The sequence below is a fragment of the Gymnodinialimonas phycosphaerae genome, from assembly GCF_019195455.1.
Classification (GTDB): Bacteria; Pseudomonadota; Alphaproteobacteria; order Rhodobacterales; family Rhodobacteraceae; genus Gymnodinialimonas; species Gymnodinialimonas phycosphaerae.
In genome coordinates this window covers 2,811,951-2,869,621 of the sequence record NZ_JAIMBW010000001.1, presented here as the reverse complement: position 1 = coordinate 2,869,621, position 57,671 = coordinate 2,811,951, and the positions used below count along the sequence as shown (strand labels likewise).

The following is a 57,671-nucleotide window of genomic DNA, read 5'->3' as shown; positions in this document are numbered from 1 at the left end:
CGTGCCGAACTGCGCGCATTGATCCAATATCGCGATCAGTTAGCGGATATGTTTGACGGATCAGATATGTACGATCCAGCGCAGCTGCTAGCGATTGAGGATGCAGCCACGGCAATGGACGCTCCGGTGCGCTCGCTCGTTCTGGGTGCGCTAGATTTTTTTGTAACCGAGGCCACTGCATCGCGATATCAAGAAGCATCAGACTTACGGACATTTTTGGGTCGTTCCCTCTTGTTGCTGATCGTTGTAGTAGCCGCGATCTTGATCTCTGTGATTATACAACGGGGATTGGCCCACCAGGTTGCCGTAATCGAAGCCCAGAATGCCAACATTCGGCTCATCTATGACGCGTCTATGCTCCCCGTGGTCGTGGCCGACAGCAACGGTGAAATCAAACTTTTCAATTCGGCCGCTGAACAGACCTTTGGCTATACAGAAGCCGATGCGCTGGGGCGCAACATAGCAGATGTGATGATACCACCTCATCGCTTGGCCCAGCACTATCAAGGGATGGAACGATATCGCGCGACAGGGCAAGGCGCTTTCGTAAACAAGGGAACAAAACGGACTACTTCGCTGCGCCATGACAGAACAGAGTTTCCAGTTGAACTGTCCATAAGGTCGGAAACGGATGCGCAGGGCGATACAATGCTTATCGCTTTTATACGCGATATCTCAGAGCAATCTGCCTTTGAACAAAAATTGCAAGAAGCCCGGGACGAAGCTCGGCACCATGCAGCTACGAAGACGATGTTTCTAGCCACAATGAGCCACGAAATGCGCACGCCGCTGCATGGTCTGATGGCTTCGCTTGAGCTGATTGATACTGACAGTGTGGACCGCCAAACGCAGGATCTTATCAAGACAGCGCGCAGTTGCGGGCTGCAGACCTTGCATCAGATGGACGATGTCCTGGAACTGACTCGGGTCGGTGAGGTTCAGGAACGATTGGCACCCTTTGCCCCGCACAGAATGGTTTCGAAGATCATCGAAGAACTGCGCCCCTTGGCCAAAGAAAGATTCAACCAGCTTTCGCTGAACGTGACAGGTCTCAGCGACGATACCAAATGGCTGGGCCACCCGCAAATGTTCATGCGGGCCATGTATAACCTCATCGGCAATGCCATCAAGTTCACTCAGGATGGATTGGTGACAATCAACGTGAATTTTGACTGGCAAGTTGCGGCAAAGCCCCGGCTTTGCGTGAGTGTAGTGGATAACGGCAGGGGTATTTCCGCCGAAGACCAAGCCCATCTGTTCGATCTGTTCTTTTCCTCCGACGCAGGCCAGATTGGTTCTCAGCTAAACAGTTCCGGCTTGGGTTTGCCGATTGCGCAGACCGCTGTCCAAAAAATGGGTGGGACCATTACCGTTGAAAGCCAGTTGGGCGTGGGCAGCAAGTTCTCCTTTGAAATTCCGCTTGAGGCTTTGGAAGACAGTCAAACCCCGCTTATTCAGAATGATGTCACTGTACCACGTCTCTCCGCTGGCGTGCGTTGCTTAATTGTCGATGACAATCACGTCAATCTTGATGTGGCTGCGCAGATGCTGCGTCGACTTGGCTGTGACGCGGTAGTCTGTGATAATGGCGAAGCGGCGGCTGAAAGCATGGTTCAGCAGAACTTTGACGTCGTGTTTATGGATCTCAACATGCCAGGTGGCATTTCGGGGGTAGAAGCCGCGCAGTTAATCCGGCGACACGAGACGTCTCGGCCTGAAACAAAACCGGCCGTGGTCCTTGCTCTGACCGCCGACACAACTGTTACTGCCGCTGTTATGCCGGAAGGACTGTTTGATGGAATCATGCACAAGCCCGTCTTGATGCATGAGTTAAGAGAGACACTCAGTCGGTTTCTCCCGTGCGAAACGGCGGACACTCGTCCCGATGATGCCTTGTTTGACACGACCCCCGAGGCTTTCCCGGATGCATTCAGTGATCTATTCGACCTGATTGGGCTTGAACATGGAGTCCGGTTGCTGGGCGGGGTGCTTCGCGATATCGATACAGCGCTGGACGCGATTAGGCTCCAACGTACAGATGCCGGCGATTGCTTGCATCGGGCTATTGGGTCCACCGCATCGGTGGGGCTGCTGGAATTGAGCCAACAACTGCGTCATGCAGAAGATCTGGAAAAGGTAAACGCCGAGAAGGCTCTTTCCACGTTGCTGACGTCACTTGAATTTAACTCCCATCGGGCTCGAGAGTGCATACTTCGGGCACAGCTCGACATTCGGAGTACCATCCCGTGAGGTCCCGCTGCGCAAGTTGACCTTAAGAGCGGTTTGCGTTTGGTTTGGAACCCTTTGTGATTCACATGAGGCCGTTTGATTGGCTCACTTCTTTTGGGAGGTGGATCATGGGCAAGCCTTACTCGTTGGATCTTCGTGAACGGATTTGCGCATACGTTACCAAGGGAAACTCTGGCCGGTCTACAGAGCGGCTTTTCGGGGTGAGCGCGGCGACTGCGGTTAGGTTTGCAGCGGAGCATCTGAGAGTGTCTGATCTTCTGTGTATGAATAATTTGGCCCATGCTTTCCAAACTAAGGAGCATGATACAAATGACCATTTCCAAGGAACTTCAGGACGAGCTGCTGAGCAGGGTTGAACGACCCGAGGGCTGACTGGACGACAAAGGGTTGATGAAGGAACTGAAGGTCCGATTGATGGAGCGCATGCTTGGCGCTGAGCCGACAGAACACCTCGGCTATGGATAACCACCAGATCAACGCGCCGAACTCTGCCAAGCGCAGGCAAAACCGACCTTCGATGATCTGGAAACATGGCTGCGCGCCCATCCAAGGCCTTCAGCACAACGAATAAGAAGAGATTTTGGGCCACGTCAATCGTGCGATTTTGATCGTGCAAGTATGACGATCCCAAGTAGATCAAGCGGTTCGCGCTCCCACAAAGATACGCACAAATATCCAAGGATACATTTCATCAGCGGAATAAACCATGGATTCTGAGGGTTGGTAAATCGTTAATCCCAACGCCGTTATCGGCAGGAGCTCTCGAACATGGCAAACATCACCGGCACGCCTGGGAATGACTTGCTGACGGGCGCTGGGAGCAGTGATTCAATCAGTGTCCTCGGGGGTGGCCACACCATTGTGGGGCAAAATGGGAATGACACAATTTCCGGCGGCGCCGGAAGCGACGACATAACACTTAGGCCAGGGGCGAACACCGCGTCTGGTGGTGGTAATGACAAGATCGATGATCTTGAACAACGCTTTCACGATGTCGACCTCGCGTTCTAATAAAATGTTGTTTGGTCTGTTGGGTGCCACGAGAAACCTGTGCAGCGAAGGGCTGGGCTTTACAGGATCGCGGAGGGGAACAATGAACCGATATATATTGTGCCATCTTTGTCAGAGTCGAACCTTACATTGTCCAAGTTCAAGAGGGTAATGATGAAACGAAAAAAGTCCTCAATTAATATGAGCCCTCATGAATGCGATTGGGACGCGCTCAATTTTCGTGCCGCAAATGATAGTAATTTTCGTAGAAAAGACGAAGAATTCTCCTTTTCCCCAAAGGCTCTACTACTTTCCTTCATGGCGTCAAATCTTATATTAAGCGTTCTTGTAGCTGTTGCTCTTATATTTAATTGGTGAGATCTTCTTGGCGAGGCTTGCAGCAATGATTACTCTCCGGAAAGAATAGAAAAGGAGCACAGTTGCTGATAAGCAAATCGCGAATTTGATCAGTTTGCATAAAATTGCAATAATGACGAGCTTGTGTGGATTTATAGATATTGTTCGCTCTGTTGATGGTGTGCCCCCCCTCCGTGCAGTGCCCCCATCAAGTGTCCCAGTTTGAATGGTACTGGATGGTCGACCGGGACTACATTTCCGGGCGCTGGTAGAGGGTATCCCAATGCGCTGTGCGGCCTGGCCGTATTGTGGTAGCTAGGCCGTTCTTTGTTGAGGATCTGGGGCTCTCGCATGCTGTAGAAGACCTCACCATTTTAAAGTTCGTCCTGGAACCGTGCGTTGAAGCTCTCGCAGTAGCCGTTTCCCAAGGTGAACTTGGTGCGATGAAGGCCGTCTTGGTTCCCACCGCGCAGATCCAGGAGCGCATCTTTCTCGGAATAGATTTCGCGCCATTGTCGAACCTTATGAACTCAGGCGGGCCGCGTAGAATGAACAAGTCAGTCAAAGCGTCGACGACGTCGGTTGAGTTTAGCTTTCGTCTGATACGTATCACCAGCGCCTATTTCGTGAACCCGTCGATCATGTTGAGCGAGCGAAATACCCGCCCCTCTTGCGTTCGGTCCTGGACGAAGTCATAGGACCAGCCGTGGTTTGGGCGTTTCGGCCGCAGGGAACCTTGCCCTGAGTGGACCGGTGCTGCCCGATAGTGCGGCGGCAGGAATGGCGCTCCGATACCGCACTTGGCAGACCACATGATCGATGCAGGCGCGCCGACGCAAGGGGCTCAGAGGTTTCCCGATGCGGCCTCCCTCAGGATCAATTTATCCGGCGTTAGGTCCGAAACCGCGCGGCGCAGACGCGCTTTCTCTTTCTGTAGCCGCTTCAGTTCCTCGAGTTGTTCTGTGCCCTTTCCGCCATACTTCTTCCTCCAACGGTAATAGGTTTGTTCAGTCACACTGATCTGTCAGATCGCGTCAATCCGGGGCGCGCCTTGCCCCATCAGAACTTCAAGCTGCCGTAACTTCACGACAATCTCTTCGGTCTTTGGTCTCTTGATGGCCATCTCTCTTCCGCCGCTTTCCTAACTATTGGGGCGGATCATTTCGAAGGGGAGGCTCACATCTGCACTTCCCGGTTTCCCGAACCGGAGGGTCTGTTGGTGTCCCGGCTTGCGGCCCACCGCTTGATCCTGACGCGCGATCCCCGACCAAAGTCTGAACTTTTCTGGCCCCTTGGTGCTCAAGCTCGTTCGACTGTGAGCGCATCACTGGGGCGGCGGTCGCCCTCATAACGAACGGTGAAAACGTGGGTGAGGCATCGTGATTCACTCAAGCAAGTAAAGGGAACACTCCAATGGTTTACGTAAACACAAACGACTTGAAGCACATTCTCGACCAGATTCGCATCGCGGAGCAGCATGCGGCAGGGACGCCATTGACCGATCTGATTGACAATCCGTTGGCAGCCCTTGGCCTGCGCCTAGTCGACGGCACCTTGAACAACCTGACGCCGGGCCGCGAGACCTCCGGCTCCGCCGATCAAGTCATGCCGCGGCTTCTGGACTCCACGTACCTGACGCAGCCCGACGTGGCGCATTTGGCCGATCCCAACCCGCGTGCGCCGCAAGCTGGTGCGACGTCATACCTTCAGACCTCGGGCTCGGTTTTTGATGCCGAACCGCGTGTCATCTCGAACCTCGTGGCCGATCAGACGCTGTCGAACCCGGCAGCCATTGCATCCGCGCTCAAGCATGCCGGTTTGACCGGTCAGGCCATGCTCGATACCGCGAACCAGATTTCTGCCGCACATCGCGCCGTTCTCGACGCGCAGGCTGCTTCCACCAACGTGGATGCGGCCATTTCGCTGCAGCGAGATGCGCTTACCGCAGCGGTGGACGCCGCCCAAGGTGCTCTGACTGCAGCAGCAGACGATGTCGCGGCAAAGACAACGGCCAAGACGCTGGCCGATCAGGATGTTGTCTTGGCAAACGGCAACCTCGATACCGCTGCCGCAGCGCTGGTCGCAGCCCAGAGCGCCGGCGAAGTCGGCCCGGCGCAAGCCGCGATGCAACTAGCGCAGGCTGCGTTGGCCGGCGCGCAGGAGGTGCTGGACCAGGCGAGTGCGGCTCTTGCCACCGCCGAAACCAACGCGGCGAACGCCTTGTCTGCACGTGACGCGAAGGTTCTGGAAATTCAGCAGCTAGAGTCCGCCAAGACTGATGCCGATGTTGCACTTAGCACTGCTCAGGCAGAACTCTCCAGCCTTCAGACTACACTGGAAGGCACTCCAGTGCCGACTGGCCTGACCGGCGCGCAGCAAGCCGTCAACACCGCTCTCGGCAATGTCGCCGATGCAGAACTGAATCTTGCCGACGTCGACGCCCGCCTCCTGACGGCACAGGGCGAATTGACTAGCTTGAACACCCAGTTGTCGACCGCCGAGGCAGCCGTGGTGACGCGCCAGGGTGAACTGGCCACCGCGCAGCAAGCGGCGCTCGACTCGCAAGCCACCCTCGACGCGGCCACGGTGCTGAACGATACGGAATCGGCAGAGGCTGCTCAGGCGCAAGTCGCGTTCATGAGCGCCTTCTCCGCCTTTCTAGCAAGCCCGGTAACAAATTTTGCGCAAATGAACGCAGCCGCGGTCACTTGGTCAGCAGAACGCGAGGAGGCTGATGGCGCTGCCGCCGCTCTTGCTCAGGCGCTCGAGCTCGACAATGAGGCCGATGACAACGCCGTCCTCGCGCAAACTGCGCTGAACGATGCGACCGCGCTTGTCACCTCCCTGACCGAGCAGCGGGATGAAGCACAGTCGCTGGTCGACACCTTGACGACCGAGCAATCGACCGACTCCGAAACGTTGTTTTCGGCTAAAACTGCCCTCGCCAATGCGAATAGCGCGCTCCTCGTGGCCCAGACGACCAACGCGGCTTATGTAGCGGCCGAGAATGCTGTGCAGGAACAGCAAGGCGTTGTCGCCACTGCCACCACGACGGTAAATACTGCCGCAGCCGCCGTGACGGCCGCGCAGGGCGAGCTGACGGGGCTCAACACCCAGCTGACCGCTGCCAATGACGAAGTTACCCGCCTGAACGGTGTCGTGACGACAGCCGATGGCGACGTAACGACCGCCGAAGGTGATGTGACCATCGCTGAAGAGACGTTGACCGCTGCACAGGCAGCCAGCGTCGAAATCGGCGTTGCTATGGCGCAGGTCGCGACCGCATCCATGGCGCTCGATGCGGCCATGACGACTGCGGCAACCGCTGCGACCGATCTGTCCACGGCAGAGGCCAACAAAGCGACGCTTGATGCGACCCTCGACCAGGCCGAGGCTGCTCTTGCTGCTGTTGACGCACCCGGTGCCGCCGAAGCAGCCTTTGCGGCCGCCGAACTGCTGCTGACGGAGGCGGAAACCTCGCTCGACACGCTGCTGACGACCCACGGCGTAGAGTTGGATGGCAACAATATCGTGATCTCCGACGTTGCTCCCGATGAAGGTCTGTCCGCACCCTACAACGGCTGGATGACTCTGTTCGGCCAGTTCTTCGATCACGGTCTCGACCTGATCGGCAAGGGTGGCAGCGGCACGGTCTACATCCCGCTGATGCCTGATGACCCGCTCTATGTTGAAGGGTCACCCACCAACTTCATGGTGCTGACCCGCGCCACTAACCAGCCCGGCCCGGACGGCATCCTTGGCACCGACGATGACGTGCGTGAGCACATGAACAAGACCACGCCTTGGGTCGACCAGAACCAGACCTACACCTCGCATGCCTCCCACCAGGTGTTCTTGCGCGAATACGAGCTCGATACGGATGGCATGCCGATTGCTAACGGCAGCTTGCTGCATGGCGACAGCGGTGGCATGGCCAACTGGGGCAACGTCAAGGCACAGGCCGCCAATCTACTGGGGATCCAGCTGAATGACAGCGATGTGCTGGACGGCCCGTTGCTGGCAACCGACCCCTACGGCAATTTTATCCCCGGTCCCAACGGGATGCCGCAACTTGTCGTGGCCAACCCGGCCTTTGAAACCGACCCGGCACAGCCCGAGTTCATCCTTGTCGAGGGTGATCTGGAGAACCCCGTCGACGCCAGTCAAGCGGTGCGCAACGGCCATGCCTTCCTGGAAGACATCGCCCATAACGCCGTGCCCAAGGGCATGATCGACCACGACCGCAACCCCGGCACCCCGATGATTGAGGTGGCACCCGATGCGGACACCGACACCGGCAACATGATCATCCCCAACAACTTTGGGATGAACGAAACCTACGACAATGAACTGCTGGATCGGCACTACATCGCGGGTGACGGACGTGGGAACGAAAACTTCGGCCTGACCGCCGTGCACCACATCTTTCACACCGAACACAACCGCCAAGTCACCGAGATGAAGCAAACCATCATCGACAGCGGAGAACTGGCCTTTGTGAACGAATGGCTGCGCGAACCGATCGACGAAGTGGGTCTTGCTGGCATCACCGCTATCGATGATCTGGCATGGAACGGCGAACGCTTGTTCCAGGCAGCGAAATTTTCGACCGAGATGCAGTACCAGCACCTTGCCTTCGAAGAATTTGGTCGGCGCGTTATGCCGCAAATCGCTCCGTTTATGGTGAACACCTCGCTGGAAATCGATGGGGCAATTTTCGCTGAATTCGCCCATGTCGTGTATCGCTTCGGCCACTCGATGCTGACCGAAGATGTCCAGACGATGGATGCGGACGGCAACATGACCGCGACTGGTTTGATCGAAGCCTTCCTCAACCCTGTCGCCTTCGACCAAGATGGCGACTTGACCTCGGATCAGGCCGCTGGCGCGGTTGCACGGGGCATGTCGCGGCAGACTGGTGCGAATATCGACGAGTTCATCACCAGTGCTCTGCGTGACAACCTCGTCGGTCTGCCGCTCGACCTTGCCGCGCTGAACATCGCGCGTGGCCGGGAAACAGGGGTGCCGTCGCTCAACGAAGCCCGCGAGAAGTTCTTTGCCGCAACCGGTTCCGATGCGCTCAAGCCCTACGAAAGCTGGATGGACTATGGCTCGAACTTGAAGAACCCGGCTTCGGTGGTGAACTTCATCGCGGCCTATGGAGCCCATGATACCATCACCAGCGCCACGACTGTCGAGGCCAAGCGCGCCGCAGCAATGGATCTCGTCCTCGGTGGTGAGGGGGCTCCGGCCGACCGGCTGGACTTCGTCAACGGCACCGGTGCTTGGGCGACTGCTGAGACCGGTATCAACGACGTCGAATTCTGGATCGGCGGCCTTGCCGAGGCGATCATGCCCTTCGGCGGCATGCTGGGTTCGTCCTTCGGTTTCGTGTTCCAGCACCAGATGGAAAATCTGCAGAACGCGGACCGTTTCTACTATCTCAGCCGCACGAACGGCATGAACATGATCGGCGAACTGGAGAACAATTCCTTCGCCTCCATGATCATGCGCAACACCGATATCAAGGATGGAGGCGCGCATATCCCGGCGGATATCTTCGCGAACATGGAATACATCCTCGAGGTCGACCAGTCCGTGCAGGCGATCGAGGATCCGGTTTCGACTGATGTCGATCCATTCCTTACTTCCATGGGCACAAGCCTTGTCGAGCGTGCGACCGCAACCGTGGATGCACCGTTGGTGGAAGGACAGCTGGAGTATGACAACAAGCTGCAATTCAACGGCGGAGAACATGCAGTCCTTGGCGGTACCGGTCAGCGCGACATTCTCGTCGGCGGTTTGGGTGACGACGCGCTGTGGGGCGGTGAAGGCAACGACCTTCTAATCGGCAGCTCGGGTGTGAACACCTTCCGCGGTGGAGATGGCGACGACATCCTCAAGGATGGCGATGATGTCAGCTTCCTGCATGGTGAAGACGGTAACGACGTGATCTCTGCCGGTGGTGGCGCAGGCGAGCTTATCTTCGGGGGCCGTGGTGACGATGTCATCATGATGGGTGCCGATGATGCGAAGCATACTTTTGCCGGCATGGGCAACGACTTCGTTCTCGGTGGAGCTGGCTCCGACATCGTCGATGGCGGTGAAGGCGACGACTGGATCGAAGGCGGCGACGGTTACGATTTCCTGTTCGGTGACAACAACGACAACATGGGCGCGTCCCGCGTCCAAGGTCACGATGTCCTGTGGGGCGGTCCGAACGACAACGACCTTCATGGCGAGAGCGGGGACGATATCCTCGTCCAGGGCGAAGGCACGCATGTGAACCTTGCTGAGCTCGGCTTTGACTGGATCGTCCACAAGGACGCCAATTCCGGGGCCGAGGTTGATCTGACCAAGCGCATCGTGCCGGAGCAGGAGGAGTTCTTCAAGGATCGCTACATCGATGCTGAAGCCGTCTCGGGTACGCATCACGATGACCTGATCTGGGGCGACAACCGTATCGGCGATGCAGCACCGATTGCTGATACGCCGCTGGACAACGAGATCACGTTCTTCGCCAACGAGCTGACGCAGGAAGGTGTGGACCGTATCGATGGCCTGCGCGAATTCCTTGGCAACCTGATGGGGGTCAACCCCGAGGACATGTTCACCGGCGGCAACATCTTGCTTGGCGGCGGTGGCAGCGATGTCATCCAGGGCCGCGGCGGCAACGATGTCATCGATGGTGACTTGATGCTTAACGTGCGTATCTCGGTGCGTGATGCCAACAACCCCGATCTGGAAATCCAGTCGATCAACAGCCTCGAGGAAATCCTGCCACAGCTCTTGGATGGAACGATTGCTCCGACCCAACTGCAGATCACGCGCGAAATCTTGCAAGAAGGGCAAGAGGATGATGTCGACGTCGCGGTTTATTACGATGTTCGTGACAACTACAGCATCCGCTCCAACCCCGACGGCAGCGTCTCCGTGACCCATATTACCGTCACGCCTGGGCCGACGCCTCTCGACCCGATCAACGGTCGTCCCAATCCGATCGATGGCGACGGAACCGACCGGTTGACGAATATCGAAATCCTTCGCTTCGCCGATCAGGAAGTCGATCTTCGCACCAACCCTCCGGGTAACGGTATCATCATGGGGACCCCGGCGGATGATGAAATCACAGGTTCACCGGGTGTGGACGTGATCTTCGGCGCTGCCGGCGCGGATCAGATCAATGGCCTTGCTGGCAACGACATCATCTTTGGTGAAGCTGGCAACGACGAAATCATCTGGGACGCTCCCAATGGCGGTTACGATATCGTCAACGGCGGTGGAAACGGTGATAGTGTCGGTGATATCGACATGGTGACCATCAACGCCGATGGTACCGAGACGGCGATCACGATGTACACGGTCGAGGCATGGACTGATGCAGGTGGTGCTGCCCCGCTCGATCAGCTGTCCGAGATCATCATCACGCGGACGGTTGATGGCGTCGAAACAGCGATCATGGAAGTCCGTGGCATCGAGGAAGTGACGCTCAACGGGGTTACAGGAACCGAGACAATCAGCGCGATCGGCGACTTTAGCCAAACGTCACTGGCGCCCGACACGATCTACGTGAACGGCACGGCAGGTGAGGAAATCATCGACTTCGCGGGCTTCCTGTCCAGCCAGCGTCTGGTCGTCGATGCCGGTGCGGGTGATGACATCATCACCGGCGGCGCAGGCGACGACATCCTGATGGCTGGCGATGGCGATGACGAACTGACCTGGAGCGTCGGCGGCGGCAGCGATATCGTCGACGGTGGCGCGGGTGAAGACATCTACACCATCAACGGTGACGGTGCCGACGAGACCTTCCGCGTCTATGCAGCAGATCTTTGGACCGGTGCAGCCGTAGAAACCGGCACCGATATCGTCATCACCCGTGACGTGGGTGCCGGTGAACAGGTGATCGGCCAGTTGCAAAACATCGAGGAGATCCAGATCAACACCGCCGGTGGTGTCAACAACGTCGAGGTCGTCGGTGACTTCAACAACACCGCGTTGAACTTCAACACCATCTCGGTCACGACCGAAGGTGACGTGGACGTCGATGTGTCACAGCGTCTGTCCACGCACCGCGTGTTCGTCGATGCGGGTGGCACGGGCCAGAACATGGCGCGCTCGCTGAACGTGGCGGGTATCGTGACCGAAGGCGACGTCTTCTTGATCCCGGTCGATCCGGCCACGCTGACGCGGACGATGGATGGTCTGACGGTGACCGAGACTTCGGACAACTTCACGATGACCTACACGGTCGATGACGTGGATGAGTTCCCGGTCCTGGTGCATTCGGGCACGCCGATGGCAGCTGCTCTGCGCGGTGTCGCCACGGTCAACGAACAGACCGGCGTGCCGGAGGGCTTCGGGTTCGGTTTGCTGACACGGGGGGCAACCCTTGTGACCGCGGATGATGTTGCGGCCCTGAAATACATGGTCGGTGCCTCCGACGTCGCCCCGATCTTGCCGCCCGAGCCGGGCGAGCCTGCTGAAGATGAGCCTGCGGAACTTTTGCAAGAAGTGCGGGATCTTGAGGGCCTGACGAACAATCTCCAAAACCCGGAGATTTCGGGCGGTGCGACCTTGCCCTTCATGCGTGTCACCGAAGCCCGCTACGGCGGCATCGGCGAAGACGGTGCGGGCATCGTCAACCCGGTCTTTGACGGGCTTGATACCCGGGACATCTCGAACACCTTGGGCGTGCAAGATCCTGATGCGGCCAAAGCGGCCTCGGCCAACATGTTCATGATGTCCTTTGGTCAGTACTTTGACCACGGCCTGACCTTCATTCCGAAAGGAACGGGTCCGAACGGTGATCTGATGCCGATCGAAATCGGTGGGTCCGGCATGGACCGTAGCCCGATGACCGATAACCCGGCCGACCTGACCCGCGGTAGTGTCATCGGCTATGATGAAGATGGCACGCCGCTGCATGAAAACATCACCTCGCCGGTGGTGGATCAGAACCAGGTCTATGGGTCGTCCAGCCTGATCGGTCAGTTGCTGCGCGAAAGCGATGGGCAGGGCGGTGTCGGCTCGAAGATCTTGATGGGGGGCGACGATCCTTCGGCACCGGGCTTCAAGCTCATGTCCACATTGCGTGAAACGCTCGATCACCACATCGAAGCGGGCACCGTGTTCAAGGGCACCGACAAGGGCGATGTCACGCTGCAGGAATACTACAGCGATGCAGACACCGGCCGCGTGCTGAAAGACGAGGATGGCAACTACGATGCCGGGTTCGTCAAGGATATCGCCACGGACTTCATGGGCGAGGGCTGGCCGCTTCTGATCGACACCAACCCGTTCATGAACCTGCTCGACCACATTGTGGGCGGCGATGGGCGCGCGAACGAAAATGTTGGTCTAACCTCGATGCACACGGTTTGGGCACGTAACCACAATTACCATGTGGAAAACATCGATCAGGCTGGATTTGACGGCACCCCCGAACAGCTGTTCCAAGCTGCGCGGATCCTGAACATCGGTGAATATCAGCAGGTCGTGTTCAACGACTTTGCCGATGCCTTGATCGGTGGCTTGCAGGGGTCGGGCCGTCACGGTCACGACAAATACAACCCGAACGCTGATGCCCGCATCAGCCAAGAGTTCGCCGCAGCGGCCTATCGCTTTGGCCACTCGCAGATCGGTGAAACGATGCTGGTTGAGAAAAACGGCGAGATGGTGCATGTGCCGCTGGTCGACCTGTTCCTGAACCCGACGAGTGATCCGGCTGCGTTCTTGGTTGACCATGACCGTGACCCTTCAACTCCGATGTTGTCCGGAGAGGCTGCCTTGGCTGCTCTGACGCAAATGGGCTACGTGCCGCAAGACGGTTACGCAGAATACGGTGTGAACAACATCCTCGGTGGTCTGGTTGCCCAGCCCTCGGAAGAGGTCGATCTGCAAGTGGTGGATGCGGTCCGCGACAATCTTGTCAGGGTCAGTGCCGACCTCTTTGCCTTCAACACCGCCCGTGGCCGCGATCTGGGCCTTGGAACGCTCAACCAGGTCAAGGCTGATCTGGCGGCATCCACGGACCCCTATGTGGTGGAAGCGATCGAACATTCGGACATGAGCATGGACCCCTATGCTTCGTGGGATGACTTCCAGTCGCGGAACAACCTGTCGGACGCAGAGATCACCAAGTTCAAGGATGCCTATCCCGATCTGGTTCTGGAAGGTGACGCGATTGCTGCCTTCCAGCAGGTCAACCCCGACATCACGCTGATCGAGGGTGAAAACGGCGCGATGATCGTACAGGGCATCGACCGTGTGGACTTGTGGGTTGGTGGTTTGGCCGAACCCCACATCGAGGATGGTGTCGTTGGTCATACCTTCTGGGTGCTGATCCACGAACAGCTCGACCGCCTGCAGGAAGGTGACCGGTTCTACTACACCGACCGAATTGGTGATCTGCCCGTCTACAACAATTTCATCTCCAACGTCACGTTCGGCGATGTGGTTGCCCGCAACACCGGGATGACTGATGTGCCACTGGACGTGTTCAGCCATGAACCGGAGGAGGACGACGTTCAGGCACCGCAGGAAACCGAGACACAGGAGACTGTGACACAGGAGACTGTGACGGAGGAAACCGAGACACAGGAGACTGTGACGGAGGAAACCGAGACACAGGAGACTGTGACGGAGGAAACCGAGACACAGGAGACTGTGACGGAGGAAACCGAGACACAGGAGACCGTGACGGAGGAAACCGAGACACAGGAGACCGTGACGGAGGAAGCTGCAGAGCAGGAAGAGGCGCCCGAAGACCAGATGCTGGTTGGCACCGTTGCTGCGGACACTCTGTTGGGTGGCGACGGCAACGACCTAATTCGCGGAGGGGCCGGATCCGACTTCCTGGTCGCTGGTGCCGGTGACGACATGGTCATTGGCGGTGCATGCAACGACGATATCCTCGGCGGCGCAGGCAACGACATGCTCTATGGCGATGCGGGCAATGATCGGATCTTCGGGGACGATGGCGATGACATGATCGTTGGCGGCACCGGGTCTGATATGGTCTACGGCGGTGCGGGCGATGACACGTTCATCGGCATGGATGGTGACGACAACGACATCTTCTATGGCGGGGCCGGGTCCGATACCCTCGACCTTTCGGCAATGACCGAAGCGTTGGATATCCGTCTGGGCAATGCCGGCACGGAGCGTGGCTCGGTCAACATCGCAACCCAGTCCGACACGATCTGGAGCATCGAGAACGTGATCGGTGGGTCCGGGGACGACCGGATCGTCGCAAGTGAGGCGGTCAACGTCCTCGACGGCGGCGATGGCAACGACACCTTCGTGTTCGAGACGGCATCGGGTGCCAATGGCACCACGATCTTGGGGTTCAGCGCGGGCGATGTCCTGTGCTTCCGGGACATCGACGCCGACAGCAGCACCGAGGGACACGATGCGTTCACCCTCGCGGGTCGTGATGCAACCATCGGTGCGGGTGAGTTGACCTACTCGCACGGAGCCGAGGACGGTGATGCCTTCACCACCGTCACCGGCATGACGGACAAAGGTGATTTCCAGCTCAAGTTGAGCGGTCACATCACCCTTGAGGAGGACAACTTCCTGCTCATCTGAGCCGGTCGTTGTTCCCCAGAGGCGGCAGCCGAGATGTTCCCCTCGGCTGTCGCACCTCGCCCCCGAAAGCCGGGGCGACGTGATCCGGCGAAGACCCTTCTTGGCCTGATTGCAACTTTCGGGGGGCCGATGCCGTCTTGCCCCACCAATCCAAAAAAACTATGCCTCGGGAGGCGCCGCCGATGTCACCTCGTTTCTTTCTTGCGCTTGCATCCGATCCAGCCTCTCCGTTGTGGGAACTATTTCATACGGATGCGTCCAAGATTGACCTTGCCACCGTACAGGCGCAACTCGCTCAAGCCCTTGCCGAAGACGACGACAACGATGACCGGATCGACGAGTTCCGGGATTGGCTCGAGGAAAACGGCATCGAATTCGATCGGCCCGCCTTGCCCCCAAAGAAGATCAAGGGCACCGGCCAGGACGACGAATTCGACCTGACATCCTGGTCCACGGCTCGTGTCGACGGGCGCAAGGGCGAAGACCTCGTGCGTTTGGGCGATGCCTTCTGGGAAGCGGACCTGCATGTCGATGGCGAAAAGCTGGTTCTCGTTGACCGCATCACTGGGCAGGAAACAAGCCTCAAGCGGATCGAAAAAATCGATATTGGCGGTCATGTCTTTTCCGTCGACGCGCTCGCCAATTCCATTGCGTCCAAGATTGACCTTGCCACCGTACAGGCGCAACTCGCTGAAGCCCTTGCCGAAGACGACGACATCGATGACCGGATCGACGAGTTCCGGGATGGGCTCGAGGAAAACGACATCGAATTCGATCGGCCCGCCTTGCCCCCAAAGAAGATCAAGGGCACCGGCCAGGACGACGAATTCGACCTGACATCCTGGTCCACGGCTCGTGTCGACGGGCGCAAGGGCGAAGACCTCGTGCGTTTGGGCGATGCCTTCTGGGAAGCGGACCTGCATGTCGATGGCGAAAAGCTGGTTCTCGTTGACCGCATCACTGGGCAGGAAACAAGCCTCAAGCGGATCGAAAAAATCGATATTGGCGGTCATGTCTTTTCCGTCGACGCGCTCGCCAATTCCATCGAGGAGGGTAAAACGCCTTTGGTGTTTTCCGATGGTCTGGCAAGGACAAAGGTGAATACCACCGACCCGACGCCAAGCGTGCTTTGGGACCAGATCGTACAGAACCTCGTGATCGAAACCCAGTTCGGGCCGACCAATGCGGCGCGGGTTTATTCGATCCTGCACACCGCCATCTACGATGCCTTTGCCGCCTATGACGGCCAGTCTCTGCGCGTCTCCCTCGATGTCGGTGGCGACAATATCGAGCTTCACGAAGCCGATCCCCGATCCGTCGAAGAGGCGATGCATCACGCCGGCTACACGGTCTTGTCGACGCTATTCCCTGATCATCGCTCCCTGCTGGACATGGTCATGCACGAACGCCTAGGGCTTGAGCCCGACGAAGATGACAGCGATGCCGCGCTGATCGGGCAGGATGCGGCAAGCGATGCCATGGCGCTTCGTCTGCAGGAGCAGGCGCGCGTGGCCCAGGACCCTGCAGCACGCTACACGCCCCAGAACTCGAACCCGGACGAGGTCACTGTCATCGACGCCTGGACACCGGAATGGCGCGACACGCCCGCAGGCCGCGAGCTGCAGACGTTCCTGAGCCCGGAATTCCCGCTGCTCGAACCCTTCGCGCTTCCCAAAAACCCCAACGGCACGACCGATTTTGCGGCGTTCCGGCCAGCAGCTCCGGAACCCTTTTTCATGGAAGGCTTCGCGGATGCACAGATCGACATTCCGACGCGCACTCTGACCCTTGCATTGCCCGCCATCATTGGCGGTATAGACTATCCGGCAGGTGCCCAGCTTGCGGTGACGCGGGAGCTGGTGGGCGTGGTGATCAATCCGGGCTTCATCGCGCAGGCCGAACAGCTTATCGATATCAGCGCCAACTTGAGCGTCCAGGACCGCGCCATCGCCGAATTCTGGGAGGACGGCTCCGGCACTTCCTATCCGCCGGGCACGATGATGACGCTTGCCCAAATTGTGTCCACGCGAGACGGACACGATGCCGCCACCGATGCGCAGCTGTTTCTCGCCATGGGCAATGCCATGCTCGACGCTGCAATCGCAGCCTGGGATTCCAAGGTCGTTTACGATTATGCCCGCCCCGTGCAGGCGATCCGCGATCTTGGTGATCTGGGCCTGATCGGATCTCCGGGCATTGATGTCCTCACCAACGAGACTGGCTACGTCATCGATGCCTTCGCAGGGTATGACCCCGACACTGGCGCAAGCCTTGGGAGCCAGACGATCCTTGCCCGCAATTTCGTGACCTACCAATCGCCGACTGGGGATTTTTCGCCACCTTTCGCGGAATATGTGTCGGGGCATTCGACTTTTTCGGGTGCTGCTGCGTCTGTGCTCGAGAGCTTTACCGGGGACACGGCATTTGGCGTCGGGACGATACTTCCGGCAAAAGGCAGCGATTTCGACACCACTTTCCCAGAAAACAGCCTGACGCTTTATTGGCCCGATTTCGACAGCGCCGCGCAGGAAGCCGGATTATCACGCCTTTATGGCGGCATCCATTTCGAGGATGGCAATACCGCCGGTCTGGAGTTGGGGACACTCGTAGGCGATCTTGCATACGACAAGGCACATGAATTCGCCAACGACACGGCGTCAGAGCTGGACAGGCCCTTTTCCGATTGGATATTCGGGTAAGATCTGGCGTGCAAACACAATTTCGTAGCGCAGGGCCCGAGCCCTGCGCGCTTAGCTCGGGGAATGGCTGGTCGGGCTGTTGAGCAGGGTCAGAATCTGATCTGCGCCGCCGGAGTCGAAGGGCTTTCCCAACACGCCATTCATGCCCGCTTTCATGCATTTCTCGAAATTGGAGCGGTCTGTGTGGGCGGTGAGCGCGAAAATCGGCTTGTATGAACCGCAATGCTTGCCCTTACGCATATGGAGCGTCGTCTCGAAACCGTCCATTTGCGGCATGCTTAGGTCCATCAGGATCACGTCGAAATCAGTCGCTTCGATGATGTCCAGAGCGTCATGGCCGCTGGCTGCTTCAACTACGGTATGTCCACGCAGTTCCATAAGCACGCGGACGACGAGGCGATTGGTGGCGTCATCGTCAACGACAAGGATCTTTTTTTCGACCTCAACCTGCATGTTCTTGACCTTCCCCTAGGCACGAAAATCGTAGCTCATTCCCGGCTTGCTGTCCACGTTCAATGAACCCCTTTCCACTATCTTTGCGGCAACTTGTAGCAGAAATCCGCGATTTCGAGGCGGAGTTGCCGTGGATGGAGGCTTTCGTGGTTGCTGCACGGCAGCCCCCTTCAGTGTCGGGTAATGATCTGAATGGGAACATGCAGGCTGAAGGTGGCTCCCTTGCCGGGCTCGCTTTCGCAATGGAGATAGCCAGACAGCCGATCCACGATGGATTTGGAAATCGCGAGGCCGAGGCCCAAACCATTGTGGGCGCGGGAGTAGGAACCCTCGACCTGGAAGAAGGGTTCGAAAATCTGTTTCATCGCATCGGGGTCGAGCCCGATGCCCGTATCGGTCACCCGGACATACAGCCAGTCGCCAATCGCATCCGGATCGGGATCGGGATGCAGGCCCACATCGAGGGTGACACCGCCCGATGCGGTGTATTTGATCGCGTTGTCCAGCAGGTTTGCGACCACCTGGAACAGCCTGTAGCGGTCGGTCACGATGACCTCGTCGATCTCGGGACGCGGAGTGAAGTCGAAAGCGAGGCCCGCCGTCTCGGCCTGCTGACCGTAGATCGTGGCGAGCTGCGCGAGTTCCTGACCAAGGTCGAAACTATCGACGTTGATGGCCAAGGTGTCGGTCTGTTCCTCTGCATAATGGGTCATCTCGTCGACGACGCTTCTGAGCTGCGTCGCGGAACGGGCGGCCACCTCGAGGTAGCTGGTCAGTTCGGGCTCGTCGGTCCGTTCCCTGCAGGCCGAGAGCATCCCCACCACACCGGAAAGCGGATTGCGCAATTCATGGCTAGCGATGATGAGGAAATCGCTCTTGCGTTTGTTCTCGACCTCTTCGATCTCGAGCGCGGCCTGAAGACGTTCGCTGGAGCCGCGAATCCTTCCGACCATGGTCTTAAGCGCCTGGTTAAGGCGCGACATTTCGAGCGAGGAGTTTTCCCGCTCGGGCAGGTCGACGAGGAAATTGCCAGCTGCAATCTCGAGGCCCGCCGTGGTGAAGCGGTCGATAGGGCGGACTAGCGCGCGTGTCATGACCCAGCCGAACAGCGCCAGAGCAAGCGACACGGCGATGATGAAAATATTGGTGCTGCGCAAGCTGGCTTCGACGGAGGCGGACAATTCGTCAATCGGCTGTGGCACCATCACCGCCCAGCCGGTTTCGGGGACATAGGTGTAACCTGCGATCATGTCGGCATTCATTGGTGGGGAATAGAATTGCCCCACCCCTGTTTCTCGGGCCAGCATGCGGGCGACGACCGGAATGCCCGCGGCATTCATCATGTTTTCTTCGACGGCAGGGACCGGGTGCGCGACTGTCACGCCCGCCGCATCGAAGATCGCGGCATGGCCCAGTTCACCAAACTGGACGCGTTGCTGCACGTCCGTGATATAGTTGACGTTCAGATAGCCGATCGCGATCTGGCCCCCTGCGAGGTTGTAGCCGAGGATGAAATACCTGTCGTCCCCGATGCGCTGCAGGTTAGAGAACTGGACGCCATGCAGCTGCGTGTTGCTGCCAATGCGCAGGTCTTCGATCACCTCGTCGGGGGGCAGGGCCAGCGGTTCGCTCGTCGTGCTGAAGCTGGCTTCGACGGTGTTGTCGGAGGACAGAATCGCGAACCCGTCGATATCCATCGCCACGGGCAGGCCGCTATCTTCGGCGATGGCCACTCCTGCGCTTTCGGCTTCGCTGACATTCCTTGCCCAATGCGCGAAGACGAGGCTAACATCGCGCGAATAGCGCGACAGCGACAAGGCCAGATGCGTGGCTGTGACAAGGTGCTTGTCATCGGCGAGCCGCACCTCGTTCTGGAACAGCATCCGGTAGTTCCAATATTGTAGCCCTGCCCCGAAAGCCAGGATCGCAGCCAGCAGCATGATGAACACCCGTGTCCGCAACGACCACAGGAAAATCCAGATTTTGCCCGGAATGGTGTTGGGACTTAAGCGCATTCCATCCGGGGCCGCGGTGTTTTTCAGTTCGGGATCGGACATCGAGACCATGCGGGATCATCCAGTAGGCTAAAGTTTCGGAAGTTTGCGGATACGGGGCCGTGCCCCGCCGCTCAAAGCCACCGCGTAGTGCGGCGCAGGGTGGCGGGTAGGCGAGAGTGACGGTTCGATCGCGGTTCGCTGCGAACTTTGAAATGTCCGTTGGTCGGCAAGCAAAATTGCCCCGCTCGCGGACGAATGCGCCTTACAGTAGCGATGCTGTATTCTGGTGCGGAAAGCGTCGTGGTGCGATCTGCGGTTAGAGCGAAAGGCGCTGGGCATGCAACACAATTTCGAGCCGGTTCGCGACACAGAATTTTTCCTTCAGCACCCCTACGTAGTGCTTCACAGTTTTCTCGCTGATAGAAAGGCTCTCTCCGATCTGACGGTTCGTCTTACCCTGCATCAGGTGACTGATCACCTGGCTTTCACGCACGGTCAGGCGTAGGCGTTCCGCCTCGTAACGCTGTGCCTCTTTGGCGCGCAACTCGCGGAATATGTCCATCGCAATATCGGGCTGGATGTAATTGTCGCCGTTTAGGATGCGCGACATCGCGATTCGTAATTCCGTGGGCTGACAGGAGTGGGTAATGATCCCCGCTGCGCCCGCGTCGAGCGCTTCGACGGCATAATCGGTCGTACTGACGGTGCACAGGACCACGATGCGCGCGTCATTCATCGCGCGCCGGAGCCGGCGAATGGTTTCGGTAGGATTGGAGAGACCGGAAAGATCGAGCAAAACGATATCTATTCCATCTGCCTCGGAATCGAGTGCGCGGCCTTCCGGAACTTCGGCATCGCCCGAAATATGAACATCATCCTGCGTATCGAGAAAGCACCGGATGCCTTTTCTGACGAAGACCTGGTTCGAATAAATCAGAACCTTTGACACCTTTCTGTCCCCCTTGCTGGCCCATCGCGCAGCTTTCGAGCGCAGTTCATATGCCGCATCTTAGACTCTAATCTTGGTTTGCTAGAGCCAATCGAACCTGGGCAGCAATGCCTGGTTCCGAATCTGCGCCTTCTTAACTTCGTGATTAAGAACACGATTCGAGCTCAGCCCCAAATGAATACATTAAGTAGTTCTGTATCTTTAGAGCGCTGCAAAATTAAAGAGTGCCCCGACATCCAAATGAGGCAGGTCATATATAGGTTTTGTTGCACATATCGGATGCAGGACGTTCTTTTCCTTGCCCCAGACGGATTTGGCCCAGGGGCTCAGCGGCGGGTATGCCAATAGCAGTGTAGCGGTTGAGGACTGCGATACGGACATGGATCTCTGCGACCCGCCTATCGGAGGCTCTCGCCATCAACGATTGGCCGAGTAGTATAATACAGTGCATTTGGGTTTCGACGCAACTTCGGCGGTGATATCCGCTCCAGCGTCGCCAAAGGGGCCGGCCTAATATCGTTGTGCATTGACCGTATCGTTATGCGCAATTGCTTCGTAACTCGTCGGCTTCCAGAGCGTGGCATTTTTGCGCGGCGGGATCACCGCATGGGCATCTTGCGCCGCAATCGCCTCATGGCATTCCCGAGTATCATATGCCCCGTCTACGGTGACACTGGCGGTGTCCTTATCGGATGGGACGTGGTTCAGAAGTTTTGGTAGCATGGGTGCGTCACCGATATTGCTGCCAGTGACTTCTACGGCCCGAATGTCCAGCGTTTCTTCGTCGATTCCTATGTGTATCTTACGCCAGGTGCGGCGCTTGGAGCCTCCGTGCTTGAGTGCATTCCACTCTCCTTTACCTTCAGCTTTGATCCACGTTCTATCGACGAGGAGTTTCAGTGAGGCCTTGGAATCACGATACGGCAGGCTCACGTTCAGTGTCTTCTGGCGGCGACATAAAGTGCTGAAGACTTGCGCAACCCGATCCGGTCCGACCAGCCGCAGCTGGCTCTGGGCGAATCCAGTTGTCTAGCGAAGCGGCATGCCAAACGGGATCTTCAACGTCAGACAGGATTGAATGGCGGCATCATTGAATTGCTGTGGCCGACCCCGCTTGCCGCTTGGTGGTGGCGTCCAAATCATCTTGGAGACAGACCAGATCGATAACAAACCGCGCCGTTTCAAACTTTCATTGGACGACCAGTTCTTTGTCTAGTGTTTCGTGGGTGCCCAGCTGCTCATGCCCTTGAGCTACAGCGCTAGATTCACACAGTGAATCCAATCAGCTGATTTGTGCAACAAAGCCGTGCCGCGTTTTTCGGAGATTTCTGTGGGTTGTGGCCCTGTTGCCGCTGCCTGGTCGGGAAGGGCCGGGCGAAGGGGGGGCTCGGGGGGATGAAAGTGCCGCCGGTTCAGGCCGGCGGCACCCATGATCGTGGCTGGCAGGGCGCGAGTGTCAGCGTTCGCGGAAAGCGCGCGCGATCTGGTCGCGGAAGGGCTTTACCAGATAGGACAGCGCGGTGCGTTCGCTGGTGGTCACGTAGATTTCCACGGGCATGCCGGGCCGCAATTCGCGCCCGCCGAGCAGCGCTAGTTCCTCGGGTTCGACCTCGATGCGGATGTCGTAGAAATCGCCGCCCGTCGCCTCGTCCCGCGTTGCGGCGGCGGCCACGTATTCCACGATACCCGCGATCTCGGGTGTTGCGCTCTGTTCGAAGGCCGAGAAGCGCAACCGGGCCGGACGTTCGACTTCTACCTGTTCGATCTGCACGACAGGGACCTGGCCGGTGAAGACGAGATTTGCGTCTTCGGGCACGATGGTGGCGAGGATTTCCGCGGGCGAGATGACCCCACCGACCGAGTTGATGTTGAGATCGTTGAGCCGGCCCGCGATCGGAGCACGAATGTCGGTGCGCGCAAGCGTCGTCTCGACGACCATGCGCCGTTCGTTCAGTTCGGTCAGCTGGGTTTCGATCTCGCGCAGTTCCTGCTGCGCATCGGTGCGTGCCTGGTCGTCCATCGCGAGGATGTCGAGGTCCAGTTCGCTGATCCGGCTGCGCGCGCGGGCGAGCATGGAGAGGATATCGCCCCGTTCGCCTTGCAGCCGCACGTTTTCGCGGTTGATCGAGAAGACGGCGTTGCGCGCGGTCAGTTGCAGGCCGGCCAATTCCTCGACGCGGGAATTCTCGGTCGAGACGAGTTCGATTTCCTCGCCGTTGGCGGCAAGGCGCGCTTCGAGCCCTTCGATTTCGGCGCGGACCTGCTGGATGCCAAGTTCCAACTGTTCGCGGCGGCTGCGATATGAGGCGATGCCGCCTTCGAAGATTCGCAATTCGCCGGCGTAGATCGACATGATCGTCGCGCGGGGGGTCACCAGTTCGTCGAGCCCTTCGGGTAGATCGAAGCTGTCGCGCAATTCGCGCTGCGCTTCGAGCCGCATCCGACGGATCGAGAATTCGGCGATGCGGCCATGAAGGATGGCACGCTCGGTCCAGGCGGCAGTGTTGTCGAGGCGGATAAGAACGTCGCCTGCTTCGACGGCGTCGCCGGCACTGACGAGAATTTCTTGAACGATGCCACCATCGGCATGCTGCACAACCCGAAGGTTGCGGTCGACGGCGACTTCGCCGGTCAGAACCACGGCCCCGGCGAGGTCGGCACGCGCCGCCCAGCCGAAGATGCCGGTGACAAGCAGGCCCGTCAGAAACAGCCCGCCGATGACGCGGCCGCGGATGGAATAGATTGGCTGGTCCGCGGGGGTGGTGGTGGTTTTGAGTTTCATGTCGTCATTCCTTGTTCAGGCTTGTTCTGCGAACGGGAGCGCATCCTGGGACGGCTCGTTCTGGATGGTGACGGTGAGATCGACCCGCCCGTCGCCGTCGAAATCGAAGTCGATCACGCGCGCGACCATGTCTTCCTCGGTCGCGGTTCTGAACGAGAGGCGGCTCGGCACGGCATCGGCGCCGTCACCGCTTGTCTCGCGGATGCGCGCCTCGAGGTCGGAGACCTCGTCTGGCGCGCTGGGCCAAAGCGCATCATCGGAGAGATCGTCGAAGGCGAGGGAGAATTCCCCGGTGGCACGGACCGTGTCGCCGCGACCGAAATCGGTGATCTGGAAGAACATCGGCGCATCGTCCGGCTTGGCGGAAGCGGCAAGACCGGAGAAGTCGAATTCGTCCTCCGCCGAACCGGATACAAAGATCTCGATCCCCGAAAGCTTGTCTGTGGGGCCGTCATCTAGCGTGACTTCGCTGCGGGCGATGTCTGTTCTGCTGCTGACGAGGGCGGCGGATAGGTCGAGACGGTCTGCGCCGGTTTCGCCGTCGATGAAGTCGACCTCGCTGTCGAGGGTGAGATGGATCGTGTCGTCCCCGACCCCGCCCAGGAGCACGTCGCGCCCCTGACCATCGTAGAGGACGTCGTCGCCCGCGCCGCCGAGGATGCGGTCATCGCCCTCGCCGCCGTGGATATGGTCCGATCCTTCGCCGCCGATGAGCAGGTCATCGCCTGCGTCGCCGTCCATCAAATCGTCGCCTATTTCCCCTATGAGCAGATCGTCGCCCGCGCCGCCGCTCAGATCGTCATTGCCGGCGCCACCCATGATGGCATCGTCGCCGCCCATGCCTTCGATCCGGTCGTCACCGTCATGGCCCAGCATCTCCTCGGCCGCATCGGTGCCGAAAAGGAAATCGGCGAGAAGGCTTCCTTCTACCAGTTCGAGCGCGATGGTCGGGGAATTGTCGTCGCCGCACCCATCCACGGGGTAGGTGTCGCAATCGTCCTGGGCCTGCGTGCTGTCTTCGAAGCTGTCGCAGTCGTCCGCCTGAGCGGCGTCGGCGCAGCTGTCGGAACCGCAATCGTCATCGTCCGCGCCGACCTGCCCGTTGTTAACACCCTGACCCGGCTGACAGTCGTCATCGCCGTTGCAAACGTCGTCATCGAGAGGCGGCTCGGTGCCGGGTTGCGGAATGGATGGCGCTGGCTCGGGCACGGGCGGCGTCACGAGGTTGGGATCGGTGGGGAATTGCTCGTCTCCGTCATCCGTCCCGGACGTGCCGCCGGGTGCGGCGACGCCGTGCGCTTGGGATTTGGCGTGTTCGAAAGGATGAGACGAGGAGTGCGCCTTTGCCCCGCCGTCGAGCGAAAAGGACAGCGGCGTCACTTTGGTAGGCGCCATCCGCGACAGCGTGGGCAAATTCACCTCGGGCCCGTCCTGAAGGAACAAGTGGCCGTTATTGACGCTTGCCGTCTCTTGACCTTCGAGGGCGGCCAGGGCTTTGGGATCTTTGAGCTCGGTCTGTTTTTTCTTGGGCAAGGCAAGGGCCATTTCCGCCCGCCAGGCTCCGACATCGGGGATTTCGCAAATCTCGAGCTCGTCCGCGTTGATCTTTCCATCGAGGCCGTCGAGCGTCTGAGCCTGCGCCGTCTCGGGTGACCAGAAGGACCGCATGTAGACGAGGAAGGCCGTGAGGCTTCCCATGCTCGCGAGGATTTTGCGGTTCGAGGTCGAGGGTGCGTTTTCTTTGAGCTCGGCCATCTCGTCGAGACGTGCCTTGCCCTCTGACGCTTGTGCGTTCTTTGCGTGAACGTTGATCATGATACAGCCTTTGCTTCGGCACGGGCCGCAGCGGGTGCCGGGCGGGCCGAGGTGACCGGGGTGGATTTGACCTTCATGATTTCGGATTTCGGCCCGATCCGGACCAGCGCGCCGTCCTGGATGATGCCGACGAGGTCGACGTTTTCGAGGGCGCTGGGCCGGTGGGCCACGACTATGACGATACCGCCACGGGCCCGGACGGAGGCGATCGCTTCGCTGACGGCGCGTTCGCCATCGGCGTCGAGGTTCGAGTTGGGCTCGTCGAGGAGGACCACGAAAGGGTCGCCGTAGAGGGCACAGGCAAGCGCGATACGCTGGCGCTGGCCGCCCGACAGGTTCGTGCCGTTCGCGCCGAGCTGGGTTTCGTAGCCGTCGGGCATCGCCACGATCATGTCATGCACACCCGCCGCCTTGGCTGCCGCGATGACCTTTTCGGGCTCGGGATCGGCAAGGCGCGCGATGTTGCGGGCGACTGTGGTGTCGAACAGAGTGTAATCCTGCGGCAAGTAGCCGAAGCTGCGAGAAATCGCCTGCTCGGACCATTGGCCGAGATCGGCCTGATCCAGACGCACATGGCCGCGCAGCACCGGCCAGACCCCGGCCATCGCCCGCAGCAGCGAGGATTTTCCGCCGCCGCTGGGGCCGATCAGGCCGAGCGCCTGGCCTGCTTCGATACGCAGCGAGACATCGGCGAGGATCACCTTGCCCGTCGCGGGCGCGACCACGGTGATCGCATCTGCCGTAAAGCTTTCCGTCGCGTCGGGCAATTCCATGCTTTCGGGCGACGAGGACAGGGCGGCGACGGTTTCACGCACCTTGGTGAAGGCGTTCTTGGCCATGATGATATTTTTCCAGTTCCCGATGATCGCATCGATCGGCGCAAGCGCGCGGGCCGAGACGACGGAGGCCGCGATAATCGAACCGGCCGTCATGTCGCCCATGATCGTCAGGTAGGCGCCGAGGCCCAGAACCGCCGATTGCAGCATCATGCGCAGCACCTTGGAGATCGCGCCGATGGTGCGGGTGATGTCGCTGGAGCCGGCCTGGAGACGGAGGTGAGCTTCGTTAGCATCGCGGAACAGGCGGATGGCATGGCCCGAGAAGCCCATGGCGCGGATCACGTCGGCGTTGCGGGCATTGGCCTCGGCGACGGAACTGCGGTAGGCGGCGGCGCGGCTGGTATCGCGGTTGGCCTTGCGCGTGAGCACCTCGGTCATGATGGTCATAAGAGTGAGGATCACCGCGCCGCCGACCGTCAGGGCACCCAGATAGGGGTGCAGGAAGAAGACGAACGCCACGAAGATCGGCATCCAAGGGAAATCCAGCATCGCCACTAGGGCGGGGCTGCCGAAGAAGTTGCGCAAGGTGTCGACCATGCGGCCGCGTTCCAGCGCTTCGCCGATGGAGAAGCCGTAGCGCGGCATCTCGATGGTCATCTGGTGAACGTCGGGCGCGACCTGGTTGTCGAAGCGCGCCCCGATCCGGTGCAGGATTTGGGAGCGGATCACGTCGAGCCCTCCCTGGAAGGCGAAAAGCCCCAGCGCAAAGAGCGAGATCAGCGCCAGCGTCGGCACGCTGCCGCTGAGCAGCACGCGGTCGTAGACCTGCATCATGTAAAAGGCACCGGTCAGCGCCAGGATGTTGATGATGCCCGAGATGCCGAACAGGTAGAGCATTACGGAGCGCAACCCCTTGGTGAGCCCCGCGACGCGGGCGTCCTTTTCGCGTTTCTTGCTGGCCTTGTCCGACATGATGCAGTTCCCTCAGCTTGTTCCCGCCCGGCATGAGCGCCGGGTGCCTGATTGTGATAGTGGTGCCAGATCGCGGTCGGATTGCCCTCGACGCTTGGTCGACTTGCGGACGGGACCTTGGTCTGAGAGAGGTCGAGACTGAATGCCTAGAGTCAGGACACACAACCAGAGCATGACGGTGGCGTCGCATCATGGGCGGTTTGGTGCTTGCAGGTCTCGTTGTCGTGGCCTCGATAAACGTCTGGCGCTGCGACCAACCTTCGGACTACGGCGGGCTTGGTCTGGGGACAGTGGTGACGAGCCTTGGGTTCTTAGCGGTGATCGCTGGAACGGTAGTTGTGATGAACCGGAAGCCGACGCGTCAACTCAAAGGGTGAGAAACCTTTTGTAGTCTGCAAAACTAACCAAGTCCCAAATGACGGCCGATGCGAGCATCGGCCGTCGATCTTCGTGCCAAGCAAGTGCGGCTCACAAGAAAACAGAGTTCTTACTGTGTTTGACCTGCCCCCTGATGCTCCCTCGTTTATAATGAGAGTTTGCGGGTCTGGTTTTCATGTTCTTCGTGGTCGGTTTTTGGATCAGCTGTGACAACAACCAGCGCTCACATCAGGCGTTGGACATGAAAACGCCAGCTGAGGTATATGCATTAGTGGCTCAATCTGAGTGGATTACACTGGGTCGATGCACTACCGGGCAGAGAAGCCACCTAACTAAACTGTTTAGATTCGTCGAACCACTCCTATTCATTTACTCGGCATTCCCGTCACAGCGGCCGTGCAGAGGCGTTTTTGCACTACCTTCGTCTGAGGCGTGAGTTCTCCTTACCCCACTGACGTCATGCCACGCGGACGATATCTGCGGTGCCTAGGGCGTTGAAGTGGTTCATGAGTGCGATACGGATTTGGATTTCGGCGGTCTGGGTCTCTCGCCATGATGCGCTCTCCGAAGGCCTTGAGGCAGCGCATCCTCACCTCGATCCGACTGCGGGCGTGGTATCCGCTCCTGCGCTTCCAAAGCGCTCGGCCATAAGGCCGTTTGGCGCGCAGCGTCTCGTTTCTGGCGCGCGCCGCAGGGCAGTCTTCTTTCCACGCTCGCCCATTCTTTCGGATCGGGATGATCGGAACTGCGTCGCGCTCGATGATGGCCTTTTGGCAGCGGCGCGTGTCATAGGCGCCGTCGGCGGTGACCGCGCCGATCTGCTCGTCCCAGGGAATCTGGCCGAGCAGGTCGGGCAGCACGGGGCTGTCGCCGTCGCGGCTGGGGGCGAATTCCACGGCGCAGATGTCGGATGTGGCCGGGTCCACGGCCAGATGGACGTTGCGCCATTGGCACCGGGCTTGCACCCCGTGCTTGCGGGCCTGCCAGTCGCCATCACCCAGGAACTTGATCCCGGTGCTGTCGACGAGAATGTTCAGCGGACCGTCCGAACGGCGATAGGGCATCTGAACGGTCAGGGTCTTCTCCCTCCGGAACAGCGTCGAGAAATCCGGCACGGGCCAGTCCAACCCCGCCAGCTTCAGCAGGCTCGCCACGATCCCCGCGGTCTGCGCAGAGGGAGCTTGAAGAGAACCTTGATCGACAGGCAGAATTATACGGCCGCATCGGAAAACACCGTTGGCCGTCCCGGCTGCCCTTCACGCGGCGCAAGCCAGGTCATGTCCTTGTCTACCCAGATCAGTAAAGCCCCCCGCTTCCGCGGCGATGCGTTGTAGCTGGACCGGTTCGTTGTGCGATAGCGGGCGGGAAATGGTTTGCTCACGCAGCACGTCTAGCGCCATGGATTCGCGACGCGAATCCGCCACAAACCGAGTGCTGAAACAATGCTTCATCATAGGATCAAAATACCCAAATAGGGCAACTTGACAAACCCAGATTTGAGCATGAGCTTATCTGTATCTCAACTCGTCTCCGACACCTCATGAACAAGACGGGTTGGACGACCGCTGATATGGCCGAGCGCAGTAGTGTACCCAAAAGAACCCTTGAAAAGTATATGCTCCGCTCGGGGGCAAGCGTACTGGGTTTGGAAGCCCTTTCATCAATGGTGAAGGGGTTCGGCGTCACGCTAGACTGGTTTGTTTTTAGACGGGATGCGTGCAGAGATATTGCTTTCGAGGGCATTCCTTATATTTTCGACATGCTTCCTGGAACGGGCCTGGATTTTATTTACGTTGTGAGACGGTAAATTGAGTTTTTAATCGGAACAAACTCACCACACTAGCCCTAGCGCTTTGAGAAAAGTGCTCCCCTAGTTTGTGCTCATGTCGCCCCCCCCTCCGCCCCCCCCTTGGGCGCGGTTGCTTTCAGAAAACATTGCATACCTTGAGCAATTTGGAAGAACGAGCCGGCTTGACCTAAGCTGATATCGAACGGGTTCGCTATTTATCTTTAGATAGATTGCCGCGCGTCGGAGAAAGTACGTAAATACTCGTACAGGATACTCTGACGATGGTGTTCGCATTGACCGAGACCCCAGTTAAATGCACGCCGCGTCTAGCCCAATGTACCATATTCTGTGTTTCGCCCTGCCCTGGGCGGAGAAACTCGGCTCGAGGTCTTTTGCATCAACGTAGTTGCAGCGCGTTGATGCGAATGGCTTCGAGCCACTTTAGTTTGCTAATTGGTGGCTTCTCGACGTTTGGGGTCGCTAGTGACGCCGAAAGGTTAGCTTAAACAAAAAAAGGGGCGGACAGAATTTTCTCTCTTTACCACTCCAAGAGTGAAAATCATCTGTATCGCTAAGAATAAATGGAGAAGAGCATGTACCAGGAGAAGAATGCAATTATAGTGGGTTTCACATATACCGATACTATTAAGCTGCGAAAGAGCTTGAGGGTTTTGGGTTTCGTGAATACATCGTGCCACTCAAGGTTGTCAGATTTTCAGCTCAAAACAGTAGGGCAGCTGTCATCGAGCTTTCTTTTTGTGAATCTGGATCGGTTTAATGGCTTGGCCGAAGCCACTGATGCGCTCTCGAATCTTAGAAAGAGGCGTTTAGACATCGTCGTTATCGCGGTTTCTGAGATGGTTCGCCATGACGATCTAGGACTTGACCGTAAGAGAATATGCGACGCGACACTCCGCTTGCCATTCTCTGATTCCCGTCTGAATGCTGCGATTGCTGCCGCTGAATCAAACAACCTTCAACTAAACTCAATGCCTGGGGCACTTCCCGCGAGGCTCATAAGGACGTGTTCACTCCGGTGATGCTAAGCGATTCGCCGATGAACTACGCCTTAGCACTTCGACAGTAACGACCATGCGAAATGGCGAGCTTGCTTTCGTGGTGCTTCAGAAAGAACCGAACACGCTGTTACAGGCCACTGATAATTTCAAGTTGCCTCACTGAGAATGGATGCGAACATGATACTTGGCTATCTCATTATCGGCGCCACGTCCGGTATAATTGCCACAATTGTGGCCCTCTACCTTGGGGCGTCGGTGTTTTCTGCATTGATGACGTACAGTCTGGTGGGGACGGCCACTATTTTATTATTTTCTATTTTTCGGTTATTGCTAGACGAATTTCGCGAATAAACTGGTATTAGAATATCAAGCTGTTGCCGGTGTCGTTGGCGCCGAGATAACGTGTTAGTGAGATTGGAGGACAGCAACGGCGAGAAGAGTTTGCAGCAGAGAGTATAAGTAATCTACGCCCTGCTGTTTCCTCGTTCGTAACGAGAGTTTGTGGGTCTGGGTTTCATATTCTTTGTGGTCGTTTTGGGCAAGCGCGCCGTGCGCGGAGCCGCCAAATTGCTCAAGCGTACGGCGCGTTTCCGCGGGCGTTTGATTGCCGGGCAATGAGTGCGGCCTGACGTTGTTGTAGTTGTATCGCCAGAGCACCAGCCTTCTGCGGGCATCGTCCAGGCTGTCAAACATCTCCTCGTGCAGGCACTCGTCGCGCAGTCTGCCATCGAATGACTCGATGAAGGCGTTTTGCTGAAGCTTGCCCGGATCGATGTAGTTCCAGTCCACTCCGTTATCGTTCGCCCATTACAGGATCGCCCGACTGGTGAACTCTGTGCTATTGTCGCTGACGATGCACGCGGGCTTGCCGTAGCGCCGAATCAGCGCATCCAGCTCCCGCGGCACACGGACTCCTGATATGCTTGTATCTGCAATCAGGCACAGGTTCTCGCGACAGCAGTTATCACTCACTGTGAGGATGCGAAACTTGCGTGATGCGCCGAAGGTGTCGGCCAGGAAGTCCAGCGTCCAGCGCTTCACTTGGTCTCGGCGCATCAGGCATCGGTATCCGCGTGCCACGGCCGCTTTTGCGACCCCGTCGTCGCCTGACACCCAGCTTCTCATCCCTTAAAGCCCATGGAGCTTCTTGTGGTTCATGATCATCCCGTCGCGCTCCAGAATCACACCGATCCGCCAGTAGCCAAACCGGCGGCGCTTGGCCGCGACGGCCTTCATCTCTGCCCGTATCTTGGGGGGCGCTCAACCCAACCGACGGAACTTACGCGGGTTCTCAGCGAGTGCATTGAAAAGATGACGAGCGAGGTGCACGGGAAGGTAATCTCTGGCAGAAGTTGACATCCTCGCGTACCAACAACGCCATGGCCGGGAGCTTGGTATTGCTGGCCGGGCACACAGACCAGCGCATTGTCCGTTAAATCTGACATAAGGCCTTTAGATTGCGCGACGTGCTACGTCGGCACTCGCCATTGAGTTTGCGCTATGGCGCTTATTGGCTCGCACCTAAAAACCCTGAAGCAGTTAGATCGCATCTCCAATTGAAGAGGCTCGATTCTGGAGGGGTAGAATGAAAGAGCAGCGACCTGAGACCGTTAGCAGGGCGGATGTGCAATCCGAGTGCGCCGGACACTTGTGACACCTAACTCTCGGGCACAAGCGCGCACAAGGCGAGTCTTGCGCAACAACCAGTCGCGAAAGCCAATGTCATGCCACAAGCCGCAGGACCGCTCTCTCGACAAGCCGCAGAACTCGTGAGTTGCGAGCCCCTGCCACCAACGATAATTGCGAATCCTCCGCTGGCACCGCCGCGGAGGTTTTTTTGTTTTGGGGTACGGCGTGCAGAGATCGTCTGTTGCGTTCTCCCGCAACCAAATCAAATGCGAAAGCCTGGCCCATTAGGCCGGGATTCGTGTTTCTGGGACACGTCCCGAGCGCCCAAAAGAATTATTCGCATCTTCGCTGCACGCGACTTACGGGCAGAAACCTCCCCCCTCCTTTTTTGATCCACCACGCGACTGTTCGACCATCTGCCGGCCTTGCGTGTTGCCCCGTGTCCCTCTGCGATGCGGGGGAGAAAAACTAAGGAAAGTTAGGATCGTCGCAGGTCCTCGTGACGCCGCGCCCCCTCAATCCCGTCAAATCCATGTGCGGACTGACAGACATCAATCGAAGGCGCGGTCTGCGTGTCATTTTCAGTGTATCACCACAGAACCGGATTCAGATCATGACCCAGCTTCCCCTTGTCATCAGCTTCTCGAACGTGAAACGCGACGATGTCGGACTGGTTGGCGGAAAGAATGCATCGCTGGGTGAGATGATTGGCGCTCTTGGCAAGAAGGGCGTCTTGGTCCCGCCGGGATTTGCGACCACATCAGATGCTTTTCGCGACTACCTGGTGGCCAATGGTCTGAACAAGAAGATCACCGATCAGCTGGACGCCCTTGCCGCCGGACGCGCCAGCCTGACAGCCACCGGATCAGCGATCCGCAACCTTATTCTTGAGGGTGCCTGGCCCGACGCCACGTCAGAGGCGATTTTGCGAGAGTATCGCGCCCTGGGCCAGGCCGCAGGCGGTGTGGACGTGCCCGTCGCGGTGCGATCCAGCGCCACCGCAGAGGATTTGCCTGACGCCAGTTTCGCGGGGCAGCAGGAAACGTTTCTGAATGTCATCGGAGGCGACGCGCTTCTGGACGCCTGCAAGCGGTGTTATGCGTCCTTGTTCACCGATCGAGCGATCTCATACCGTCAGATGCAGGGATTTGCCCATGACCAGGTGGCGCTGTCAGTAGGCGTGCAGTTGATGGTCCGCGCCGATACGGGCGGTTCAGGGGTGATGTTCTCTATCGACACGGAGTCAGGCTTTCCCGACGCGGTGCTGATCAACGCGGCCTGGGGCCTTGGCGAGAACGTCGTCCAGGGCGCGGTGGACCCGGATGAATACCAGGTCTTCACGCCCTTTCTGGAGAAACCCGACCTTGCCCCGATCCTTGAAAAGCGTATGGGGGCCAAGGAAATCAAGATGATCCATGATCGCGACGGCACGCCGCGCAACGTGGCCACATCCAAGGCAGAACGTCAGAGCTTCGTACTGAGCGATGAAGAGATCCTGACCCTCGCGCGGCAATCCAAGATCATTGCCGATCACTACGGCCAGCCGATGGACATGGAATGGGCGCGCGATGGTGGCACGGGAACGCTCTACATCGTGCAGGCACGGCCTGAAACGGTGCAATCACGGGCCGATGTGGGAACGCTGAAGTCCTACACGGTGAAAGATCCCGGACCGGCGATCTTGACTGGCCTCAGCGTGGGCAGCGCCGCCGTGGCCGGGCGCGTGTCGATCATCGAAAGTGCTGCGGATATTGCGCGTTTCGTTGACGGATCGGTTCTTGTCACCGGCACGACGGACCCCGATTGGGTGCCGATCATGAAGCGCGCCGCCGCGATCGTGACGGACCACGGTGGCCGCACGTCCCACGCGGCCATTGTCAGCCGCGAATTGGGCCTGCCCGCCGTCGTGGGCTGCGGAAACGCCACCCATGTTTTGCACGATGAACAGGATGTCACCGTCTCCTGCGCGGGCGGCGAAGAAGGTGTGGTTACCGAAGGCATCTCGCAGATCGAAGTGGCGGAAGAGGCGTTGGAATCCCTGCCCGAGACTCAAACGCAGGTGATGTTGAACCTCGCCAATCCAAGTGCCGCACTCCGTTGGTGGCGGCTGCCGGTGGACGGCGTGGGTCTGGCCCGGATGGAATTCGTGATCAACGGGTCGGTACGCGTGCATCCCATGGCGCTGGCGCATTTCGAGCGGGTCAGCGATCCAGACGTCCGCGCCGAGATCGAAACGCTGACGGCCGGCTACGACAGCAAGCCCGAATATTTCGTCGATCACCTTGCGCGAGGCCTCTCGCGGATTGCTGCATTCTGCTATCCCAAGCCCGTTATCGTGCGGATGAGCGATTTCAAAAGCAACGAGTACGCCGAACTTCTGGGCGGGCGTGACTTTGAGCCGGATGAAGAAAACCCGATGATCGGGTTTCGCGGAGCCTCGCGCTATTACTCGGACCAATACCGCGATGGATTCGCGCTGGAATGCCAGGCGATCGCGCGGCTTCGGGGACGCATGGGGTTCGACAACGTCGTCGTGATGATCCCTTTCTGCCGCACGCCCGAAGAAGCGGACCACGTGCTGGCCGTCATGGCAGAGCATGGACTGAAACGGGGCCGTGACGGTCTGCAGGTCTATGTGATGTGCGAAATCCCCAGCAACGTGTTGCGCGCGGCCGAGTTTGCAGAACGGTTCGACGGGTTCTCCATCGGCTCCAACGATCTGACGCAACTTACCCTTGGCATCGACCGCGACTCGGATGCCTTGGCGCCGCTGTTCCGGGAAGATGATCCGGCGGTGTTGTGGATGATCGAACGGATGATCCAGGAGGCCCACAAGGTGGGCTCCAAGGCCGGATTCTGTGGCCAGGCCCCCAGTAACGATCCCGACTACGCCAAGCGCTTGGTCGCCTTCGGGATCGATAGCATTTCGGTCACGCCCGACAGTTTCGTGCAGGTTCTGCGCAACGTGGCCGCCGCGGAAAAGTAGCCCGTCAGGAGCTTGGTTCGTTCTTCGACAAGATCATCGTCAACCGCAGCGTTGCCGCCAGAATGGCCTGCGCCAGAACCGCCGATCGGCCTGACCCGATAGCCGCGTCGCTATCGCGCGTATCGCTTTCACGCAGGGTGCAGTGCCAGTGGCCGTCACGGTCATTGGCGCGCCCGTGAATATGGACGGTCCAATTCGGGTACGCCTCATCGGCGATAAGCATGGCCCCATCGGTTGTCGCGGCCCGCTGGGGCGTTGCCACATGCTCGGGGAGCTTTCCGGGAAGCAGGAATGCGAACGCGCCGATCACCGCATCGAATTCTGCAATCGACAGATCGGAGCGGGTTTCAAGCTGGCTAATAAGGACGTCGAGTTCAGGATCTTTCATGGCGCACTTCCGTTTCTAGGGGGTGGTGACACGCGAGCCACCGCTTTCGATTGAAACCCTACGCGCGAACGCTTCGCAGGGCGTTGATCGGGATCAATCGCCATGCGCGCGGCTTGGGCTAGCCTTCATCCGGGCGGCACTCCTGCGGCCTTGGGAATTCGCTTGGGAGGCGACCGATGGCTTTGAAAACACTCTTGGTTTGTTTGATTGACCCCGAAAGCGCAGAGGCCGCCATGTCCTGCGCCGTGTCGCTTGCGCGGGCGCACAACGCGCATTTGGTGGCGCTGCATACGCTGGAGGCCTTGGTCGTATATCCGGGCGTTGCGATTCATCTGCCGCCTGAGGTCTACGCAAGGCATACCGAGGCCCAGATGGAGCAGGCGGCCATCATCGAGAAAATATTTCACAAGCACACCGACAATGAAGACATCGTGGCAGAATGGCGGTTGCTCAAGGCGTCTTCGACGACAATCGTCGACCGGATCATTGAAAGCGCGCGGGCGGCGGATGTCGTCGTAATGCCCAACGCCACCAAGGCCGAGGACCAGAACCGTGAGGTGCAGGCCCGCGTGATCCGTGAATCTGGACGGCCGGTTTTGGTCGTACCGCCCAACTTCACCGACACAGACGTCGGCAAACGCATTGTCCTGGGCTGGAGCGAAACGCGGGAGGCCACGCGCGGCGCCCATGACCTTTTGAACGTGGCCCAGAGTGGCGCAGAGATCAGCGTCCTGCGTGTAGGCGATGCGTCGGCCGACGAGCTGAGGGACCATGGGTTGGTGGACTTGGCCACCATGTACGATCGCCACGGATTGCGGGCGCAGATGGCGCATGTCGAGGCGGGCTCTGGCGGTATTGCCGGGGCGGTGTTGAAGTGTGCCTTCGAGAATGGAGCGGACATGATCGTGACGGGCGCATTTGGCCATTCGCGCGCCTATGATTTCGTATTTGGCGCGGTGACCAGCGGGCTCTTGCGCCACGCAGAGATCCCGGTGCTTTTCAGCAACTGACATCTTGAAGGGGGTGTCTGCCTTCCGGGCTACTTCGCGAAGGCAGATGCGCGTCTCTGGGGCGAGGTGTGACTTGTGAAAGCCGCGCGCTGGGTCTCATCCAGCGGAGGGAGCCAAAGTTCTCTCACAGGTATTCCATCCAATACCCGACGGCTTGTTGTGTCGATCTCCGTGACGATCACGCGAATTGACCCAGATCAGCGCGCCCCCTCCGTAATTGCGGCATCCTTTGGACATAGCGCAGCGACCTATTTGCGCTTGCCTCGCCAACGGAGATCCGACCATGAAAAATCGAACCCTGCTTTTCCTGATGACCGAGGATACGGCCGACGCCGAAGTGCATCAGATGGCGGAATATGCCGTAAGCGAGAACGCACATCTGGTGTGTTTCCTGTTGTCTCGGATACCGACGCAACCCATGAACGCCCACGGCGCCTTCCCTTATGGTGGCTACGAGATCTCGGACCATTGGGTGGAAGAGGTGAACAGCGCCCGAGATCGCCTGAAGGTGCGCCAGGATGCCCTTGAGGCACTTCTTCAATACGAGGGCGTCTCGGCCGAGGTGCAGTTCGTGCTGAGCAGTCAACCGGACGTGCGCGTTGTCGTTGCGCGTCGGGCGTTGGTTTGTGACGTGGCCATCGCGTCGAAAAGCCTGCGCGTCGCTGAAGACGGCCTGTTCCGGCCCGCCCTATACGGGGTGCTGTTCGATGCGCCGGTCGGTTTGATGTTGAACGCGACACCGATTGCGAACCCCAAGCGCATCTTTGTCGCGTGGGATACGGAATTGCCGGCAGCGCGCGCGATCCACGCCGCCTTGCCGTTGTTGAAGCAAGCGGATGAGGTGATCGTGGGCAGCTTCGATCCCGTCGCGCAAGAGTATGAAGACGGAGAGAACCCCGGCTCTGACCTTGCCAAGTGGCTGAGCCACCATGGGTGCAAGGTGACAGTCAACCAATACCCAAGCGGGGGAGAGATCATCGGCGCCGCAATCCAGCGGCGCGCGGCCGAGATCGGAGCAGATCTGGTGGTGATGGGAGCCTACGGAAAGTCGCGCCTGCGTGAGCTGGTCTTCGGTGGTACGACGCATCACATGATCATTCAAACCGAGACGCCTGTATTCATGGCGCATTGAGCAATAAGCATCATGTGGGGGCGATCCATCAAGGTGACCGAACTGGGCGGCTTCGATATCAAGGTCGACGCCAGTTGGCTGCTGATTGCGGTGTTGATCGTCTGGAGCCTGTCCAGCGGCTACTTGCCCGACGCTTTGCCAGACGCCAGTGAGCCTGCCCTGCTGATCGCAGCGATCATCGCGACCCTGGGGTTGTTCACGTCCCTGGTCCTGCACGAATTGGCCCATTCGTTCATGGCGCGACATCACGGGTTGCAGATCACCGGGATCACGCTGTTCCTGTTTGGCGGCGTTGCGGAAATGAAAGCCGAGCCTTCTGAGCCGAACGTGGAATTGCAGGTCGCCATCGTCGGGCCGATTGCCAGCCTTGTGCTTGCGGGTCTGTTCTGGTCCAGCATGGTCGTGGCACGGGTCGTCGGATTGGGACCCATCGTCATAACGGTCCTTGGCTACCTTGCGACAATCAACCTGATCCTCGCTCTGTTCAACATGGTGCCGGCCTTTCCGCTTGATGGGGGACGCGTGTTTCGCGCGATGCTCTGGCGGCGCTCTGGCGATCTGGTATCGGCCACACGGCGCGCGGCGGCCGCGTCGGCGGTCTTTGCATGGGGGCTTATCGGCCTTGGCGCGCTGACGATGTTCAACGCGGGTCCCGCGGCGGGGCTTTGGCCCATTCTTGTGGGTCTGTTCCTTCTGGCGCTGGGGCGGGCGTCTTACCAGCAGGTCGAAATGCAGCAGTTCTTCACCGGGCGCCACGTGGCGGATTTGATGACACAGCGCGCAATCGTCGCGCGCCCGGATCAAACGCTGGACGAGGTCGTGAACGACGTTTTCCTGGCCCATGGCATCAGCTTCGCGCCGGTCACGGAAGACGGCGTGCTGCTTGGCTATGTGGATGTCCACCTTGTCCGACGGATGGACCGAGAGCATTGGGCCACAACGATCGTCGACGATGTGATGGAGAGTGTCTCGCCGGATTGCGCAGTATCGTCGGACATGCCCGCACAGGCATTGCTGGAGCGGATGACACAAACCGGCAGGCGCAAATTCCTGGTCGTGGATGGGAAGACGCTAAGGGGGGTCGTGACGTTAAGCGATGTCACGGGTTTCCTCAGTGTGTCCCGCCAAATCGCATCGCGGGTCTGATGTGTCTGGCCTTTCACCTCGTCTTGCTGCCAAGTTGGCCAAGACAAAGGGCGATTTGGAGGGCACGATGGCAGAGTTTGACGACCCGACCTTGTTCGGCATCGTGATGGATGCGGCGGTTGATGCCATCGTCATCTCTGACGCGAAGGGCAAGCTCCTGCAGGCCAACGACGCGGCAGGCATTTTGTTCCAACACGCGCCCGAGGATCTGGTCGGCAAAGACGTGGCGCTTTTGATGCCCAACGATCTGGCCGAAAAACACGGTGATTTCATGAATCACCATATGGCCACGGGGCAGCAGTCTGTTTTGGGGAAATCCCGCAGGCTTGTCGGCAAACGGGCGGATGGGTCGACCTTTCCGCTTCTCCTGTCGCTGGGAAGTGGTGAAACCGAAAATGGCGTGGTCTTCGTCTCGATCATGCACGACTGCTCGGATTTTCGGGCGATGGAACAGGCGACTGAACGGTCGCAACGCATGGATGCGATTGGGCGGATGACGGGCGGCATCGCCCATGACTTCAATAACCTGCTGACGGTCATCATCGGCAATCTGGAGCTTTTGGAGAGCGCGGATCTTCCCGATCGTCAACGCCGCCTGTTGTCGGATGCGTTGTCGGCGGCGGAACTGGGGGCAGACCTGACATCACGATTGACAGTTTTCGCCCGTAATTCGGAACTGGAGCCGACGGTCCTGGACCTCGGAAAGCAACTGGATCAATCCATGGGGCTCTTGCGGCATACGATCGGAAGCCATTGCGAGATCACGACCTCGGCCAGCCCCGACCTCTGGTCAATGGCGGCGGATGCCACGCAACTTCAAACGGCGATCCTGAACCTTGTCATGAATTCACAAGACGCGATGACGAGCGGCGGGACCATCGCACTGGATGCCCAGAATGTTGAGATTGACGATACTTACGTCGCGCAGGAATTGGGCGTTGTCACCGGACGCTACGTGCGCCTGTCTGTAAGCGACACCGGAAAGGGCATGACCCCTGATGAGCGCGCCCACGCGCTGGAGCCGTTCTTCACCACAAAGGCGGTTGGGTATGGCACCGGACTGGGATTGCCGATGGTGTATGGTTTTGTGAAGCAATCGGGGGGGCACCTGACAATCTACTCCGAACCGGGGGAAGGCACGACGATCTCGTTGTATTTCCCGGCGCTCGCTGCGGATCAGCATACCCCGGATGCGCCTCGCGCGGCCCGTCCAGACCCATTGGCTGCCACCGGAGGCGGCGTCGTCTTGATCGTCGAGGATGATGAGAAACTGCGCCGCCTGTCCAAAACCCGTCTGACGGATCTTGGGTATCGATGCCTGACCGCAGAAACAGCCGATGTCGCTTGGGACATTCTAGCCGAAAGGGACGACGTGGTGCTGGTCTTCTCGGACATGGTGATGCCGGGCAAGATGTCCGGATACGATCTGGCCAAACGCATCGCAAAGGAACGGCCTGAAATCGCGGTCCTTCTGACGTCCGGTTTTTCAGAGTCGGTTTTGCGGGATCGCTGGGCAGGGGAAGAGTTCAGGATGTTGCGCAAGCCCTATCGGCAGGCCGAGCTTGAACGCGCGGTTCACGCGGTGCTGGACGACCGTTGATCGTCGGATTGCGCGGCCTGGGTCAGCATGTAGCCGATGCCGCGTACCGTCTTGATCAATTGCGGATGCCTGGCGTCGCGCTCGATCTTCTTGCGCAGACGCGCGACCTGGTTGTCGATGGTTCGGTCCAGCGGAACCCATTCTGGGCCATCGATCAAATCCATCAAACGGTCGCGTGACAGGGGACGCCCGGCATGCTCCACAAAGGCGCGCAGCAGTTTGAAGTCTCCGGTGGTCAGTCCGCAGATGTCACCGTTGCGATCGCGCACATCCATGCGGCCAAGGTCAATTCGTAGCCCATCAAGCAGTAGGGTGTCGGTGTCGGCCAATGGCGGACCCTCGACAGGTGCCCGGTCGGTCGTATGACCCTCATACCGCCGAAGCACCGCGTTTGCGCGTGCCAACATCTCGCGCACGTGAAATGGTTTGGTGATGTAATCGTCCGCCCCCAGCTCCAGCCCGACGATGCGGTCGATGACATCGGCCTTGCCCGTGACCATGATAATCGGCGTGTCATGGGTGCGCCGCAGCTCGCGGGCGATGTCCAGTCCGTTGTCCCCGTCCAGACCAATGTCCAGCGTGACCAGATCGGGCATTTGTTCGGCGAATGCCTGGGTTGCGGCCTTCAAGTCGGTCGCCTCGGCCACAGTTGCGCCTTCACCCTCGAAGCAAGCACGCAACAGGGATCTTATCTTGGGGTCGTCTTCAACGATCAGAATATGTCTGTCTTGCATCAGGATGATCCACTCGAGCTATTCTGTTCTAGGCGTTGCGTTCGACAAAGAGAAGGCAAGACGCCTTCGTCTGCGCAAATTCGCCCATGGATACAATTTGATACAAAACCAGCAAACCCCTGCGACGTGCGTTCGCAATGGTAGATTCGACAACTGACAGGGGGCTGCCATGTACTTGAAACTAGCTACAACGGTCGAACCACAAATTGAGATCGATCAATTCTCGTCCGACGCGGGGGAGGTATCTGACCAACGTTTTTATCACCCGCTGCACGCAGGACGGCATTTGTTCCATGAGGGGGACGAGGCCGAGAACGTCTACGAAGTGGAACGCGGCATGCTGCGCCTTGCGCGCGTGATGGAGAACGGACGCCGCCAGATTGTCGCTTTTGCGCTGCCCGGCGATGTCGTGGGCTTTCCAGAAGGGAATCTGCACCACACCGATTGCGACGCGATCACCGATTGTGTCGTTCTGGCCCATCGCAGATCGGCGCTGGACCGATGCAACCCCAACCCGGAGCTGCACCGTCGACTGACCCGCGCGGCCCTGCACGAAATCTGTGCCATGCAAGACCATTTCATGATGCTGTCGTCGAAATCGGCAGCCGAGAAAATTGCTTCCTTCGTGCTGACGCTTGCAGAACGGATCGGAGAGCCCGCAACAGACGGCATCCACGTCGACATCCCCATGCGGCGCGTGGACATCGCCGATTTCCTGGGGCTGACAACCGAGACGGTGTGCAGGACCTTCACCCAGTTCAGAAAGGCCGGTCTGATCACGCTTGAGACAGCGCAAAAAGCCGTTGTGCGGGATCTCGAGGGCCTTCGTGCGCGGGCGGAGCCTGAATAAACGCGGCAATGACGGGTCGCTTGGTCAGTCAGGCCATAATGCGCGGATGTCTGTGGGCAAATTGGCCTTCACGTCCGCGATTTCCCCTTCCGAGATGCGTGCGTTCAGCATCTTGAAGACGGCTGTGATGTCCTCTGGACCGCGCCATTCCTGCGCCTGTGATACCTGATCGGTGATCGCGGCCAGGAAGGCCTCGGCGCTGCGATCCTTGGTCGGGGTATGGATCGGTGACCATCCCTCAAAGAACATGCCCCGCACCAACAGCGGCATCTGCGCCGACAATTGCGCCAGTTCCTCGTGGCTGATGTGGTCGCGGATCTGGGTCAGCGTGGCTCGCATCAGTCGCAGGGCATCGCGACTGCTTGTCCAGTCCAGCCGTTCGCGCAATTCGTTGATCCATTCGTGGGTCAGCTGAACGGTATGGTCGATGACTTCAAGGCCTTGGGCGCTCATGGGAGGCTCCTTTCCGATGTGAGGTCTCAGGTGTCGGACGTATCGAGGGGGGCGAGGCCCTGATCCCGTTCGGGCTCAAGTCCTGACAGAAAGCTGTCGAAAAGCGCCGTCGTGATCGCGCCGGCACCCAGAAGGACCAGCGCGAAGTTCGCCATCCATCCAACGACCGGAATGAAGTTCAGTAGGGCGGCAAAGGTCACGCCCATCGCCAGCGCCACAAGGCGCATCGCGATGCTGGGGGATTCGGCAGAGCCAAGGCCGCGCATGATCCGCATGGCGACCACGTAAGCGCCAAGGATGTAGCCCAGGACCCAGACGGCAAGGATCAGCAGCAGCACGATCGGGACCAGGGGCAGGCCTACAACGCTCAGACCCCCCACGGGGATACTGCCAAACAGGATCGACAGTCCGATAGTGCCGGTCAGCATGACCATGCCAGGGCGCGCATCCGCGCGGCGGCGCAGGCGGCGGATGGTGCCGGGGGTCAGGGTCAGGAATACCGCACCGATGACAATGAACAGGCCGAGGTTGACCAAAAAACCACCGATGACGGCCCAGGGCGTCAAGGCGACCGGGCTGTCCCATTCCTGCCAGTCTTCGCGGACCTCCCGCCACATCTCGCTGTCAGAGGCCATCTCGAACGTCACCCGGTCGGCGCTGATGACGCGTTCGGGCACCTCCATGCGGTCGTCGCTAAGGTACGTCAGACGCCCCTCGATCACGGCGTTTGGGCCGAAGGTAATGTCCGGGCTGGTCAGCACAACATCGCCCGCGACGGTCGCGTTCAATATGATCTCTCCGCCGGCGGCCACGAGCGCGCCGCGAATGGGGCCGTTGATGGTAACGCTGGCACCCGCAAATCGCGCGTTTCCGCCGATCTCGGCCTGCGGGCCGGAACGGAGTGTCATGGCAGAGGCGGTGACATCGCCCGCAACCGGCCCGTCCACACTGACAGAGGCCCCGGCCGCCGTCACATCACCGCCGACGGCTCCGTCGATTTCGACATCGAACCCGAGGGCATGAACATCCTCGGCCACATCGCTGGACATCGAAACATTCGCACCCATGGCGATGAGGTCCCGCTCGGCTAGGACAGGCTGAGTGATTGTTGTCCCCGAGACGAAGACGTCTCCGCCGATCTCGACCGGCTCGGTTTGGGACAGGGCCGGGGTGGCCAGCGCGATAACGGCGATCAGAACCTTGAGGCAACGTGAAAGGGACATGATGCGGGCCTCCATGGCAACGGGGTAAGACTCTGGCGTCAGAAAACCAGATCAGAGGCGGCATACTGTTGATAAGGATCAATCGGCGGGGCCGGGCCGTGTCAGCCAGACATGCCCCAGGTGTCCGCCAAAGCGCGCAAGACATCGGTGCGGCTGATCAGCCCCACAAGACGGCCGTCATCGACCACCGGAAACCGGCGATAGGGTCCGTCAAGAAGCGTCTGACAGGCGGCCAGGATGTCGATGTCGGGCTCGATCGTCGCAACATCGCGTTGCATGTACGCCGAAACAGGCTTGCCCCAGTCGCGATAGTAGCTCGCCTCCAGTGCGGCCCGCAGGCAATCCTTCTCTGTCAGGATACCAACAAGCCGCGCCTCGCCGTCCACGACGGGCGCGCCGGACACACCGTGTTTGAGCAGGACATGCATCGCATTGTTGATTTCCTGATCCGGCGACAGCGTCACGAGGTGGCGCGCCATATGGTCTGATACAAGGCTGAGCGTGGTCATTTGGTCATATCCTTTCTGGAGGGACACGCCGCACAGCCCCCCGGCACGCCGCAGGAAATGCCCCCGCAGGATCCCTTGATCGGACCTCGGCCTGCCAGAACGCCGATGGCAAGGCCAAGACCTGAAAGGGCGATGACGCCGAGGCTGAAGAGAAAGAGGGTCATGGCAGGGCCTCCGGTTGGGTTGCTTCAGGCAATAATGTGGTCACTGAATTGGCCGGTCGTGAGGGGGCTTTCGGTGCCGAAGGGGCCCGGTATGAAAAGCGCCGAGATGTCGTTTTGTCGGGCGAAGCCCGGACCATTGTTGCCCATGGCAAGCAGGGCGGTGGCCATGGCGTCCGCCTGCATCCCTGTCGCCGCAAGGACGCTGACAGAGGCCACGTCCCCCGTGGCCGGACGTGCGCTGCGCGGATCAATCACATGGCTGACCTCGATCGCGCCCCGCAAACCGTTTGGTCCGTGCCCGGATGTGGCAAGCGCAAGCTGGCCGGGGGCCACGATCGTATGGGCCGTGAAATGCGGCGCCAGGGGATCCTCGATGGCGACGTGCCATGGCCGTCCCGAGGGATGCGTGCCCGCCGCGCGGACCTCCCCCCCAAGCTCCAGAAAAAAGTCGGCCATGCCTTCGGCAATCAGATCCTCGAACAGGCAATCCAGCGCAAAGCCCTTCGCGATCCCGCAGAGATCAAGTGTCAGCCTGGATGCGGCCTTGCGCAAGGATGTGCCGCGCAGGTCAAGATCCGCGACCCTGCCCGGTTGCCCGGTGATCGGGCCATAGCCGAAGCGTGAAACAAGCGGCCCGGCGGTCGGGTCGAAAGCCCCGCCCGTGTCGCGCGATACCCGCAAAGCGGCGTCGACCACGCGCGCCATCGGTGCAGGAAGGTTCACGGGGTGGTCAACCTCGGCACGGTTGAACTGCGATAGGGTTGAGCTGGCGCGGTAAGGCGACATGGCACCATCAATCGCCGCGATGCGGTTTTCGATGAGGGACACAGCCGCCGCCGGGTTCGAGGTTTCGCAAACCAACCGCCAGGTGCTGCCAAACGCGATGCCCCCAAGGATACCGCTTTGCGCGCCGGACATGCCCGGAGCTAACGCCAGCGCCATGCCGCCAAGAATAGTGCCGCGTCGCGTCAGTTTCATGTCCTACACTCCGAAATCGTCATTGAAGATTTGCGCAGGTTCGACACCCAGATCGTCCAGCATCTTGAGGACCGCTGCCATCATCATCGGCGGGCCGCAAAGGTAGAACTCGCAGTCCTGTGGGTTGGGATGATCGCGCAGGTATTGTTCCCAAACGACGGTGTGCACAAAGCCGGTCGGGCCGGTCCAGGTGCCGTCTGGATCGGGGTCGGAAAGGGCGACGGTCCAGCTGAAATTCTCATGGGCGGCGGCGAGGGTGTCCAACTCATCAACATAGAAAAGGTCATCGCGACTGCGCGCGCCGTACCAGAAGCTGGCCTTGCGGGGGCTTTTCTGCCGCGCGATCACTTCGAAGATCATCGCGCGCAGCGGCGCCATGCCGACGCCGCCGCCCAGGAAGACCAACTCGCGATCCGTGTCTTGCACCCTGAAGGTCCCGAAGGGTCCCGCGACCGAGAGGGCATCGCCGGGCTCCACGGAAAATAGCCACGACGACACAATCCCCGGCGGAGCGCCCGCCACGCGGGGCGGGGGCAGAGCAAGGCGTATGTTCAGGACGACGCGTCCGGCCTGCGTATCCTCGGGCCGATTGGCGATGGAATAGGCGCGGGTCGTCGGCTCGGAGGTTTGAACCCTCAAGGCGCGCAGCGGCTCCCATGTGTCTTCAAAGCGTTCTGGCACGTTCAAATGATCATAGCCGAGCGAAAATGGCGGCGCGGTGATCTGGATGAAGGCCCCCGCAAAAAGGTGCTCGGCCGTGCCCGGCGGCAGATCCAGCACGATCTCACGGATCAGGGGCGTCAACACGGTCACGGATGCGACGCGGGCCTCGAAGGCTTCGGCGCCCAACAGATCATCGGGAACATGAACCGATGTATCTCCGCGAAGGGTCACCTGGCAGGCAAGGTGCATGCCTGCGCGCACCTCTGCAGGCGACAGCCGCGCGGCTTCCACCGGCAGGGGGGGCGGCGCGTCGCCCACGATTTGTACCTTACACTGCCCGCAGGTGCCCGCGCCCGCGCAGGCGGAAGGAACCAGCACGCCATTGTCATTGAGTGCCGACAAAAGCTTGCGCCCGGTTTGTGATGTTATGCGGTTGGTGTCGTTCACGGTGATGATCGCCGGGTGCTGCGGCATCATCACGCGACGGGCGAGCATGACAAACCCGGTCAGCGCAAGTGTGATGAGGATCAGAACGACGATGCCAAGGATCAGACCGGTCATAGCGCCACCCGAGCGAAGGCGGCGAAACCAAGCGACATAAGACCGGTCACCAGAAACGCGCTGGCCAATCCCCGCACGCCTGCGGGCATGTCACTGTAGCGCAGGCGTTCGCGGATGGCGGCGAAGGCGATGATGGCAAGCGCCCATCCGATGCCGCTGCCCAAGCCGTAAATCGCGGCCTCTGGCACGGTATAGCGCCGCTCGGCCATGAAGAGGCTCGCTCCCAGGACGGCGCAGTTCACGGTAATCAGGGGCAGGAAGCTGCCCAAGGCCACATAGAGGCGCGGGAAGAAGCGATCCAGCGTCATTTCCAGCACTTGGACGATGGCGGCGATCACGCCGATGAAGGCCACTAGGCGCAGGTAAGTCAGGTCCACCTCTGGCAGGCCCGCCCACCGCCATGCGCCCTCGATCAGCACGCCATTCAGGATCAGCGCATTGACCGGCACCGTGATCGTCTGCACCACGATGATCGCCAGCCCAAGGCCCACGGCGGTATCCACCCGTTCGGACACGGCAAGGAAGGTGCAGATGCCAAGGAAGTAGGCCAGCGCCAGGTTTTCCTGGAAGATGGAAGCGACAAGAATCTCGATCATCCGCGCGACCTCGTTTGCGACAGGCTGTATTGCGCGGGCTCGATTTGATCCCTGCGCAGGCTGCGGACGGCCCAGACCAGCAAGCCGATGATGAAGAAGGCGGCCGGGGCCAGTTGCATCAGGCCAAGGGGCTGGAACCAGCCGCCATCCTCGACGGAGGGCAGGATCACCAGACCCAGAAGGCTGCCTTCGCCCAGAAGCTCACGAATGCTGCCCACAACGATCAGGATCAGGCTGTAACCAAGCCCGTTGCCCAGGGCGTCCAGCACCGAAGGCCCGACCGGGTTGCGCATCGCAAAGGCCTCGGCCCGGCCAAGGACGAGGCAGTTGGTGACGATAAGGCCCACGAAAACCGAGAGCGTGCGGCTGAGCTCAAACACGTAGGCGCGCATGAATTCGTCGATGACGATGACCAGTGAGGCGATGATGGTGATCTGTACGATCAGGCGGATGACGTGGGGGATGTGGTGGCGCAGAAGGCTGATGATGCCCGACGACAGACACAGGACCGTCGTCAGCGCCGCCGACATCACCAGCGCCGTGTCGAGCGATGTGGTCACGGCCAGGGCGGAACAAACGCCAAGGATCTGGCGCGTGATCGGGTTTTGGTCGATCAGGGGGCCGATGATGCGGGTCAGGGCTTTGCGCATTTCAAAGCCCCCCGTCGCGCAGATTGTCGAGGAACGGGCCAAAGCCGTGATCCCCCAACCAATAGCGCAGCATGTTGGTGATGCCGTTGCCGGTGCGTGTGGCGCCTGAAATGCCGTCCACCTCGTGGGGGCCGCTGGCTTGCCCGCGCACGACCGCGATCACGATCTCGCCGCTGTCATTGGCCACTTCGCGACCGGGCCAAAGCGCCTGCCATTCCGGATTCTCGATCCGCGCACCAAGCCCCGCGGTCTCGGCCTGCGCGGTGATCGTCAGCGCGGCAACGGTGCTCAGGTCCGCCTCCAGCGCCAGAAGCGCCTCGATCCGGGATTGATAACCGGTGCCAGAGACCGGGAGCACGATCAATTCCACCCGTCCGTCGCGCTCCAGCACGTAGACCGGGGCGAGGGGCGCGCGCTGGCGCAGGCCTGCCACGTCCAGCTCTGCCGGAATAGTGATCGCGGTGGCGGGATCAGCGGCGGCGGCGTCGACATCATAGGTGTCAGCATCTTGCCCGACGGCGATTTCGCCGCTGGACAGGTCCACCAGATAGGTCGTCAGGCTGTCCGCGCCGCTTTCAGCCAGAACCTCGGCCATGCCCGGCAGTGTCTCCAGCATCGCGGCCATGCGCGCCGCGCGTTCGGCCTCCAGATGTGCGGATTGGCGGGGTTCCAGCATGATGGCCGCGGTGGACACGACGGCGGCACACACAAGCGCCACAAGGAAAGCGACGCCGAAGATCTTGACGGGGTCTTCATTGTCCCGCGCCAGAAAGCGCCAGAAGGGGGGCGAGGGTTCAGCCATATCGACGCCTCCGCCAGAAGCCGTTGACCGCGACCGCCATGGTGTCGAGCAACGGCGCGAATAGGCTGGCCAGAAGCGCCGCGAAGACCAGCGCATCAGCAGAGGGGACACCGCCGCCGAACCCGCTGAAGACCCAGGCCAACACACCTGCAAGCGCGCCGTAAAGAACCCGCCCCATCCCGGTCACGGCGGCGGACAGGGGATCGCCTACCAGAAACAGCAGGGCGACCGAACAGGCCGCAAGCAAGCCCACGGCTTCGGGCGGTGTGGTGATCCCGAAGGCAATGACAAGGGTCGTCAGAAACACGAGCGCGATCGGCACGCTCAGCATGCCGAATAGCAGCAGCAAGACCGCGCCGGGAAGGCAGGCCCACGCGATGGCGGGTGAGGGCGTCATCAGGGCCAGGTTGGGAAGCGATAGAAGACCAAGGGCCAGGGCGGCGGTGGCAGGCGACAGGAACGCAAAGCCGCGACCGCCGAAGACATGCTCTGCGATGACCGCGCCAAGAGAAAGCACCACGATCAGATGCCAAAGCGGCATCTCGGGCGGGACAAACAGGACGAAGATCGCAGCCGTCGTGATGCCGTAGGGCTTTACGGCGCGCTGCCGAAGCGTTGCAAAGATGTAGTCCCATGCCAGGACAACGACCATCGCGACCGCCAGTGTTCCCAGAAAAGGCATACCGCCACCCCAGGCGGCCACCGCGACGGGAGGGATCAGTGCGAGGGTCTGGATCAGCACGGAACCATCGGCTCCGTGAAGGGGGATCGTGCGCGAGAGGGCGATCATGCGGCGTCCTTGTGAAGCTGATCCAGCACGTTTCGCAAGCGTTGTCCGTAGTCTGTGCCGCTTGTGCACAGGGCCGACAAAGGGGCGACGTCTTCCTCCAGCAACTCCAGACATCCCAGCTTCAGGCAAGTTTGCGTATCGCCAATGCTGAGCGCGCGCATCAACGGCACGGCGGGCACGCGGGCGGGAAGGACGCTGTTCAAACCGGCAAACGCGACCAGCGGGAGCGGCACGGACCACGTGGGCTGCTTTTTCACGCGGGTCGTTCCGACCACGTCATGGTAGCGTCCAAGGTAGGCCCCGCGACGTCCATGTTGCTCGGTCCCCGAAATCACCTGCTCATTCGGACCAGATTTCAGGGCATCTTGAAGCAGTGGCCGTATCTTTGCCCCCAGTGCTACACGCTGCGTCACGGCCCTGCGGGTGCCTGGTTGCGGGACGGTAATGGTCCTGATCGGATCATAAAGACCCGTCTCAAGCAGGTGGCCAATTGCCAAGACATCCTGAAGACCGATCGTCCACACTTGCCCATTCGAGCCGGTGGGGTGCACCAAGGCGGTCTGGCCACTGGCCGTTCGCCACGATTTCGTGGCGCGATGGCTGTGAACGCGGATGAGCGTGAGGTCGGGGTTCGAGATGATCGTACCGTGCTCGACGCACAGATGGACCGGGCCGTCGGTAAGAAGGGTCAGCGCGTTGAGGCCGCGGGCGAACTCAGCTTCCCTGCCCACCAGAACCTCACGCGGGGCAAACCCTATTGGGCTGGATGACAGGGCTGACACGATGATCGCGTCGGGTTGCGCATCCGGATCAGGTGGCCCGCCGAAGGGGCGCGCGATGAACGCGGGCCACGCGCCGCGCGCCAATAGGTAGGCGCGTAGCGCACTGTCATCGGTCAGCCGATCCGATGGTGCTGCGGGGCCCGTCTCGACCGGGTCAAGCACCATGGCCGCCAGCATCCGCCTTGGGCCGTAGCGAACCTCGGCGACGCGCCCTTGAATCGGCGAGACATAGGCAATGGCGGATCGTTTCGCATCGTGAAAAAGCGGTTGCCCTGCGGCGACGTCATCGCCTTGTGCGACATCCAACCTGATGCGCAAGCCGGGGTAGTCATCGCCCAGAAGGGCCACGGGCACAGTTATGTCGGGTGTCGGATCATAGAATGTCATTTTGCCCGATAGCTGTCCCCAGAAGAAGAATGCTGTGGCTGCACTGTAGCTGGAAACTAGCGCCTGCCATTGATTTCGATCAAATGACGCTTCGGCAATCCATGGCAAAAAGGACCAAGATCACGCCCGCTCCTTTCGCTTTTCGCCATAAAGGTCCTCAGATGATGTTTCGCTCCCTTGCCGCCCTTGCCATGACGTTTGTTCTGTTGCCTGCCAGCGCGACCTTCGCGCAGGACGACGCGCCATCACTCACCGATATCACTGAGGCCTGGCTGGCGTCGCCCCACGCGGATCGGACGTCCGAGGCGTTCACCCATTGGAATGAGGACGGAGAAATCACCGGCGCCTGTGCCGTGTGCCATTCCTCCATCGGTCTGCTGGATTACCTGGAAAGCCCGATGGAAACGGTCGGAGTGATCGATCATCCCGTGCCGCTTGGCTCGGTCGTGGGCTGCGCGTCGTGCCATAGTGCGGCGGCCGTGGGGCTTGCGTCGGTGCCGTTCCCGTCAGGCGAGCACATCGCGTTGGATCCGGGATCGGCCGTCTGTTCGGTCTGTCATCAGGGGCGCGCTTCGACCGGCACCGTGGAAGCTGCGATCGGCGATCTGGCCGCTGATACCGTCTCGGCTGATCTGGGGTTCGTGAATTCGCATTACTCCATGGCCGGTGCCACGACGCAGGGCAGTGCCGCCCATGGCGGGTATGAATACGCCGGTCAGACTTATGCCGGGCCCTTCACCCATTTCCCGGAGCTCAATACGTGTAGTTCCTGCCATTCGCCCCACTCCCTACAGGTCGAACTGACGTCCTGCACAAGTTGCCATGAGGGGGCGGAAAGCTTCACCGATATCCGCACCTCCACGACAGATTACGATGGCGACGGGAATGCCGCCGAGGGCATCGCTGACCCGATCGCAACGCTGCACGCGCAATTGGGCGAGGCCATCGCGCTTTATGCCGCCGAGGTTGCAGGCACGCCGATCATCTACGCACCGGGTGCCTATCCCTACTATTTCACCGACACCGATGGTGACGGCGCCGTTACCGAGGGTGAGGCGGCCTACCCCAACCGTTACCAGACCTGGACACCCCGCCTGCTGCGTGCCGCGTATAACTACCAATACGTGCTGCAAGATGGCGGCGCGTTCGTACACAATCCCCATTATGCGCTACAACTCCTCTTTGATGCGCTTGCGGATCTGGGCACGGCGGTTGACGTGGATACATCCGCTTTGACACGTCCGTAAGCCGCGCCCGGAATGGACCCTGCCCCCCTGATGATCACGGTCGGCGTGCTGTTTCTGGCAGCGCTGGCGCTGGATACCCTCGGCCGGATCGTGCATGTGCCGCGCGTCACGCTGCTGATCCTTCTGGGGGGGGGCCTTGGCCCGCCTGGCCTGGACGTGCTGCCGGACATCCTGACCAACGGCGACGAGTCCTTTGCGGCGATGGCCCTGACGATGGTCGCCTTCCTGCTTGGCGGCTCTTTGGAACGCAGCGCCCTTGCGGCCCACGGGCGAGAGATCCTGGCGATCTCGCTAAGCGTGGTCGCTGTGTCGGCACTGCTGGTGGGGGCGACGCTGATCCTGATCGGAACGCCTGTGGTCGTCGCCCTTGCGTTGGCCGGGATATCGGCGGCGACCGCACCGGCGGCCACGCGCGATGTCGTTCGGCAATCTGGTCGCAAGGGGCGCTTCGCGACCAATTTGCTGGGCATCGTGGCGATTGACGACGCCTGGGGGCTTCTGGCGTTCAGCCTGCTGCTGACACTCGCGGGCTTCGCGGCGGGCGGGGAAGGGGGCGCCGACGCCATTCGCCACGGCCTGTGGGAGGCGGGCGGCGGCTTGTTGCTGGGGGCGGCCATTGGCCTGCCGGCAGCCTATCTGACAGGACGCCTGAAACGGGGTGAGCCGTCGCTTCTGGAAGCCCTTGGCATTGTTCTGATCTGCGCGGGCTCTGCGTTGTACCTTGAGGTGTCGTACCTTCTGGCGGGCATGGCCGCCGGGGCGATCGTGGTCAACCTGGCCAAGCACCACCGCTACCCGTTTCACGAGATCGAGCGGATCGAATGGCCGTTCGTCCTGTTGTTCTTCATCATGGCCGGGGCGCTTCTGGATTTCGACCTGCTGGCGGGGTTCGGCTGGATCGGCGTGGTCTACGTCGTGGCCCGCCTTCTGGCGCGGCTGATCGGCGGGTGGCTGGGCGCGTGCCTGTCGGGCCTGGACGGGCGCGAAGGGCTGCTGACGGGGCTGGCGATGGCCCCACAGGCGGGTGTGGCTATCGGCATGGCGCTTGTGACGGCGGACAGGTTTCCAGAACACAGCGCACAGATCATCGCGATCACGATCGCCACCACCATCGTTTTCGAGCTGATCGGCCCCCTTCTGACGCAGTACGCCTTGGCGCGCGGATCAGACGAGGCGTCGTAGATTCGGGTATTGAGGCACATCAATCTGAGCGTGCGGGGTTGCTCCACACTCAAGGCACCCCAGCCTGCGAGGTGCGTGATGAAAATCAATGCTGTTCCGAAATACGACGCAAGCGTCAACGAGACCGGATGTTGTGCGAAGTTCAATCCCGTGGGGTGGGACGACCGCATCCTTCATTTCAGGGATAAGCCCTTTGTCCGCGCGACAACGAAAAGCGCGATGCATGTGCCCTTGAACATGGGCCGCGTCTTTGGCCGTGTGCTAGGCCGTATCGAGGATGCGAATGCAATGAAAGACGAAGAGGTTCTGGTGCTAAGCCGCGAACTTGGCCCTTGGGAGGCCGAGCATTACTTCGCTGTCACCAAGGACGTGGCGGGCGAGGAAATGACAACACTTTCCGGAGATTTCCTGACCCGTGTTTTCGAGGGCTCCTACGCCAAGGCCGCGGATTGGGGACATGAGATGGAGGTCGCGGCCCGCGCCCACGGCAAGACGCCAGGCCGGGTCTTCATGTATTACACGACGTGCCCACGGTGCGCGAACGTCTACGGAGAGAACTACGTGGTCGGCATGGTCGAGATCTGACCCGGCCCTTTTTCGCGGCAACCAGAGGGGGGCAAGGGCCTTGCACAAGCTTCGCGCCATCGCAGAGGCCCTGCGCGCCGACGAGCCCGCGCTTGTCAGTTCACTCGATTTCGGCCCTTTCGTGACCCAGGGCTGTGGCTCTGGGCCTGCCGTCATTATCGGGGATGCGTCCGAGATCAGCCTTTTCAACGCAACCTCCGGCGGTGGGTTGGAATACCGAATGAGCCTTCTGGCCCATGGGGGCGATATCGTCGTCGTGCGCCAGCGTGACCATGACTTTGAGGATTATCTGACCTCGCAACCGGGCATGGCCGACGTGACATTCCTTGAGATCGGGCGGTCGCGGCAGACCTCCATCGCCCACCTCGCGCGAATGACGCCATGGGTGATCGATCGTCTGGTCCGAATGGCCATCATGCATGGTGGCCTGACGCTGAAGGCGTACATCACGACGGGACACATCTGGCGCTTGGCGCAACAGATTGGCGAGGTCGCGCAGACCCCGATCCACGTGTGCGGCCCGTCACCTCGCCTTGCCCAGAGAGCAAATGACAAGCTTTGGTTTGCGGATCTTGTTCACCGGGTCGTCGGGCCTGCTGCCACGCCGCCGACGTTTTTCTCTTACGGGCCTGCCGCAACGGCGGCGCTTGTGGCGCAGATCTCCAGGACGGCTGAGCGGCTTGTTGTGAAGGTTCCCGACAGCGCCGGATCGGCAGGCAACATCGGCCTGCGCCGCGCGGATATCGAGGGCCGGTCGCTCAGTGATGTGCGTGGCTTTCTTCTCGACCGCCTTCGCGGCTGCGGATGGGCGGACACGTATCCGGTGCTTGTGGGGGTCTGGGACGCCGACGTGGTGTGCAGCCCCTCTGCTCAACTCTGGATCCCCGATATCTCGGACGGGCCTCCGGTTTGCGACGGTTTGTTCGAACAATCCGTGGTGGGGGTGGAGGGGAGGTTCGTGGGTGCGACGCGGTCATCCTTGCCAGAATCCACGCAAGCAGCACTTGCCGATCAGGCCGTGCGACTGGCGGGCATCCTGCAAGACATCGGCTATTTCGGGCGATGCAGTCTTGATGCGGTCATTCAGCGGCGTGGGTCGGGGCCGGATGTGATCCACTGGATCGAGTGCAACGGCCGCTGGGGCGGCGTGTCGACCCCGCTGACGGCCTTGCGCAGCCGGTGGGGCACCGTTCCGGATGGCTTGGTAATCACACAGGCAAACCTGCCAGATGTCCATTTGACAACGGCCGAGGTTTTGGGCCGTCTTGAGGGCCTCTTGCCCGCGCCGGGCGAGCCCGGAATGATGCTGACCGCCCCGCCCCGAGCGTCCAGCGGCACCTTGTTCAGCGCATGCGCGGTGGCCGGGTCCGATGACGCAGCCCAAGCCTTGATTGCGGAGGCGCTGGCGCGGCTGCGAGGCGCGGGACCCGCCTAACCCATCCGTTCGGTCAGGAAGGGAACCGCGTCCCCCAAGGTGGCGATCCTTGGGTAGTCGGCCTCTGCGATGTCGACGCCAAGGCGGGTATGGATCGCCGTCACGAGGGTCAGGAAATCCATCGAGTCCAACTCCAGATCATCTTGTAGATGATCATCATCGGCGACGGAATCAGGGTCGATGTCAGGGGCGACGCTGACAAGTTCTTCAAGAAAGGCGGCGCGGATCTCAGTGGGGGTCATAGCTCCTCCGGGGTTTGCAGATGGCTCTCGAACGCGGCGATGAAACGGGATGCCTGCCGTCCGTCATTTGCCCGGTGGTCAACCGAAAGCGTCATTTGAACAACGGATCGTGGCTGCACCGTGCCTTCGATGATCCAGGGGCGCGTTTTCGGGGACCCAAGGCCTACAAGGGCCACTTGCGGTGGAAAGATCACGCCCGACATCGCCTCTGCCCCGTTGTCGCCAAGGCTGGAGAGGGTGATCGTGCCTGCCGTCATCTCACGCCCGCGAAGCCGCCCGGTTCGCGCGCGGCTGACAAGATCGCGCATCGCCGCCATCGTCTTATCCAGGTCCAATGTGTCCGCCTGCATCAAGGCCGGCGCGACAAGCCCGCCGCCACGCAGGGCAATGGCCAGTCCCACATTGATCTCGGTCGAGGGGGTGAAGGTGTTGTCGACATAGTGACCGTTCAGCGTCGGGCAGTCCCTGGCCGCCAATGCCGTCGCGCGCACCAAAAGCGCCCCAAGCAGCAAGCGGTCACTGGGGGGGCGGTCTTTGTTCAGCTGCGCCAGGTGGTCCTGCGCGGCCTGCATGTCGAACGTTTGGGATAGGTAGAAATGCGGGATCGTCTGCTTTGACCGGACCATCGCGGCGGCAATCGCCTTGCGCATTTCGGCTTTGGGATCCTTTTCGGGCGGGGCCAGTGCTTGTTGCACATCACTTGCCGGTTGGGTCCGCTCCACATCGGCGAGGACAATCACCCCATCTGGCCCGGTGCCCCTGATACCACGCAAGTCAATGCCAAGCTCGCGCGCCCGCGTCCGCGCGGCGGGGGAGGCGCGGATATCTTCAGCAGGCGGAGGCGAGGGGGGATCGAGAGGCGACAACCGATTTTCCTCGGGGGGAAGCTCTGGCGTTTCAAGCGGCTCTTCATCGGGAAGCTCCACGGGGCTTTCGCCCGGCACATCCGGTGCGGGGGTGGGGGGCTGCAAGGGCGGCGGGCTTGCCGGAACCTCTGGCGGAGTGGGGTCAGGCACGTCGGGCGCGTCCCCAGTGCCGATAATGGCCAATGGCGCGCCCACGGGGACGGCCTTTCCAACATCGATAAGAAATTCAGAGACCACGCCGTCTTCAAAGCACTCGATCTCTATGGCGCCCTTTTGGGTCTCGATCACCGCAATCACGTCACCGCGCGCGATGGTGTCGCCCTTGGCCACTGTCCATTCCACAAGCGTTCCCTCCTCCATGTCGGCCCCCAGCGATGGCATTGCGAAAACACCCATTTCAGCGCCCCATCATGGCTTTGACCGACGCGACGATCCGGGTGACATCTGGGATCGCGGCGTCTTCCAGGTGTTTGGGGTAGGGGATCGGTACCTCTTCCGCGCAAACCCGACCCACGGGCGCATCGATCGACCACAGGGCCTGCTCCATGATCCGGGCGGAGATCTCGGCCGATATCCCGCCGGACCGCCAGCCTTCATCGACAACCACCGCGCGTCGGGTCTTGCGAACCGATGCGAGGATCGTGGCGTCGTCCAGCGGCCGCAGGCTGCGCAGGTCGATGACTTCGGCCGAGATGCCGTCTGCCGCCAGCTGGTCCGCCGCCTCCAGCGTCTTGAACAGTGATCCGCCATAGGTGATCAGGCTCAGATCGCTGCCCTCGCGCCGTATGGCGGCGCGGCTGATATCGACGGGTCCCGCGGCCTCGTCGATCTGCCCCGAACGGTTGTAAAGCATCACGTTCTCGAAGATCAGCACGGGATCGGGGTCTTCCAGGGCCGTCCACAGCATGCCGCGCGCGTCTTCCAGCGTGGCCGGGGTCAGCACCTTCAGGCCCGGGATGTGGGCGTACCACCCCTCCAGGCTATGGGAATGCTGCGCGGCCAACTGCTTGCCCGCCCCGGTCGCCATGCGGATCACCAGCGGCACGCCGAACTGCCCGCCGGACATGTGACGCAGGGTTGCGGCGGTGTTCATGATCTGATCAAGCGCCAGAAGTGAGAAGTTGACCGTCATCAACTCCACTATAGGGCGCATGCCCGCCACGGCGGCCCCGATGCCCGCGCCGGTGAAACCGGACTCCGCCAAGGGCGTGTCGCGAATGCGACCTTCCCCGAATTCCGCCATCAGCCCCTTGGACACGG

General features: G+C 60.2%; 36 protein-coding genes and 5 pseudogenes (2 of these 41 cut by a window edge). 15 read left to right on the top strand and 26 right to left on the bottom strand.

The window, feature by feature from the left end:
- From KUL25_RS14145 to KUL25_RS14140, 3 genes and pseudogenes are all read left to right on the top strand, one after another.
- Window positions 1-2,250: the 3' portion of a hybrid sensor histidine kinase/response regulator gene (locus KUL25_RS14145; protein ID WP_257893526.1), read on the top strand. Its footprint begins 363 nt before the window's first position; the window shows 2,250 of its 2,613 coding nt (coding positions 364-2,613); the start codon falls outside the window, past its left edge; it ends in the stop codon at window positions 2,248-2,250.
- Window positions 2,251-2,559: 309 nt separating this feature from the next.
- Window positions 2,560-2,709: pseudogene (locus tag KUL25_RS21935) on the top strand (IS256 family transposase); the annotation flags it as partial.
- Window positions 2,710-3,018: 309 nt separating this feature from the next.
- The gene (locus tag KUL25_RS14140) at window positions 3,019-3,261 is read left to right on the top strand and encodes a calcium-binding protein (RefSeq protein ID WP_257893525.1); all 243 of its coding nucleotides are present in this window, start codon (window positions 3,019-3,021) and stop codon (window positions 3,259-3,261) included.
- Between the two features lie 488 nt (window positions 3,262-3,749).
- Here KUL25_RS14140 and KUL25_RS21930 read toward each other — a convergent pair.
- Window positions 3,750-4,720, bottom strand: a pseudogene (locus KUL25_RS21930) (integrase core domain-containing protein).
- Window positions 4,721-5,010: 290 nt separating this feature from the next.
- Between KUL25_RS21930 and KUL25_RS14125 the strand changes: the two are divergent.
- Window positions 5,011-15,189, top strand: a complete 10,179-nt coding sequence (locus KUL25_RS14125; RefSeq protein WP_257893524.1) for a peroxidase family protein — start codon at window positions 5,011-5,013, stop codon at window positions 15,187-15,189.
- 182 nt (window positions 15,190-15,371) lie between these two features.
- On the top strand, window positions 15,372-17,888 hold the full coding sequence (locus KUL25_RS14120; RefSeq protein WP_257893523.1) for a vanadium-dependent haloperoxidase: 2,517 nt from the start codon (window positions 15,372-15,374) through the stop codon (window positions 17,886-17,888).
- A gap of 51 nt (window positions 17,889-17,939) precedes the next feature.
- Here the strand turns inward: KUL25_RS14120 and KUL25_RS14115 are convergent, their stop codons facing one another.
- The 9 genes and pseudogenes from KUL25_RS14115 to KUL25_RS14075 form a co-directional block, all read right to left on the bottom strand.
- Entirely contained in the window at window positions 17,940-18,341 is a 402-nt protein-coding gene (locus tag KUL25_RS14115; protein WP_257893522.1) for a response regulator, read from the bottom strand.
- 170 nt (window positions 18,342-18,511) lie between these two features.
- Window positions 18,512-20,407: a sensor histidine kinase gene (locus tag KUL25_RS14110; RefSeq protein WP_257893521.1), complete on the bottom strand. Its 1,896-nt coding sequence runs from the start codon at window positions 20,405-20,407 to the stop codon at window positions 18,512-18,514.
- A 247-nt stretch (window positions 20,408-20,654) separates the two neighbouring features.
- Window positions 20,655-21,287, bottom strand: coding sequence for a LuxR C-terminal-related transcriptional regulator (locus KUL25_RS21865; RefSeq protein ID WP_257893520.1), 633 nt, complete (start codon window positions 21,285-21,287; stop codon window positions 20,655-20,657).
- 250 nt (window positions 21,288-21,537) lie between these two features.
- Window positions 21,538-22,472: pseudogene (locus tag KUL25_RS14100) on the bottom strand (IS5 family transposase).
- A gap of 271 nt (window positions 22,473-22,743) precedes the next feature.
- The gene (locus KUL25_RS14095) at window positions 22,744-24,069 is read right to left on the bottom strand and encodes an HlyD family type I secretion periplasmic adaptor subunit (protein ID WP_257893519.1); all 1,326 of its coding nucleotides are present in this window, start codon (window positions 24,067-24,069) and stop codon (window positions 22,744-22,746) included.
- 15 nt (window positions 24,070-24,084) lie between these two features.
- Window positions 24,085-25,884, bottom strand: a complete 1,800-nt coding sequence (locus tag KUL25_RS14090) for a calcium-binding protein (protein WP_257893518.1) — start codon at window positions 25,882-25,884, stop codon at window positions 24,085-24,087.
- On the bottom strand, window positions 25,881-27,635 hold the full coding sequence (locus KUL25_RS14085; protein WP_257893517.1) for a type I secretion system permease/ATPase: 1,755 nt from the start codon (window positions 27,633-27,635) through the stop codon (window positions 25,881-25,883). Before KUL25_RS14085 ends, KUL25_RS14090 begins: the two co-directional genes overlap by 4 nt.
- Window positions 27,636-28,470: 835 nt before the next feature.
- Window positions 28,471-29,394: pseudogene (locus KUL25_RS14080) on the bottom strand (IS5 family transposase).
- Between the two features lie 1,916 nt (window positions 29,395-31,310).
- Window positions 31,311-32,075: pseudogene (locus tag KUL25_RS14075) on the bottom strand (IS3 family transposase); the annotation flags it as partial.
- A 988-nt stretch (window positions 32,076-33,063) separates the two neighbouring features.
- On the opposite strand from KUL25_RS14075, the gene ppsA reads away from it, so the two are divergent.
- Complete coding sequence (gene ppsA / locus KUL25_RS14070; protein WP_257893516.1) at window positions 33,064-35,436, top strand: phosphoenolpyruvate synthase; 2,373 nt, start codon at window positions 33,064-33,066, stop codon at window positions 35,434-35,436.
- A 4-nt stretch (window positions 35,437-35,440) separates the two neighbouring features.
- Here the strand turns inward: ppsA and KUL25_RS14065 are convergent, their stop codons facing one another.
- The gene (locus tag KUL25_RS14065; protein ID WP_257893515.1) at window positions 35,441-35,824 is read right to left on the bottom strand and encodes a hypothetical protein; all 384 of its coding nucleotides are present in this window, start codon (window positions 35,822-35,824) and stop codon (window positions 35,441-35,443) included.
- A 176-nt stretch (window positions 35,825-36,000) separates the two neighbouring features.
- On the opposite strand from KUL25_RS14065, the gene KUL25_RS14060 reads away from it, so the two are divergent.
- The 4 genes from KUL25_RS14060 to KUL25_RS14045 all read left to right on the top strand — a co-directional run bounded on the left by KUL25_RS14060 (window position 36,001) and on the right by KUL25_RS14045 (window position 40,712).
- Entirely contained in the window at window positions 36,001-36,834 is an 834-nt protein-coding gene (locus tag KUL25_RS14060; RefSeq protein WP_257893514.1) for a universal stress protein, read from the top strand.
- Between the two features lie 283 nt (window positions 36,835-37,117).
- On the top strand, window positions 37,118-37,966 hold the full coding sequence (locus tag KUL25_RS14055) for a universal stress protein (protein WP_257893513.1): 849 nt from the start codon (window positions 37,118-37,120) through the stop codon (window positions 37,964-37,966).
- A gap of 12 nt (window positions 37,967-37,978) precedes the next feature.
- Window positions 37,979-39,112, top strand: a complete 1,134-nt coding sequence (locus tag KUL25_RS14050; protein ID WP_257893512.1) for a site-2 protease family protein — start codon at window positions 37,979-37,981, stop codon at window positions 39,110-39,112.
- 67 nt (window positions 39,113-39,179) lie between these two features.
- The gene (locus KUL25_RS14045; protein ID WP_257893511.1) at window positions 39,180-40,712 is read left to right on the top strand and encodes an ATP-binding protein; all 1,533 of its coding nucleotides are present in this window, start codon (window positions 39,180-39,182) and stop codon (window positions 40,710-40,712) included.
- Here the strand turns inward: KUL25_RS14045 and KUL25_RS14040 are convergent.
- Window positions 40,688-41,446 carry a response regulator gene (locus KUL25_RS14040; protein ID WP_257893510.1) on the bottom strand — a complete coding sequence of 253 codons (759 nt, stop codon included), beginning with the start codon at window positions 41,444-41,446 and terminating at the stop codon, window positions 40,688-40,690. The two genes, KUL25_RS14045 and KUL25_RS14040, sit on opposite strands and share 25 nt — an antisense overlap.
- Window positions 41,447-41,615: 169 nt before the next feature.
- On the opposite strand from KUL25_RS14040, the gene KUL25_RS14035 reads away from it, so the two are divergent.
- Window positions 41,616-42,296: a helix-turn-helix domain-containing protein gene (locus KUL25_RS14035; protein ID WP_257893509.1), complete on the top strand. Its 681-nt coding sequence runs from the start codon at window positions 41,616-41,618 to the stop codon at window positions 42,294-42,296.
- Window positions 42,297-42,320: 24 nt separating this feature from the next.
- Here KUL25_RS14035 and KUL25_RS14030 read toward each other — a convergent pair whose 3' ends face one another.
- The 11 genes from KUL25_RS14030 to KUL25_RS13980 all read right to left on the bottom strand — a co-directional run bounded on the left by KUL25_RS14030 (window position 42,321) and on the right by KUL25_RS13980 (window position 50,854).
- Window positions 42,321-42,749: a DUF2267 domain-containing protein gene (locus tag KUL25_RS14030; protein WP_257893508.1), complete on the bottom strand. Its 429-nt coding sequence runs from the start codon at window positions 42,747-42,749 to the stop codon at window positions 42,321-42,323.
- A gap of 26 nt (window positions 42,750-42,775) precedes the next feature.
- Window positions 42,776-43,972, bottom strand: coding sequence for a bactofilin family protein (locus tag KUL25_RS14025; protein WP_257893507.1), 1,197 nt, complete (start codon window positions 43,970-43,972; stop codon window positions 42,776-42,778).
- A gap of 101 nt (window positions 43,973-44,073) precedes the next feature.
- On the bottom strand, window positions 44,074-44,481 hold the full coding sequence (locus KUL25_RS14020; RefSeq protein WP_257893506.1) for a CBS domain-containing protein: 408 nt from the start codon (window positions 44,479-44,481) through the stop codon (window positions 44,074-44,076).
- The gene (locus KUL25_RS14015) at window positions 44,478-44,645 is read right to left on the bottom strand and encodes a hypothetical protein (protein WP_257893505.1); all 168 of its coding nucleotides are present in this window, start codon (window positions 44,643-44,645) and stop codon (window positions 44,478-44,480) included. Before KUL25_RS14015 ends, KUL25_RS14020 begins: the two co-directional genes overlap by 4 nt.
- A gap of 24 nt (window positions 44,646-44,669) precedes the next feature.
- The gene (locus KUL25_RS14010; protein ID WP_257893504.1) at window positions 44,670-45,623 is read right to left on the bottom strand and encodes an FAD:protein FMN transferase; all 954 of its coding nucleotides are present in this window, start codon (window positions 45,621-45,623) and stop codon (window positions 44,670-44,672) included.
- A 3-nt stretch (window positions 45,624-45,626) separates the two neighbouring features.
- Window positions 45,627-46,847, bottom strand: coding sequence for an NADH:ubiquinone reductase (Na(+)-transporting) subunit F (nqrF, locus tag KUL25_RS14005; RefSeq protein ID WP_257893503.1), 1,221 nt, complete (start codon window positions 46,845-46,847; stop codon window positions 45,627-45,629).
- Window positions 46,844-47,443, bottom strand: coding sequence for an NADH:ubiquinone reductase (Na(+)-transporting) subunit E (gene nqrE / locus KUL25_RS14000; protein WP_257893502.1), 600 nt, complete (start codon window positions 47,441-47,443; stop codon window positions 46,844-46,846). The genes nqrF and nqrE overlap by 4 nt, the downstream gene beginning before the upstream one ends.
- Entirely contained in the window at window positions 47,440-48,093 is a 654-nt protein-coding gene (locus tag KUL25_RS13995; RefSeq protein WP_257893501.1) for an NADH:ubiquinone reductase (Na(+)-transporting) subunit D, read from the bottom strand. The genes nqrE and KUL25_RS13995 overlap by 4 nt, the downstream gene beginning before the upstream one ends.
- A gap of 1 nt (window position 48,094) precedes the next feature.
- Window positions 48,095-48,895: an NADH:ubiquinone reductase (Na(+)-transporting) subunit C gene (gene nqrC / locus KUL25_RS13990; protein WP_257893500.1), complete on the bottom strand. Its 801-nt coding sequence runs from the start codon at window positions 48,893-48,895 to the stop codon at window positions 48,095-48,097.
- A complete protein-coding gene (locus tag KUL25_RS13985; protein ID WP_257893499.1) occupies window positions 48,888-49,685 on the bottom strand; it encodes an RnfABCDGE type electron transport complex subunit D in 798 nt (265 codons plus the stop codon). Before KUL25_RS13985 ends, nqrC begins: the two co-directional genes overlap by 8 nt.
- The gene (locus tag KUL25_RS13980) at window positions 49,682-50,854 is read right to left on the bottom strand and encodes a hypothetical protein (protein ID WP_257893498.1); all 1,173 of its coding nucleotides are present in this window, start codon (window positions 50,852-50,854) and stop codon (window positions 49,682-49,684) included. The genes KUL25_RS13985 and KUL25_RS13980 overlap by 4 nt, the downstream gene beginning before the upstream one ends.
- Window positions 50,855-51,045: 191 nt before the next feature.
- On the opposite strand from KUL25_RS13980, the gene KUL25_RS13975 reads away from it, so the two are divergent.
- The 4 genes from KUL25_RS13975 (at window position 51,046) to KUL25_RS13960 (ending at window position 55,303) form a co-directional block, all read left to right on the top strand.
- Entirely contained in the window at window positions 51,046-52,101 is a 1,056-nt protein-coding gene (locus KUL25_RS13975) for a cytochrome c3 family protein (RefSeq protein WP_257893497.1), read from the top strand.
- Window positions 52,102-52,113: 12 nt separating this feature from the next.
- Window positions 52,114-53,283, top strand: a complete 1,170-nt coding sequence (locus KUL25_RS13970; RefSeq protein ID WP_257893496.1) for a cation:proton antiporter — start codon at window positions 52,114-52,116, stop codon at window positions 53,281-53,283.
- 78 nt (window positions 53,284-53,361) lie between these two features.
- Window positions 53,362-53,868 (top strand): hydrolase, encoded by a 507-nt coding sequence (locus tag KUL25_RS13965; RefSeq protein ID WP_257893495.1) that lies wholly within the window; start codon window positions 53,362-53,364, stop codon window positions 53,866-53,868.
- 40 nt (window positions 53,869-53,908) lie between these two features.
- Window positions 53,909-55,303, top strand: coding sequence for a preATP grasp domain-containing protein (locus KUL25_RS13960; RefSeq protein ID WP_257893494.1), 1,395 nt, complete (start codon window positions 53,909-53,911; stop codon window positions 55,301-55,303).
- On the opposite strand, the gene KUL25_RS13955 is transcribed toward KUL25_RS13960, so the two are convergent.
- The 3 genes in view from KUL25_RS13955 to pdhA are tightly spaced (at most 1 nt apart) and all read right to left on the bottom strand, a layout consistent with a single transcriptional unit that may run on beyond the window.
- On the bottom strand, window positions 55,300-55,545 hold the full coding sequence (locus KUL25_RS13955) for an acyl carrier protein (RefSeq protein WP_257893493.1): 246 nt from the start codon (window positions 55,543-55,545) through the stop codon (window positions 55,300-55,302). The genes KUL25_RS13960 and KUL25_RS13955 overlap by 4 nt on opposite strands.
- Window positions 55,542-56,807: a dihydrolipoamide acetyltransferase family protein gene (locus KUL25_RS13950; RefSeq protein WP_257893492.1), complete on the bottom strand. Its 1,266-nt coding sequence runs from the start codon at window positions 56,805-56,807 to the stop codon at window positions 55,542-55,544. The genes KUL25_RS13955 and KUL25_RS13950 overlap by 4 nt, the downstream gene beginning before the upstream one ends.
- Window position 56,808: 1 nt before the next feature.
- On the bottom strand, window positions 56,809-57,671 hold the 3' end of the coding sequence (gene pdhA, locus KUL25_RS13945) for a pyruvate dehydrogenase (acetyl-transferring) E1 component subunit alpha (RefSeq protein ID WP_257893491.1). 1,132 nt of this gene lie beyond the right edge of the window; 863 of the gene's 1,995 nt are visible here — the last part of the coding sequence; the start codon falls outside the window, past its right edge — the gene reads right to left on this strand; the stop codon is at window positions 56,809-56,811.

Excerpts from the sequence above, each read along its gene's own strand:
- KUL25_RS14140 (WP_257893525.1), top strand. The coding sequence starts at position 3,019 with ATGGCAAACATCACCGGCACGCCTGGGAATGACTTGCTGACGGGCGCT.
- KUL25_RS14125 (WP_257893524.1), top strand. The coding sequence starts at position 5,011 with ATGGTTTACGTAAACACAAACGACTTGAAGCACATTCTCGACCAGATT.
- KUL25_RS14120 (WP_257893523.1), top strand. The coding sequence starts at position 15,372 with ATGTCACCTCGTTTCTTTCTTGCGCTTGCATCCGATCCAGCCTCTCCG.
- KUL25_RS14115 (WP_257893522.1), bottom strand. The coding sequence starts at position 18,341 with ATGCAGGTTGAGGTCGAAAAAAAGATCCTTGTCGTTGACGATGACGCC.
- KUL25_RS14110 (WP_257893521.1), bottom strand. The coding sequence starts at position 20,407 with ATGGTCTCGATGTCCGATCCCGAACTGAAAAACACCGCGGCCCCGGAT.
- KUL25_RS14095 (WP_257893519.1), bottom strand. The coding sequence starts at position 24,069 with ATGAAACTCAAAACCACCACCACCCCCGCGGACCAGCCAATCTATTCC.
- KUL25_RS14090 (WP_257893518.1), bottom strand. The coding sequence starts at position 25,884 with ATGATCAACGTTCACGCAAAGAACGCACAAGCGTCAGAGGGCAAGGCA.
- KUL25_RS14085 (WP_257893517.1), bottom strand. The coding sequence starts at position 27,635 with ATGTCGGACAAGGCCAGCAAGAAACGCGAAAAGGACGCCCGCGTCGCG.
- ppsA (WP_257893516.1), top strand. The coding sequence starts at position 33,064 with ATGACCCAGCTTCCCCTTGTCATCAGCTTCTCGAACGTGAAACGCGAC.
- KUL25_RS14065 (WP_257893515.1), bottom strand. The coding sequence starts at position 35,824 with ATGAAAGATCCTGAACTCGACGTCCTTATTAGCCAGCTTGAAACCCGC.
- KUL25_RS14060 (WP_257893514.1), top strand. The coding sequence starts at position 36,001 with ATGGCTTTGAAAACACTCTTGGTTTGTTTGATTGACCCCGAAAGCGCA.
- KUL25_RS14055 (WP_257893513.1), top strand. The coding sequence starts at position 37,118 with ATGAAAAATCGAACCCTGCTTTTCCTGATGACCGAGGATACGGCCGAC.
- KUL25_RS14050 (WP_257893512.1), top strand. The coding sequence starts at position 37,979 with ATGTGGGGGCGATCCATCAAGGTGACCGAACTGGGCGGCTTCGATATC.
- KUL25_RS14045 (WP_257893511.1), top strand. The coding sequence starts at position 39,180 with ATGGCAGAGTTTGACGACCCGACCTTGTTCGGCATCGTGATGGATGCG.
- KUL25_RS14040 (WP_257893510.1), bottom strand. The coding sequence starts at position 41,446 with ATGCAAGACAGACATATTCTGATCGTTGAAGACGACCCCAAGATAAGA.
- KUL25_RS14035 (WP_257893509.1), top strand. The coding sequence starts at position 41,616 with ATGTACTTGAAACTAGCTACAACGGTCGAACCACAAATTGAGATCGAT.
- KUL25_RS14030 (WP_257893508.1), bottom strand. The coding sequence starts at position 42,749 with ATGAGCGCCCAAGGCCTTGAAGTCATCGACCATACCGTTCAGCTGACC.
- KUL25_RS14025 (WP_257893507.1), bottom strand. The coding sequence starts at position 43,972 with ATGTCCCTTTCACGTTGCCTCAAGGTTCTGATCGCCGTTATCGCGCTG.
- KUL25_RS14020 (WP_257893506.1), bottom strand. The coding sequence starts at position 44,481 with ATGACCACGCTCAGCCTTGTATCAGACCATATGGCGCGCCACCTCGTG.
- KUL25_RS14015 (WP_257893505.1), bottom strand. The coding sequence starts at position 44,645 with ATGACCCTCTTTCTCTTCAGCCTCGGCGTCATCGCCCTTTCAGGTCTT.
- KUL25_RS14010 (WP_257893504.1), bottom strand. The coding sequence starts at position 45,623 with ATGAAACTGACGCGACGCGGCACTATTCTTGGCGGCATGGCGCTGGCG.
- nqrF (WP_257893503.1), bottom strand. The coding sequence starts at position 46,847 with ATGACCGGTCTGATCCTTGGCATCGTCGTTCTGATCCTCATCACACTT.
- nqrE (WP_257893502.1), bottom strand. The coding sequence starts at position 47,443 with ATGATCGAGATTCTTGTCGCTTCCATCTTCCAGGAAAACCTGGCGCTG.
- KUL25_RS13995 (WP_257893501.1), bottom strand. The coding sequence starts at position 48,093 with ATGCGCAAAGCCCTGACCCGCATCATCGGCCCCCTGATCGACCAAAAC.
- nqrC (WP_257893500.1), bottom strand. The coding sequence starts at position 48,895 with ATGGCTGAACCCTCGCCCCCCTTCTGGCGCTTTCTGGCGCGGGACAAT.
- KUL25_RS13985 (WP_257893499.1), bottom strand. The coding sequence starts at position 49,685 with ATGATCGCCCTCTCGCGCACGATCCCCCTTCACGGAGCCGATGGTTCC.
- KUL25_RS13980 (WP_257893498.1), bottom strand. The coding sequence starts at position 50,854 with ATGACATTCTATGATCCGACACCCGACATAACTGTGCCCGTGGCCCTT.
- KUL25_RS13975 (WP_257893497.1), top strand. The coding sequence starts at position 51,046 with ATGACGTTTGTTCTGTTGCCTGCCAGCGCGACCTTCGCGCAGGACGAC.
- KUL25_RS13970 (WP_257893496.1), top strand. The coding sequence starts at position 52,114 with ATGGACCCTGCCCCCCTGATGATCACGGTCGGCGTGCTGTTTCTGGCA.
- KUL25_RS13965 (WP_257893495.1), top strand. The coding sequence starts at position 53,362 with ATGAAAATCAATGCTGTTCCGAAATACGACGCAAGCGTCAACGAGACC.
- KUL25_RS13955 (WP_257893493.1), bottom strand. The coding sequence starts at position 55,545 with ATGACCCCCACTGAGATCCGCGCCGCCTTTCTTGAAGAACTTGTCAGC.
- KUL25_RS13950 (WP_257893492.1), bottom strand. The coding sequence starts at position 56,807 with ATGGGTGTTTTCGCAATGCCATCGCTGGGGGCCGACATGGAGGAGGGA.